The organism is Chryseobacterium sp. KBW03, from assembly GCF_003852415.1.
In the GTDB taxonomy this organism is placed as follows: Bacteria; Bacteroidota; Bacteroidia; order Flavobacteriales; family Weeksellaceae; genus Chryseobacterium; species Chryseobacterium viscerum.
On sequence record NZ_QAJO01000001.1, the window covers coordinates 263921 to 321591 of the forward strand.

Sequence of the window (57671 nt, forward strand, 5' to 3'; positions counted from 1 at the left end):
ATATCAATCAGAATACAAAAATCACGGTTAAGATTTTTTGAAGTACAGAATTTCAAGGCTTCTTCCGCTTTTATTTTCAGCTTGGAAAGCTCGACTTCAGGTTTCTTTTCTGCAACGATGGGTGCTTCAACAATGTTTCTTATATTATCTTTTTTCTCCTGAGAGCAGGAACAAATCCAAAAAACGACAAACAAAAGGCCTATTTTCTTCATTCTTATTTATAGTGCTGAAAGATTCCGAAATCTGTAGGAGTCCAAAGTGCGGCTTTTTGTCCGGCAGCTTTTAAAGCATTATTTGACCAGGTATTGCAAGTGTAAAGAAAGCTGTAAGTGCCTCTAGCATCGTAAAAGGCATCATTATCACTGTATACAGCATTTGTAGGGATCAGGATAAAGCTTCCGTTTTGGTCTCTGTCAAATTTATCTTCTACAAATTTCACCAAATTCTGATACTGGCTTCTGCTGATCATGATCATTTTACAGTCATCCCCTTCTTTCATCGTATTGTAATAAGTACAATGCATGGCAGAATCGCTTAACCAGAATGCAGCTTTCACGGCTGTTGAAAATTTCAGGTCAGCCCAGGTCGGAGTATCAAGATAAAAACCTTTGTCGCCCCATCCTATTCCTATATATTGATAATCTGTCTTTTTGGATTTTATATTGGCAAAAGGAATTTTCTGGGCCCAGTCCTGCAAATCGTTTTTCACAGGCATAACGATGTCGGTATGCACCCCGTTGGTATAAATATAGATTGGAATTTCTTTCTTCTGCCCATCATCTTTAGCTGAGACCGGAATATAGGGAATCAATAACCCAAGGATTACATAAATAACTACAATTCCCAAAATAATTCCTACCACTTTGAGGAGATACAATAATATCGTTTTCACAGTCATGTTTTAATAAAATTTAATCTATAATTTTCCGTAAAAGTATTTGTTTTAATCGAAAAAAAGGCTATATTTAGTTACGAAATATTCACAAATATGCGTAAAAATATCAAATCCCAAAAAAGATTTAAAGTAAGAGTAAAAACAGCTCCTAAAAGAGTACAAAAAAAACGTTGATTTTCGGTGAGATTATGATCTCCTGAGAATCAATTTTTCTTTATAGGAAAAGTTTTTCAAGAAATTTACTGTCGTAAATCTTTACTTCCTTAAAGCAGAAAACTTAAGGAATGGTCGACTATCAGCTCTGGTTTGGAACTTCAAAAAATTCCAAAGGGGGAATTGTCACCGAAAGTTCAGGGAAAAATCAGTCAGAAGACCTTTGCAGAAACTCAATATTTCTCTTCAGTCCTGTAAATTTGGTACGTTTTACGGGAGACTTTCTGAAGATTTCAGAGAAAATTTCCTGAGTAAGTTCTTTCCATTCTCCTTTTTTGAAGTTTTTCAAAGTTTCATTGGGCTTGAAACGGCTTTGTTTATTGGGCGCTGAGAAACGGTTCCAGGGACATACATCCTGGCAGATATCACAGCCGAACATCCAGTCTTCCATTTTATCTTTAAAATAATCCGGAATCTCTTCTTTCAGTTCTATGGTTGCATAAGAAATACAACGGCTTCCGTCAATAATTTTTTCAGAAACAATGGCATCTGTAGGACAGGCATCAATACATTTCCTGCATGTTCCGCAATGATCTGTAGTCGCATGATCCGGTATAAGCTCGAGGTCACAGATAATTTCGGCAAGAAAATAAAAAGATCCATTTTGTCTGGTAATCAGGTTGGCATTTTTTCCTACCCAGCCCAGCCCGGATTTTCTGGCCCAGCTTCTTTCCATAACCGGTGCAGAGTCTACAAAAACCCGGAATCCAAATTCTCCTATTTCTTCCTGCAGCTCGGCTACCATCTCACGGAGTATTTCTTTGATTACTTCATGATAGTCTTCTGCGTAGGCATATTTTGAGATCTTATAATTCTCTAATATTGAAATTTTTTCTTCAGGAAAGTAATTATAAGAAAGTGAAATAACAGACTTGGAACCCTCCACCAAAAGTCTGGGATCAAGTCTTTTGTCGAAATGATTTTCCATGTACTTCATTTCACCATTATAATTATTCTTCAGCCATTTTTCAAGATGGGGAGCATCTTCCTCGAGAAAATCTGCTTTGGAAATGCCACAACTCTGGAATCCAAAACTTTTTGCCTTGGATTTTATCAGTTGAGAATATTTTTCAGCGCCTGCATTCATAAATTTCACAATGCAAAATTAAGATTATTTTACCAATCTTCTGATTCAGTTATCAATCTCTTCTTGATCCCCAATACTGTTGGGTTTCCGAAAATTTATGTTTTAATTAGGATTTTTTTCAAAAAAAAATTGCGTAATTTCGTTTCTAATTTAATGTTTAAAACAAACAACTATGTCTTTAATAGAAGTAATACAATCCGGAAACTATGAATTGATCGACGTTCGTGAGCCAATGGAGCTTGAAATGGACGGTAATATAGATGGTGCTAAGAATATTCCTTTAGGTGAGGTGGAAGATAGACAAGACGAAATTCTTTCTATTGAAAAACCGGTAATCTTATTCTGCAGAAGTGGAAACAGAAGCGGAAAAGCATTGGAGTATCTTAACACTCAAGGATTAAAGGACGGTTATAATGGTGGCGGCTGGGCTGATCTGAAGGCTGTTCTGGAAGCAAATCAGGGAACTTTTTAAAAGTTCCTTTTTTTATCTCTTTATTTCTATGCATCTTAAAAATCAATTTGAACAGCTTTGTTCTCCTTTTACAAAAGATCAGCAGTTAATGAATGATCTGTGGAATGAGATTGAAACCAGGTATTCTGAAAAAGGCAGGCATTATCACAATCTTCTTCATCTTGAAAATATGTTTCGGGAACTTGAAGAGGTGAAAGGGAAGCTCTCAGATTTTACAGTAATTTCCTTTTCAGTATTTTATCATGACATTATTTATGATGCAACTTCCAAATCCAATGAAGAGAAAAGTGCGGTTACTGCTGAAAAAAGGCTTACTGAACTTCATATCAATAAAGATAAAATTTCAATAATTTCTGAGCAGATTCTTGCCACAAAAGCTCATCAACGGTCTGATCATGAGGACACCAATTATCTTTTAGATGCTGACCTTTCTGTATTGGGTAAAGATTTTAAAACTTATTTAGAATACACTCAGAATATAAGGAAAGAGTATTCTATTTATCCTGATTTCCTTTATAAACCGGGACGAAAAAAAGTACTCAAGCATTTTCTGCAACTCGAAAGCATCTTTAAAACAGACTATTTTAAGGATAAATATGAGGCTCAGGCAAAGGAAAATATTGCTGCTGAACTTCGGCTGCTGTAATGAAAAGTCCTATTTTACTGATTTTAACAGGCTAATTTCAATTATATTATTGTCCTTTTTTAGTCTTTCTTTAGTCTGCTGCTCTACTTCCCGAACAACATCTGCTCCTGTACGCAAACGTCCTGAACCATCCTGCTGATCAGGTATTTTACCTTCTATATAAAGCTGTTTTATTGCTGCAGCAGGATCTTTTCTGTATTTGATAAAGGACTCTTCAAATTTTTGTTGAGTTAAAGCCAATTCTTTAGCTCTGGAATTTAAATCAGGAAACGGTATTTCTTTTGGTAAGTTTTTAATTCCAATCAGCTCATAAATGTGGTTCTTCGTAGCATCTTCTATTTTTACAATCAGCCCTGGCAGTCCGGAAAACTTGTAAGGACCATCCTGTATTGGTATATCTGTGGTAAACCAGGCTGTCCATTTTCTCCCTCCAAAATCTGTAGTTGCTTTCTGAGCACTGTATTCTCCAATCTTTTGCTTTTCGGATTCTATTTTCCAGGTGATTTTTCTATTATCCTCAACCTTTATTTTCCCTAAGCCATAATCATTTGTCAGAAAGAAGGTTTTACCATTCATTTTCTCCACTCTGTATAAGATAGGAGCATTTGGAATATAAAAGTTCTTTTTTTCGGCTTCGGCAATTGAAGTAGAATCTTCAGCAAATTTCATGCGGCTGTAAAACAGAGATCTGTTGTTGGCTGTATCCAAAAACATAAGGTCTTTAACGGCGGCTGTATTGGTAGAATCCGGAATGTAGGTGTATTGATATATAAACCTCTTATTCTGTCCCAGGACAACCTGAGTAAAAAGAAGAAGAAAAACAAGATATTTCATAAACAGTATTTTGATTTGGTGAAGATCAAGATACATTTAATTTACTAAATATTAATAGTTTACATAAAAAAAAATAAATACGTCTATAAAAAACGTATTTATTCATATTTTATATTAAAAATAATTATTTACAAATTCTTCGGTCTTTTTCAGTACACGCTCAGGAACTTCTTTGTGTGGGGTATGTCCTATGCCGGGAATGATATATTTTTCAGTACTTCCACTCACCTGCGAAATTGTTTTTTCAACCTGATCCAGTGTACCATATTCATCTGCTTCTCCCTGAATAAATAGTAATGGAGCTGTAATGTCTTTCAGCAGATATTCAATATTCCAGGTTCTGTAATCGTCCCGCGTCCAGGTTTCCGTCCATGCTCTGAAAAGCATTTCTACTTTATCCCCATGATACTTCTGTAAACGTTCTGCAAGATTGGTGGTTTTGTAGGCTTCCCATGCGTCATAAACACCTTTTAAAGTTACATCTTCCACAAAAATATGTCCTGCTTCACAAATGACAGCTTTTATTCTTTCGGGATATTTTGCAGCGGTGATTAAAGCTATTGTTCCTCCATCACTATGACCGAACAGAATGGCATTATCAATATTCATTTCAATCAATAAATTATTCAACAGATCGGCTTCCAGTTCCATATAATTTACCGGTCTTTCATGAGTAAGCATAGGGTATGATTTTCCATAACCTAGACGGTCATAAGCAAGAATATTGCATTGCGCAGTTTCGGATAATTTAGCTGGAAAGTCTCTCCAAAGCTGTACTGAACCGAGTGAATCATGCAGAAAAACAATGGTAGGTCTGCCTTCAAACGGATTATGGTGTTCTATATATAATTTTTTACCTTTTACATCAATTATTCTTCCCTCCATTGAATACAATTATATTTAAAAAGTGGGTATTTTCGTTTCTTCAAATTCCTTTAAAAGTTGGTTGAAAACAGCTTCTACCGGAAGAACTTCATCAATCAGGGCAGAAACCTGACCAATTTCCAGTTCTCCATCTTCCATATCTCCTTCAAACATTCCACGTTTTGCTCTGGCTCTTCCTAATGAGGCAATTAAAGCTTCTTTATTTCTTCCACTCACATAAATATCTTCCAGCTCATTGAAGAATTTATTTTTAACCATTCTTACAGGTGCCAGTTCTTTCAAAGTAAGATGGGTATCTCCCTCCTGCAATTCTGTGATTTTCTTTTTCCAGTTTTCATGGGCACTTGCTTCTGTAGTGGCAGCAAAACGGGACCCGATCTGTACACCGTCAGCACCAAGAATCATAGCTGCTTTTATCTGTGAGCCTAAAGCAATTCCACCTGCGGCAATTAACGGCTTAGAAATATGTTTCTTTACATTAGGAATAAGGCAGAAAGTAGTTGTTTCATCTCTCCCGTTGTGTCCTCCTGCTTCGAAGCCTTCCGCTACGATAGCATCTACTCCTGCATCTTCGCATTTCACAGCAAATTTGGTTGAAGAAACCACATGAGCTACTTTTATTCCTTCTTTTTTAAGGGTTTCTGTATAAGTTTTTGGGTTACCTGCTGATGTAAATACAATTTTTACTCCTTCTTCAAGTATGATCTGAATGATTTCCTCAATATTAGGATACAGCATCGGTACATTAACTCCAAAGGGCTTATCTGTAGCCTGTTTGCATTTTTGGATGTTTTCTCTCAGAATGTCAGGGTACATACTCCCCGCCCCAATTATCCCTAAACCACCGCAGTTGGAAACCGCAGATGCCAGTTTCCATCCTGAATGCCAGATCATACCTGCCTGGATAATTGGATATTTAATATTAAAAAGATGTGAAATTCTATTTTGTGCAGCCTCCATATCATGAAGCTTTTTTGCAGCGTTGAAATCTATAAAATTGCTCATATGTAAAAATACTAAAAACAACGATTATCAGAACGTTCTATTGACTAAAAATATATAGAAAAAACTAATATTATCATTTCTTATATTGCTCCATAACTTTGTCGATAATAGGGCTTATTTTCAAAAACCGTTGAGCCAGTTCCTGTATATCTTTTTCTATCTCATCTTCTTTTAGCGCCACCCAGCCTTCCATTAATGTTAGCGGGCCATAATCTAGACTTACATTAGGCCATTCTTTCTGATATTTTAAAAATTTTTTCCTAAAATCCTGAGCAAAATTTCTGCTGGTTATAGTGTAACCTTTCAACGTTCTTAGCTTCAGAGCATGAATATTGTAATATATTTTTCTTTCACTGATAGACTTATCGTTGATCCAAACTGAAAAGAAAATCCGTCCATCAGCATCTAAAGGCGATTGGGGATTTCCAGACCATTCCGGATGATAAACTTTAAGCGCAACGGATTCCAAAACAATTTCTACAGACAGTTTCAATCCGTTATTGCTAAGTATTTTCTCAGGAATTTCGGCTGCTGCCAAATGAAATTTTCTAAGGTAAAAAGTAGAGTCCATCCTCTTAATTTTTGTAAATATATTAAATACTTCCTTCAGATAATAAGTTTTAGCCGATACCGTATTTTTTGAAGTGCTAAATGTATCAATAAAAAAGCCTTCAGAAGTTCTGAAGGCTTTTTTATTATTTTTTCATGGATTGTTTCTTCCAGTTCGACTTAAAGCTACAGTTGTCGTAACGTCCGTCAATTGAAATAAAAGTTGTCGGTAACTTAGAGTTAACAAACTTTTCAACCATTTCATTTTTCTTTTTATTCAGCGCCATCTGCTTGATTCTGCTGAAGTCTGTTTCCAGAGTAATCTGGTGAGAAGGAATTACATCATCAATTTTGATGATCTTGATCTGCTTTCTCTTGTTTTCTTCATCTTCAAAAGCAGTAGTAATATCTCCTTTGTTCAAACCTGCTAATTCGTAGCTGATTGTTCCAGGGATACTTTCTCTTTCGATTTTATCAGAACCATCAGCACCAGGAATAATCCCTCCATTGAATTTTGTTCTTTTATCATCTGAAAATTTAAAAGCAGCATCTTTAAATGTTATTTTACCATTGGCAATAAGACCTCTGATGCTGTCTAATTTTGCTTTCGCTGTTTTGATCTCATCATCAGTAGGTGTCGCTTTTAGTAAGATATGTCTTGCATCATATACTTTACCAGATCTTTTCAGCAATTGGATGATATGGAATCCGAATTCAGATTCAATAGGATCTGAAATTTCATTTTCCTGAAGATTTAACGCTGCAGCTTCGAATGGCTTAACCATCTGCCCTTTGTTAATATTCTTATATAAACCTCCATTAGCTGCCGATCCTTCATCTTCAGAATAGATTCTCGCCTGGCTTTCAAAGGTTTCACCTCCAGCAATATCCTGTTTGATCTTTTTTAATCTGTTGATAAGGTCCTGCTTATGAGCTTCCGTTAATGTAGGATAGATCATAATCTGAGCCAAAGTAACTTCATCTTTTATCTGTGGCAACTGTGTTTTATACATATTGTAGAAGTCAGTTACCTCATTTGGAGTTACGTCAGCTTTATCAGTAACTCTCTGGTATTTTGCCTGTCCATAATACTGGTCTGTGTCTATCTTTTCGATAGCGTTCTTCATTTCATAAGCATTTCTGAACTTATAAGCGGCAAGCAATGTTTTTTCATCCGGAAATTGAGAAAGCAACTGACGGTATTTTGCGTTAGCCTGTTCTTTGATTGCTGCAGAACGGTTTTCAATTAAGGTATCTTTTTTTGCTTCATATACAAGAAGCTTATTGCTGATAAGGTTTTCCAGGAACTCACATTTGTCTGTGTTTGAAGCTCCCTGCTGTTTCCCATAATTCATCTGCTCGTTCACATCAGATTCCAAAACAATCTCATCCCCGATAACAGCGGCAATACCATCCACCAAATCTCCTTGTTTTAGCTGGGCATGCATCATGCTTGAAGAGAATATCATGATGAAAATCCCAAGAAGAAAAGTGATTTTTAGTTTATTTGTCATTTTACTATTTTAACAAGTTGCAAATTTAGAATTCTTAACGAATTTCACTCAATTTTTTATTATAAATATTTCTTAAAAAGACTTATTTACTGCAGTTCGATATCAAATGTCGTCAATTCTTTGAATTGTCTCAATCTGCTGAACATATCCGCTTCGCTTACTTCTTCTATTCTTTCTGTTCCGAATTTCTCTACCGTGAATGAAGCCATTGCAGATCCTACGATAAGAGCAGACTTCATGGTATCGAAATCAATTTTCTCTTTTTTAGCAAGGTATGCAGCAAAACCTCCTGCAAATGTATCACCAGCACCAGTCGGGTCGAAAACATCTTCTAGCGGAAGTGCCGGAATAGCAAATACTTTATTGTCATGGAAAAGTAAAGCTCCGTGCTCTCCTTTTTTGATGATTACGTAATCAGGACCCATTGTGTGGATCTTTTTAGCTGCTTTTACTAAAGAATATTCTCCTGAAAGCTGTCTTGCCTCTTCATCATTGATGGTAATTACGTCTGTTTTCGCAATCATATCCATTAAGATATCCCATGCAGAATCCATCCAGAAGTTCATCGTATCAAGGATCACAAGCTTAGGACGGTTGTTCATTTTTTCAAGTACTGATAACTGAACTCCAGGGTGTAGGTTTCCAAGTAACAAAATTTCGGCATCCTGCATTGAATCCGGGATTTTTGGATCAAAATTCTCCAACACGTTTACTTCTGTAACCAAAGTATCTCTTGTGTTCAGATCATTGTGGTATTTTCCAGACCAGAAGAATGTTTTTCCTTCTTTTACGATTTCAATTCCTTCGATGTTTACATCTCTGTCTGTGAACATATCAAGATGTTCTTGTGGAAAGTCTCCTCCTACTACAGAAACAATTCCGGATTTAACGCCTAAAATTGATGAAGTGATTCCGATATAAGTGGCTGCACCTCCTAAAATTTTGTCCGTTTTACCAAATGGTGTTTCAATTGCATCAAATGCAACACTTCCTACAACTAAAAGTTTCATATATTTTTCAATGTATATTAAAAGTAATTATTTTTTCCATTCAAAAGAGTCCAGCAGGTGCTTCATATCATTTTTGATATAGTTCACTGCAGGAGCAAGAGAGTCCGGTTTCGGTCTCGTATTAAAGTATAAGTAAGCAGTAACGAAGTGTTTCGTACTGTCTGTAATGTAAAACTGAAGATTGGAAGCACTCTGCCCTTTAAGCTCATAGAAGTTCCCGTATACTTTCTTTTCAGGGTATTCGAAGGATTTTGTGTCTATAGAACTGGCTTTGATGGTATGCTCATATACCATTTTTTCAGCTTCCTTGATATGGTCTGCAAAGTCATTCTGTATCGGGTAATAGGTAACGAAAAGCTTGGCCTTCATTTTAGGATAGTTCAGATAGAACCAGCAAGGTTTTTTTGCGGGTGCAATAGAAGCAAACTCCGAATATTCAAAGGTATAGGCACAGTCGTTTTCAAACTTTTGATATTTCGGTGCCGGATACTCAAGACGCAGTTCTCCATAAGGTTTCGGAGTAGTGTCTTTTCCGCACGAAATTAAAAGCAGTGATACAAAAATAAAAATGACTTTTTTAATCATTTTGCAAAAGTACAAATTAGATTTCAGATTTCGGAAGACAAATTTCAGTCTTTCAGAGAGTTTTGAATGTAATTTTCCAAAGGCTTCGGAAACGATTTTTCATGAGAACCCTTAACATTGGTAATCAGGTATTGATTTTCAGCGATAAAATCATTCCATATCTTCTCAGAAGTAACCTCAACATTAACTATTTCAATGCTTAAATTCTTGTGAGTCAGTTTATGATTGACTGTTTTTGAACCTGTAATGAATGTTTCCATATTCGAAGAAATGGCATCAGGAAATTCAAATAATTTTTTCCAGATGAAGTCTTCTTTTCTCTGGCGGATCAGAAATTGTCCGTTTCGGTGGACAAAATAATAGGTCAGAGCAAGGTCTTCAGCTTTTACTTTTTTCGTTTTTACAGGGTAATCTGAAATTTTCTGTATAGAAAATGCCAGGCAGTCTTCATTGACAGGACATTCTCCACAAAGTGGATTTTTAGGCTTGCAAATCTCTGAGCCTATATCCATCATCGCCTGATTAAAATCTCCGACATTTTCCGGCATCACCAAAGCGGCCAGTTCTGAAAAATAAGTAAATGCTTTTGAATTCGAAATATCAAAATCATCGGCAAAAAGACGGCTTAAGACACGGTAGAAATTCCCATCTACAGCAGGCATTCTCCCTCCGAAACAGATACTTGAAACGGCTGCAGCGGTATATTTCCCGACTCCTTTTAATTTTAGAATTTCTTCGTACTGATCCGGAAATACTCCATGATAGTCATTCATGATCTGCTGGGCAGCTTTATGAATATTAATGGCTCTGGAATAGTACCCTAATCCTTTCCAATACAGCAAAACCTCGTTTTCTTCAGCTTCTGCCAATCTTTTTACATCCGGGAATCTTTTAATGAAATTATTATAATGATTCAATCCCTGATTGATCCTTGTCTGCTGAAATACAATTTCACAGATCCAGATCTTATACGGATCTTTTGTCTGTCTGAAAGGCAGGTCTCTTGCATTATTTTTATACCATTCAAGGATTTTACTGCCAATATGCAGAAAATCTGAACTTCGGTTATCCTTCTCCAAAAAATTTTGTTTTTGCTTTTTAATTGCTTTTTGAACTGTTTCCGTAAACGTTCACTTTATATAGCACTTGCAAAGATAAAATTTATTTACCAGCTTTCACAGAATATACGGGAGCAGCCTTTAACCACTGATATTTCAGGTTTCTGTCTTTGGCTATAAAACGGTATCCTTCCAGTTTTTTCAGGTAAACATATATAGAATCAGTATTTTTTATCTTCAATTTATAAGGAGATAAAAACATGAATGGAGTATCTACCGTAGAATCTCTCACCGTTTTTAATACTTTTCCTGATTTTACTTTATAAAGAAAGAATGATTTCCCGCGGCCTTTGGAGCTGTCTGCAAGTTTTACGGTTGAACTTGTAATAACCAGTTCACTGCCATCAAAGCATTCAGATTCATTCATGATGTATGCCTTTCCTTCCTGACGTTCGTCTGCAAAAAGATCATTTTCATAATGTCCGGGACTCTGGTATTTTTTTTCACAGCTTATCAAAAGTGTCATCACTATGGCTGGTAAACCAATGATAAGTTTTTTATTCATATTAAATTAGGTGTTGGTTGAAAAAAAACCGATGTAAAATTGCATCGGTTTTTGTTATTTAAGGTAAGTTTATTTTACTCCTGAGCATATTCTGCATCCCATTCGTTACCGTCATCTCCTTTGTGTCCGTCCAATTTAATAACGAAACTTTTTGTAGGGAAATAAGGGGTCATACGGATATCCAGCCATACTCTGTCTTTGTTTACTCTATCCTGCTCGAAACGAACAATTTTGAATTTTTCGATCAATTTGTCCGGTCCTTTGATATTGTCAAGGAACGTTACGATCTGTCTTCTCAAATCGTCTTCGTTTTTAGCATTCCAGTTTTCGAAAGCTCTTCTGTTCAGGAAGTCCAGTAATACTTTGGTTACATAGTCGAATACACGAACTACGGAATACGTCTGAAGACCGATATTGTCTCCTGTAAATAATGTCTTCGCAGAGAAGGCCATAATTTTTCCGTACTCGTTTACCATTGGTACCAGACCCATTTTTTCCAACTGAGAAATTTCACTTTTCTTCAATTCGAATTTTACAGCGTCTACTTCGTTGATGTTTCCATGTTTTTTACCTGCTGCTACCTGAGACATCAGGGTTTTGTGAATTTTTCCTGCTAATGAAGTGGAAGGTGGAAGTTCTACATTTTCTTCTTCTCCTACTTCTTCAGCTTTACCACGTCCTACCAGCCAGTTACACGTCATAATAACGTTACTTCTGTGAAGTTCTCCTCCTGTAAGGTTTGCAGAGTGGAATAAGTCTACTACGTCATCCGGCTTATCAAGGTTGGCGAAGTCTGTAACCATCATTACTTTGTTTTCGTTACAGATTTTTGCCCATTTCTCGATTACTTTATTGGATCCTAAATATCCTGGTATTGCAAGGATTGAGTAGTTATCTCTAAGGTCAAGACGGTCGTAGTAATTTTTGAATTCTTCTGAGATGGCATCGATGAACAAAGGGTTATCCAGGTCGGAAACCTGTTCAAGGCTTGCATTTACGATGCTTACGTTATCCACTTTATCCAATTCTGTATTTTTATAGAATTGAGCGACTGTTCTGTAGTTGGTTTCCAACATACGAACGGCATCCAGTGTACTTTTTAAGTTTGTTTTTAAGTTCTGATCGGCTTGTTGTGCTTTGGTTTTGCACGTTTCAGCCATTTTATCTGCTGATTCACTGCCTTCTAAAAGGCTTACCCAAAGATTGATCTTCTGAAGAAGTTCTTTTCTTTCGTCTGCTTTATTGCTGTCATTCAGGAAGATTTCTTTTCTTGCCTTTCTTGTTGGGTTCATATTGGCAATACCGTCTACGACGGATTCAACAAAGCCAAATCCTCCCATTTTATTGAGTTCTGCAAGCGGGTTGCCTTTCGGCTGCCCTGCATGTTGCTGCTGCCCCTGCTGCTGACTTTCTTGTGCCTGTAATTTGCTATCCATGATTTAATGTAAGTCTTTAGTTATTTTTCAAGTTCTTGTCCCACTTCTTTCAATACTTCTATGAACGCCGCTCTTGTCTGATCGTTCTCCAGCATATTGCGTAGAATTTTGTTTGTTTTCAGCTGACGTACTATTTTATTGTACTGCTCCTGCTCTACACTCAGCAGCTGCAGATAATCTGACTTCTGAGTAAGGCTTTTAGGGGTAAAGTCTCCAAGGTTTTGAAATCGGAATTCTTCTTCTACCATTCCACCCTCTTCCGTTTCGTGTTGTACCGATACTGAAGGCTGGAAATGTTTGAAAACGTCTTCCACTGTTTTTAATCCTGTTACGATTTCAGGAGTATAAGACTCGTCTGTTGTAAGCTGGCTTACTATCAGGGACTTATTTTCCTGAATTTCCTGAATAGCTTCATTAGCGTCTACTTTTACTTCGTTTCCGCCAACACCATAATTAAACATTGCCATATTATTGTTATTTTGAGATTTATTAATTTGGTTTGGGTCTGTCTTTGAGTAATTTACAGATGAATCAAATAAATTACCAATCCAGTGTTTAAATTTAAAAAAAAACTGTAACATACAAAATTTTACTAAGATTTTTCTTGAATTACCTCTTTCTATTTACATTTATTCAACATAAAATCACGATATTACGATATCACTAAGCTATGAAAAAATAAATAAAAAAATTCAAGAAAAAAATAAATAAAATTTTTGTCCGCTTTACTCTTATCCAAAAGTATGTAATGGATATTAAAATAGGAATTCCTCAGACATTACAAAAAAATATTCTTTATATTTAAACAAAGTGAACCGTGTCATGAAAGATGTAAAAATAGCGTTTAGAAAACCCATATTTCCTGTTTCAGAAGCATTACAGCAATATTTGGAAAAATACAACAGAACGACCAAGATTAGGTTTCTGTATGAGGACCTTCTCAGGTTTAGCGACAGCGTGAATATTATGGATAAAGAGGGCAAAGATACTTTGTGGCTTGGTGTATTATATTCTGAATATGAGTTTAAAGAAATAGAGGCTAATTTAAATAAGATTTATACCCTCCTTCATTCTGATGGGGATATCGCTACCCTACCTTATCTGAAAGTAGACACGATCGACTTTTGTACGTTTGGAAATTCTAAACCTTTTAGGGTCCGGGTGAGAAATATACTTAATGATAATTATACTTATTTTTATATTAAACAGGCAGATGCTTCCCGGATATTCGGGCTGGAACTTGAAGACCTGCTTTCTCCCAACCGAATTAACTTTCTGGTGTATAAAAACACGTTGATTGAGGAGCATATTTTAGGAATTCCCGGAGATGTTTTTATTCAGAAACATCTATTCAATTGTAATGAATTGGAAAAGGCACAGATTTCCAAGGAATTTGTGAAATTCAATGAGCGGTGCCTCATTGGGCTTCTTGGTGATATGCGTTCTTATAATTATGTTGTGATTCCCATACATGATTTCGACCAGGTTATTTACAGAATTCGTCCCATCGATTTTGATCAGCAAACTTATGAGGGAAATCTGAAAGTGTATCTTCCACAGTATTTCAAAGAAAACAGCCAAATGGTGAATATGGTGCTGGAAAAACTGAAACCCAGCTCTATAGAACAATACCGCAAAGAAGTACGTTCACAAATTGTAAAAAGAGTGACCAGCAGCCAAAATAGATTTGACGAACTTATTTCTATTATGAAAAAAGACAATATCGCGCCGGAAGCCAATGTTATAGAATTAAAGACCGCTTTACAAAAACTCACCTACGATGTCAATTTCAAGTATTGTAAATCTATGGGAGATATTATAGAAACCGGAATCAAGTTTGTTCTCCGGAATTATAAGAAAGAATATTAAAAAAGAGAATCCGCCTCAATGTGAGACGGATCCTTTCTTTTCTAACAATCTTCATGGTAAAATTACCAGATTTTTATTCTGTCCTGAGGAGCTTTATATAATTTGTCTCCCGGTTTGATATCAAATGCCTTGATGAATGAATCCTGGTTTACCAGTGGTCCAAAAGCTCTGAACATTCCCGGAGAGTGTGGATCTGTTTTCACCTGGTTGATCATATACTGATCGGTAGCTTTTGTTCTCCAAACGGTTGCCCAGCTCATAAAGAATCTCTGATCCTGAGTAAATCCACTGATCTTGCCTGGGTTTCCTTTATCTTTTAAATACATCTGAAGAGCATCATAAGCAACAGCTACTCCACCTAAGTCACCGATATTTTCTCCACTTGTAAACTTACCGTTTACAAAGCTTCCTTTTACAGGTTCATAAGCACTGTACTGAGCAGCTAACTGACCAACTTTTGCATCAAAGTTTTTACGGTCTGCATCCGTCCACCAATTGTTCAGGTTACCATCACCATCGAAACGGGAACCACTGTCGTCAAATCCGTGAGAAATCTCGTGACCGATAACGGCACCAATACCTCCGAAGTTCACTGCTGCATCAGCTTTAGGGTTATAGAAAGGAGGCTGAAGAATGGCTGCAGGGAATACAATTTCGTTGTTTGATCCGCTGTAGTAAGCATTTACAGTTTGTGGAGACATTCCCCATTCTGTCTTATCAACAGGTTTTCCTACTTTGTCTAAACTTCTCTGATATTGCCAAGCGGATACATTCTGAAGATTAGAATATAGTGTTGCTCCTTGTTTCGGAGATTCTACTTTCAATTGAGTATAGTCTTTCCACTTATCAGGATAAGCAATTTTCACTGTAAACTTGGATAGTTTTTCCTGAGCTTTTACTTTGGTTTCAGGGGACATCCAGTCCATATTTGCGATATGGGTTTTGAATGATTTTAAAAGGTAATCAATATAAGTTTCCATCTGCTTTTTAGCTTCAGGAGTGAAATATTTGTCAACATATAGTTTTCCAAAAGCTTCTCCTAGAACACCATTGACAAGGGTAAGACCTCTTTTGTCCATTGGACGCTGTTCTTTTTGTCCCTGCAAATATTTAGCATAAAAATCAAACCTGATCTGCTCTAAGTTTTCATCTAAATTGCTCGCGTTTCCATTGATGATATGGTACTTCAGATAATCTTTCAGTAAAGGAAGGTTTTTCTGTGTTACAAACTGATCCATATTCTGGTAATACTTCAGTTCTCCAATGATCACTCTGTCTGTATTGACTCCTGCATCCTTAAGATATTTTGCAAGGTCTACATTTTTAACCAGACCTGATAATTCTGATACGTTTTTAGGATTGTATCTTAAATTAGCATCTCTGTTCTGTTCAAGAGTTAATAAGTAATTGGCAAGCTGTTTTTCAAAGTCTACCACATTCTGCGCAGACTGAGTAGAATTTTTATATCCTAACACTCCAAATAGCTTCCCAACGTAGGTTTGATATTCTGCCAGTGTTTTAGTATTGGCTTCATTTACTTTTTGGTAATAGTCTCTTCCTAAACCAAGATCCGGGCCGCCAAGATATACCGCATTCATATTGGAATTCTTCATATCGGCACCCACTCTCCATCCATAGAAAGAGTTGTCACCTAATCTTGTCGCTTCCAAAAGGTATTTCTGAAGGTCACTAAGACTTTTAATAGCATCTACTTTGGCAAGATCAGCTTTGATAGGAGCCAGACCTTCTGCATTTCTTTTATTGGTATCCATAAAAGAGGCATACAAATTCTGGATTTTCTGTCCTTCTGATCCAGCTGGATAGGTTTCTGTAAGGATTTTATTCAATATATCTAATGAAGCATCATCCACATTTTCTCTCAAAGCATTGAAAGATCCCCAGTTTGCTTTATCGGAAGGGATCTGAGTAGTTTTCACCCAATTTCCATTCACATAGCTAAAAAAGTCATCCTGCGGACGGACACTTGTATCCATATATGATAAATTGATCCCCTCCTCTTTTGCTTCTTCTTTTATCGGTTCAGTAACTTTAGCCGTAGCTTCTGTTTTATTCTCTGTCCCCGCAGTCTTTGCTGCACCACACGAATTAAGAAATACAATACCCGAAAGGGCAAGTATTCCAATATTTAGCTTTTTCATTAAAAATAATTTTTGATTTTACACAAACGTATCAAATATACAAACTTTAATGATATGTAATGAATGATAATTGATATATGGAGTGGGAAATTGATGATTTAAGATTAAAAATTTAAAGTTTATAGAGTATCTTTTGGAAATATATATGAGACTGGGATTTATGGGGAAACCACCCCATCAAAAATTCAAAGAATTTTTGACACCCCTCCAGAGGAGAGGAATAATGGAAGCCGTTATTACAATTACAGTTCCCTCGATCCAAAATCCATAACTCCTGCCACCTATCACCTATCATCTGCTACCTAAAAAACAAAACCGCCCATTGCTGAGCGGTTGTTATTTTTACCAGATTTTAATTCTTTCTTCTGGAGTTTTGTATAGTTTGTCTCCTTTTTTCACATCGAATGCTTTATAGAAGGCATCAACGTTGATCAACGGACCGAAACTTCTGAAATATCCAGGAGAGTGCGGATCTGTTTTCACTTGGTTAACCATATATTTCTCACTTGACAATGTTCTCCAAACTGTAGCCCAGCTTAAGAAGAATCTCTGATCCTGAGAGAATCCACTGATTTTCCCCGGATTTCCTTTGTCTTTTAAATACATCTGAAGAGCGTCATAAGCAATGTTTACACCTCCTAAGTCAGCGATGTTTTCACCGTTTGTGAAAGTTCCGTTTACAAAAGTTCCTTTTACCGGCTCATATTTGTCATACTGAGAAGCAAGAGCTTTTGTTGCTTTTTCGAAATTAGCTTTATCTGCCGGAGTCCACCAGTCTACCAAGTTACCATCAGCATCAAACTGTGCCCCTGAATCATCAAATCCATGGCTCATTTCGTGACCGATAACGGCACCGATACCCCCGAAATTTACCGCAGCATCAGCGTTAGGGTTGAAGAATGGCGGCTGAAGGATAGCAGCAGGGAATACAATCTCGTTGTTTACCGGGTTATAGTAAGCATTAACAGTCTGTGGAGTCATTCCCCATTCTGTTTTATCAACTGCCTTACCAATTTTAGCCAAGTCTTTGTTGTACTGCCATTCACCAATGTTCTGAAGGTTCTGATACAGGTTTCCTCCTTTTGCCTCAGAAACAATATTTAATTTTGAATAGTCTTTCCATTTGTCCGGATAAGCAACTTTTACCGTGAACTTGTTCAGTTTCTGCATTGCTTTTTCTTTAGTCGTTGCAGACATCCAAGCTAAGTTGTTGATATGAACTGCGAAACTTTTCTTTAAATAGTCGATCAATTCTACCATCTGAGCTTTTGCTTGCGCAGGGAAATATTTCTCAACATATAATTTTCCAAAAGCTTCACCCAAAGAACCGTTGATCAATTCGTAACCTCTCTTGTTAAGTGCTCTTTGTTCTTGTTGTCCTCTAAGGTATTTACCATAGAAAGCAAACTTCATATTTCCTAAGTTTTCACTTAAGTAAGAAGCACTTCCGTGGATCATGTGAAATTTCAGATAATCCTTAATCACAGGAAGATTCTGAGCATTTACTAATTTATCGAAGTTCTTATAGAATCCTAATTCACTGATAATTACTTTGTCAGAATTTACTCCTACTTTTTTAAGGTAACCAGGAAGGTCAACATTTTTTACCAGAGCAGAAAGTTCAGCCATCGTCTTAGGATTGTACTGAAGGGTATTATCACGGCTCTGTTCGTTGGTAAGGTAAGTATTTGCGATGCTTTTCTCGTAATTAACGATACCTTTTGCTGCTTCATCAGCATTTTTGTATCCTAATTCTTTTAGCATTGAAGCTACATATTTCTGATATTCAGCAATAGCTTCTGTATTTTTTTCGTTTACTTTCTGATAGTAATCTCTTCCTAAACCTAAAGAAGCGTTTCCTAAGTAAACGGCATTCATTTTAGAATCTTTAAGGTCTGCATCCACTCCCCATCCGTAAAAAACATTCTCACCTTCTTTTGTTACAGAAGTAAGGTAATTTTGAAGATCAGTCAGGCTTTTTATAGCATCAATTTTATTCAGATTTTCCTGGATAGGCTTTATTCCGTCAGCATTTCTCTTCTCCATGTTCATGTAAGTAGCATACAGATCCTGGATTTTTTTACCCTCACTTCCGTCAGCAAATTTATCTTTCAAAAGAGAGTTCAGGATCGTCATGGAATTGTTATCCGTATCGTCAGCTAGTTTGTTGAAGCTTCCCCAAGTTGGTTTATCCGATGGAATTTTGGCTGTTTTCATCCAAGTTCCACTCACATAGTTGTAGAAATCATCCTGAGGACGCACCGAAGTGTCCATCAAGCTAAGGTCTAAACCTTTGTCTGTGTTGTTCACTGCTACTTTAGCAGCTTTAGCTTGTGCGCTCATGGTAGTTTGAGTACAGATCCCTGCTATTAAAAACAAAGAAAGCGTTATTTTTTTCATTATGATAACAATTTTTAGAATATGTATGATTTATTTTGTATTTGTTACGTTTTAAGAAAACAAATTTAAACAAATAACGTCATAGCATGATAAGAATTTATAAAAGATGGAAGAATGAGGCTGGAAGTTATTCTATGATTTTCATAACTTCCAGCTTCCTCCTCCCCAGCTTGCCAATATCTTAAGAAGTGGCTATCTCTTTTACATTTCCAGTTCTTTTCAGGAACCCCCAGGACTGCATTTCGCCTTTCAATGCCTTTCTTAAACTTTTAAATAATACAATATACATCAGCCATCTATACCCGAATCTCTGCGGAATAATATACAACAGATTGATTAATTTCTCCCGTTGCATCATGAATGCAATTAAAGCTAATGAAGCATCCACCAAGAGGAAAATCAGATAATAGGTGAATATTTTGTCTCCGTTTCCGGATAGAATTCCCAAAAACATAATCACATCTGCCAGCGGTGAGAAAAATGGAATAATATATTGGAATAATAAAATATTCGGCATTGCCCAAAGTCCCAATCCTTTATATTTAGGGTTAAGGAAAGTCTGTCTCTGTTTCCAGAACATCTGCATAATTCCGTATGTCCAGCGGAAACGCTGTTTCAAAAACTGATTTGCTGTTTCCGGAGCTTCGGTAACTGCAACCGCTCTGTTCTCGTTGGCAACCGTATATCCTGCTTTCAAAATTTTCACAGTAATATCACAATCTTCTGCTAAAGTATCTGATGAATAGCCTCCTGCCTCAATGATCACAGATTTTTTAAATGCTCCAATAGCTCCTGGAATCACTGTAATGGCATTAATATGAGCATAGGCCAGTCTATCAAAATTCTGACTTGTCGTGTATTCTATAGCCTGCCATTTGGTGAGCCAATTGACTCTGTTTCCCACTTTCACATTTCCTGCTACAGCGGCAATTTTTTCTTCCGGATCTGCATTTAAAAATCTTGCAATCAGATATTTTACGGCATCCTGCTCAAGTTTGGTATCTGCATCAATACACACTACATATTCAGCATCCGTTTCCGAGATTCCAAAGTTTAAGGCAGTTGCCTTTCCCCCATTTCTTTTGGTGAAAATTTTAAGTTTCGGATGATTCGGGAACATTTCTTTTGCTTTTTCATAAGTAGAATCTTTGCTTCCGTCATCTACCATAATAATGTTAAAATTAGGATAGGTCTGTTTCAGTAAATTCTGTAACGACGAAATAATATTCACTTCTTCATTATAAGCAGGCACAATAATGGAAACTTTAGGATAAGATTCCAGCACGGGAAATTGTCCTAGTTTTTTCTCTTTTTGTCTTTCTTTAAAAGCCCAGTACGCCATCAGCAATAGTCTGATCAGTCCCAATACAATGAAGATGGTAAATAAAGCAACCAGAAAATGACTTATTCCATAGATCGCTGTAGCTAACACAAGATTAAGCTGCATGATATAATAAGACTTTGTTTTGGGAACTTCAGGCATCAGTTCGCTTCTGCTTTTGTGCAGAATATTCGTCAGGTTCGTAAAATGGTATCCTTGTTTCTGAAGAGTCGGAATAAGGATTTTTAAAGCTTTCACCGTTTCTTCTCTGGTATCTCCACCCGCATCATGAAGGAGAATAATATTTCCTCTCTCATGTTTAATTCCAGCCATTACACGTTTTACGATTTCATCTGCTTTTATTCCCGGCTGCCAGTCTTCAGGGTCTATATTTTCCCCGATATCCAGATAGTTTTGCTGTCTTGCCAGTGCTACTGGAATGATCTCTTCTGATGTGGTAGGCTCAGAGTCTGCATTATAAGGTGCTCTGAACAGAATAGTGCTGTGACCTGTGATACATTCGATCAGCAGTCTTGTCAGTTTCATTTCAAGTAAAGCTCTTTCAGGGCTCACTTTTGCCACATTCTCATGGGTAAAAGTATGATTTCCGATCTCGTGTCCTTCCCGGTAGATTCTTTTAACAAGCGGAAGGTTCTTTTCTGCATTTAATCCTACCAAAAAGAACGCTGCCGGAACATGATATTTGGATAAGATATCCAGTACCTGAGGAGTGTAGGTTTCATCCGGGCCGTCATCAAAAGTGAGGACGAGTTCTTTCTGAGGAGCACTTCCGTATTTTTTCACTTCGTAAGAACTTGGATAGGTGATGTAGTTTTCATCTGTGATAATCTTCTCTTTTGGATCAATTTCCAGTGCAATTTTTCCATCATGAGGCGTATTCAGAACATCCAGTACTTCTCCGTCTCCGATATAATCCACCATGGTCTGCCCTTTTACGTTTTCCAGGGTTTTCAAATTCAATTTGGAAAGGCCTGCCCCCGTAAGATCTTTATCATAAAAATTCCAGACTCTGCTGTCTTCACTTCCCAGTCTCCAGAGTGCAGTTCCTGCCAATGGATATTCTGATGAGAAACGCATCGTATTAAAAATAGAGGCAGCATCATTGAAAAATACCGTGTGGGTGAAATTTTTAGAATCGGTGTAGGAATAATTTAAATTAAAGGTATTATCATTAAAGTCAATTACAGCTTTACTTGCGCTCGCTTTTGTAATCGCCTGCATGTAGGTAACAGAAGTATTGTCATCTTTATTGGAACTCCAATCGTAACCATAAGCTCCTAATCCAAGAATGATTTTATGAGGAGAGGTCTGTTTTAAGATTTTACCCGTCTGTGCTTCTATCCATTTTTGGGAAGAAACCGGACCGGCATCACTTCCTGCAGAATATTCGTCATAAGCCATCAGCATAAAATAGTCTACATATGGATCCAGATTCTTAATATTATAATCATCATTATCCGTCATAATATCCATTGTCACCAACAGCTGATTCTGCTTGAACGTCTCTGAAAGTTCTTTCATAAAAGCAATCAGGTTGGTATCAGAATCCAGGTTCATATCTTCAAAGTCAATATTAATTCCTTTGAAATGGTATTTTTTACATTGTTGGGTGATCTTCTGAATCAGATGGGTTCTTTTCTGCGGATCATTAAGCACTTTGACCAGTCCTTCGGAACGGAACTCTCTGTCGAAGTTGTTACTGAGCATTGGCATGGCAGCAACTCCGGTTCTTTTGATCACTTTATATCCTTCAGGATCCACATTGGTTTTCAGATCTCCTGTTTTGGGATCAAGGAAAAACCATTCAGGAAAAACCAGATTGATGTGTCTGATGTTTCTTTTCAGAGACATCAGAGACTGGGCATCCCAAGCCACATAAAATGCAGACCGGATTCCTCCCGGAAACTGAGCCCAGTTTCGGTTCTGATTTTTATATCTTTCTGCTCTCGCCTTCTCAATTTTGTCAAGGCTGGTATGGATTGTTTTTTCAGAAATAAAGCTTCTGAACCCTTTATATTCTTTGGAAATTTTATTCTCCTGAAGGTAAGGTTTGTTGGCTGTAATGACAGCTTTATAATCTTCTTTAAAAGGAATTTTAGGACTTCTGTCCAGAGTCATCATCAGACCTAAAGCAAGCAGAAGCAGTATTCCTATAAAGATAAAAACACGGCTTCCCCACTGTACACTTTTCCAGCGTTTTTTGCTGCTGGTCTGAAAAATCTGTTTGGAATTTTCCACGATTTTTGAAATTTATTGAAGGGCGCTCAAAAAGTGTGAAAAACTATACTAAAATTAATTAAAAAAAAATTAAAAAGTATGAATTGTATTTATCTGTCGATAAGAAGGCTTACCAAATCCTGAATCACCTTTTGGGAAACAAAATTCATAAAATCTACTCTTTCCAGATGGGGCATGTATAATTTGGAGGTTGTCTCCTCGTCATTAATTCTTATGGTGTAATAAACTGTTCCAATATCTTGACCGTCTTCTCCTTTTCCAGGACCGGCAACACCAGTCGTAGAAAGTGAAATATGAGTTTCAAACAATTCCTGACATCCTTTTGCCATTTCCTGAGCCACCTGCTCGCTTACCACGGTAAACTGATCTACGGTTTCTCTGGAAACATTTAAAATTTTAATCTTTCTCTCGGTAGCATACGGCACTATTCCGCCAAGGAAATATTTTGAACTGCCGGAAACTGAAGTGATCATTTTTGCCAGCTCACCTCCTGTGCAGCTTTCTGCAGTAGAAATCGTTAATTTTCTTTCGGTAAGCATTTCTGCCAGAATATTTTCAATTTTATCTTCAGATACGGCGATCACATGACCTTCTACCAGAGGAAGCAGTTTCTGGATTTCCTCTTCTGTTATCTGTTTCAGCTGTTCTTCATGATCACCGGAAGCCGTCAGACGAAGCTTTACACGGGTTCCCACTGGAAGATAAGACAATGCAATATTTTCCGGAAGTGCCAGTTCCCAGTCTTCAATGGTGTCTGCAAGAATACTCTCAGGAATTCCTACTACAGAAACAATTCTGGTATGTATATAATGAAGTTTGAATCTTTGCTGTAAATAAGGAATAATCTGATCTTTGATAAGGGGTTTTACCTCGTAAGGAACACCTGGAAGACTGTAACACAGTTTTCCGTCAAGCTCCATCATCATACATGGTGCCGTTCCGTAATGATTCTGAAAAACGATGGATTTGGTAGGAACAAAGGCCTGTTCCTTATTTCTTTCCAGAATATCGGCTCGTCCTCTTCTTTCCATATAGCCTTTAAGGTGATTGAAAGTGACCTCATCCAGGGCAATTTCATCATTGAAAAACTCTGCCAGGGCTTTTTTGGTTTTATCATCTCTCGTTGGTCCCAACCCTCCTGTTGTAATGACCAAGTCACCTCCTTCAAAAGCAGCACTCAGCGCGGTTTTAATCGTTTCAATTTCGTCTGAGATCGTAAGAATCTGAGTCACTTTGATTCCTATATTTTTAAGTTCAGCGGCAATAAAATTAGAATTGGTATCTACCGTGTTTCCGGAAAGGATTTCATCCCCGATAGTAATCAGAACAGCTTTTTCCATATGTTTTTTTGTTGAAAAAAATTCTCTGCAAATGACGGAAATTTCTGTGGCCGCGGCAATATAAATTGATTTTTTCTATTTTTGCCGAAATTATCTAAAACTACAATACGAATTATGTCTAAATATGATGATGCTTCATGGCATTATGGTGGTGATTTTCCCGAAGAACTTCCTCAGAAAAACGGGGCAACCCATACAGGAATGTTCCTGAACTGGTGCATTCACAACAATATGATTTCTGATGAACTGAAAGAAGATAACGAAGAAGAAATTGAAAAATTAAAAAGAAGAGAAATCACTGGTGCAGAATTCATTATGGATTCATGTGACGGAAAATTCTCTGAATATGATCTGAATGAGCTTGGAAATCTTTTTGCAAAGGATTACTATGCTGATGATACAGATTTCGGAAACAGATCCAGCTCATTTGCTGATGACTACGTTAATATTTTTGATGCTAAAGCAGAGGAAAACGACTATCAGTATGAAACTTTCTATCACATAGAAGATACTTATGAAAACTACGATCTGATGAAACAGGTGATTGATCATCGTTTTGAGGAATGGAAAGAATATATTAAAAACTAAAGAGCGAAAGGACAAAATCATAGAAGCCTATGTCAGCCTTTCTGTGATTTTGCCCTTTTACCTTTTTTATTGATTATGCTTCACCCAGATCAGTTCATCGGTATTATATCCGATTTTTCTTGCTTTCTGAATGAAACGCTGACGGATACTTTCAGGAATGGTAGTGGTTCTGGACAGAATCCAAAGATATTTTAAGCTGCTTCCTGCCACCAAAGCATATTGATAGTCTTCATCAATATCAATGACATTATAACCGGCCCAGATAGGTTTAAAAAATGAAACTTTCAGGCGGGCTTCTGTAGGATCTTTTACAAATTTTGCTTCACCGATCGATTCATTCCATACTTTTTTACTATAATCGTAGCCTTTATTTTTAACCTGAATGGTTCCATCTGGATTTTCTGAATATTCTGCAGTGACATTATCCATATTTTTTTCGAATCTGTAATCGAAACGGGCCATCTCGTACCATCTGCCAAGATATTTTTTACTATCAAAATTCTTTACAGCGGATGCCCCTCTGGGAATTCTCACAGAATATGAATTGAAAATGATAAGACCTAATGCTCCCAACGAAACGGGAAGGATAATTTTATGAATGGTTTTCATGACTGGAATATTTGTGTGATTAGGGTGAAAACGTCAAAAATAATGCCTTTAAGCTGTTAAGGAACAATAAATTCTATGAAAAAACCTTCAGGAAATTATCTTTAAAGCTTCCTGAAACCTCAATTTCAGTGTCGTCAGAGAGCATTACCGTTCCGCTTTTATGATAGGATTTTACAAAACCTGTATTGATAATATGAGAGCGGTGAACTCTTACAAACGGGTTTTCCAAAAGATCATCAAAGTGTTTTAGAAAACGGCAAACCATTTTCTTTGAACCATCGGTAAGATATACCTGGGTAAAGTTTCCGTCAGCCTGAAGTCTTACAATATCTTCGGTCTTTACCACATCAAATCCCTGTAAAGTAGGAAGAATAAGCTGCTGTTTTTCGGGTTTTAATTTCAGGTTTTCAAGGAGAATTTTATTCCGGTTGAGCTCATCTTTTTTCTCAAGACTTTCTGCTACTTTGTTGACTGCCAGAATCAGTTCCTGAATATCAATAGGTTTTAAAATATAATAACTTGCTGATTTATTTAAAGCCTGTAAAGAGTATTGCGAAAATGCGGTAATGAAAATGGTTTCATAGGAAAATTCTTTGGTTGCTTCCAGAACGTCAAAAGCATTTCCAAAAGGCATTTCTACATCCAGAAAAACCAATTGAGGCTGCATTTCGGCAATTAACGGAACGGCATCTTTAATGTTTTCAGCTTCACCAAGAATCTCCACCTGCGGGCAGTATTTGGTAAGATAGCTTCGTAAAACTTCCCTTGCTATGATTTCATCGTCTACAATGACAGCTTTTATTTTCATTCAGGTTAGATATTAGGTGGAAGGTAATAAGTTTTCAGGTGCAAATTAGGAATATTTAGCCAACCCTACAATCTTAGCAGATCCACGTTTCTCTAAAGGCTATACTTTTTTCCAGCTCCAGGCATATTTGACGATCAATATTGTAATGATGCATTCTACTATAGCTAGAAAGGTATAAAACAAATACCAGTCTGAGAAGGAAGTAATCCCGATAAACAACATGACCAGAGTAAAAAATGATCCAAAGAGGATGTTAAGAATCCTGTTGACTGCGGGTTTTAAGATCAGAGAAAGAAATACCATTACAGCGGGAATCGCCAAAACGGCTGAAGCAAGAAATAATTTCGGAGGGGAATCTAATAAATGGGTTCCTTCCACAAGACCCTGTGCCTTTCCGGGAGTATACAGCTCAAAATAATCCCCGTACAGATAGCATAAAGTAACCGAAGCCCAAAGACCGGCAAGTATGATTTTTACATTGACCTGTATATCTTCAAATTTTGTAGAATTGTTCATGGCTTTTATTTTTAATGTTGATTTACTTTTTTAGTTCTTACTCCCACCAGCAACATCCACAAACAGATTCCTATCTCTCCTATCGTAGCAGGTAATGTAATATACTTTGATATTGAATACTCCGAAAAATGAGGAACCGCAGTTCTTCCCAAAACGTTGATCACATATCCCAAACAACCGAGCATTAAAAAAACACCTAAAATTTTGGGCAAAAATCCGGATCTGTACACAAGATAACCAAAGGGAAAAAGCCATAAGCCCCAAAAAACCTGAGCGATTAAGATGCCTTTATTATAATTGCTCAACATCATCATCATTTGAGCCTGCAGCTGCTTTACATCAAAGACTTTTAGATAATCTGTTCCTTCAATAATGGTCAGGACAGAAAATTTGCTTTGCAGATTGATAAAGGAAATAGGAATACTGATAAGAGCTAGAATGACCATCAGTTTTGCATAATTTCCATTCACATCTTTCAACAGTTGATACAAAGCCAAAGGGAGTAAAGTAAAAGCAATATAACAGATGATACTACTGGCTATACTTAGTCTGAACAATTGTACTGAAGAAGATATATTTTGAAAGGTCAGGGCAGGATTTTCCCAGACAATCAGTTTTGACGGAACGTACATTAAACTGAAAAATCCGGTTATTATAACAATGAGATAAAAAAATCCCGCGAGTCTGGCTGTTTTATTGGTAGTAGTCATTTTGGGTTATGTTTTTATCTTTAAGACAATTTCTGTTTCAAAATGGTTACAGCGGTTTTTAGGTGGCAGGTGGCAGATAGAAGCCAAGAGGTGTTAGAAAAGTGAAATTTTTCGGTGTTTAAGGACTTTGATAAAATTAATGCATGATTCAATAAGTGCTATTTTTTTATTAATTTAGATTTTACTAAAAACTATAATCATTTAAACCCAACAAAAGCAACATGAAATCAAAAATTATTATCCTAATCTGTATGACGGTTTTCAGTCTTTCTTTTTCACAGATAAAAATGTCGGAAAGAGAGGATATCAGCAAAATCAATAAAAACTGGAGACTGACAAAAACCAATTCCAAAACTTATGGAATTTCGGATAAAAGCGGGAAAGTTATCGTTCAGCCGGTGTATTCAAAGATTAATACGTTTGGTGAATATGCAGAAGATCTGGCGCTGGTAAAAAATATAACGGGAACTTATGGTTTTATCAACCGTTCAGGAACTGAAGTCATTCCTGCTTATTATGAACTGGAGGAGATTAAAACCAATTTTTCAGCTTTGAAGAAAAAGTATATTAAATAAATGAATTTAATTATCAATTTATAAAAGAAATGCATTAACCTGAACTAAGGTTAATGCATTTTAATTTTTATAGTCACCAAAACTCCGTTGGTATTTTCTTTATCTTTTACAGAGCAGGTAATATCTTTTTTGTACAAATCGTTGAGCAGCTGAATTCTTTCCAGGGTATTCTTCATTCCTCTACCCTCTCTGGTCTTTTGATGATGAGTTTTCTGCTTTTTACTTTCTTCGATTCCTATTCCGTTGTCTTCGATGAGAATTTTCAGATCAGATCCATTCTTTTCAAAGCTTAATTTTAAAAGCCCTTTTTCTGTTCTGTAGCGGAGTCCGTGCCAGATTGCATTTTCCAAAAACGGCTGTATCAGCATTCCCGGAATCTGCAGATTCTGCATATTGAGATCTTCATCTACTTCAATTTCATAATCGAATTTATCTGCAAAACGGGTCTTTTCCAGAGCCAGATAGTTTTGAAGAAGATCAAGCTCCTGCTGGAAAGGTATAAAATCCTCTGTGGAATTTTCCATCACCCCACGCATCAGCTTGGAGAATTTTGTCAGATACTGATTGGCTTCCAGTTCGTTATTGGTCGCAATAAAATGATTGACACTATTCAAACTGTTAAAGATAAAATGCGGATTCATCTCCCTGCGAAGCGACTGAAGAGCAATTTTCTTATTTTTCGTCTGAACTTTCTTCAGTGTTCTGAAAATAAAAATAATCAATCCGGTCAGCAGAATGAGAGCTCCGATCAAGCTATAATTGAAGACATTCTTTTTCCTGATAAGCTCGTCTTTCAGTTCTCTTTCTTTTTCCAGCTGTGAAATTCGCTGTTCAGTATCTTCCAGAATTTTATTATCGATCAGACTTCTGTCTTTGGAAACGAGATTCGGAAGTTTTCCCAGAAAATCTCTGTATAGCTGAACTGAAGCATCAATATTTCCTGAAATTGCATAAAGACTGTCCAGTTTTTTTACACTTCTCTGAGCTTCCAGCGTATGTCCTTTGTCTAAAGCAATTCCGTAGGCATTTTTCAATAAATCTACCGCTTCTTTCGGATCATTTTTTTTAATATAAATATCCGCCAGTTCCTGAATCTGATTGACTTTCTCCTGTGAATTGTCTTTTACAAAATCTTCTTTCAGAACCTTTTTTTTAGCTTCAATAGCTTTATCATAATTTTTGTTCTCAACGTAAAGATCAGCCAGCTTTTGATTGATTGCCAATGCCTGTTGAGGAGCTTCTTTTTTAGAAATTTTATAGGCTGTATTCAGGTTTTCCTCGGCACTGGAAACATCTTTCTGCTTTAGATTGACATCAGCCAATTGACTGTAGCTTTCGGCAAGATCGCCCTGTTCATTTTCTTTTTTACTCAGATTGATATTATTCTGAATCGCTTCGGCCCTAAGCTCTGGTGTGGGAGAAGAAAGTCTCGTAACGTCATTAGAATTGACCGCCTTACTTTTTTCGCTATACCCCATTTGTGCTACTCTGCTGTAGTTACTGATGGCGGGGGTTATTTTGTTCTGTTTTTCCTGTGACTGAGCCAATCTTCGGGTTGCTTTTTCAATATTAGGCTTGTCATTCAGTTTTTCATACAGATTTTTGGCTTTTGTGTAATATTCTTCACTTTTGGGAAAATTTCCGCCATTGAAAAATGTTTCGCCAATACTATAATAAGAATCGGCCTGGGCGGGTTCATTCTTAGTATCAATTGCTTTTTTCAGTTTCTTTGTTTCTACCTGAACTTCTTCCACAGCAGCACTGCTATTATTCGTGGTTTGGGAATGTATTATATTTCCCAGGAACACCAATAAAAAGATTGTAAAGAGTTTAAGCATTTTCATAAAACAAAGATATACATATATATAGTCTGCTCAAAAACTATTCACCAAGTGAAATTCCCCTTCCACCAAGTTTACCCATTGATAATGTGAGCCTAAGATTAAGTTTGCGTAATAATTCAAATTTAAAAATCATGAAAAAACTAACATTTACATTTTTATTCTTCATCATTGTTTCATTCTTACAATTTTCAAAAGCACAGGTCGGAGGAAACCAGATCTACAAAGACAAAAATAATTACGACTATTCCCCTCCTCAGAAACTACTTGAATATAACAACACCAACAGTTATTTCACCAACGATTCTACATTGATTGTGAGTGTAAAAGTATTGATGAACAAAACTGCAGACCGTTACAAACTTACACTGGGTTTGAATGAAGAGGCTCCCACTCCCAAAATTGCCATTGAAAATATCAACAAAAGGATTAATGGTTTTATAAAAAGGATATCCTCAATGGGAGTCAAAAGCGATGATATTTTTGTGGATTTTATATCACAAACTAAAATCTATGATTACAATATTAATAAAGAGGCACAGGTTGCCACTCAGAAAATGGACGGTTTTGAAACCAAGAAAAACATTATTATTACGGTAAACAAACACGCTATGATTGAAAAACTGATTTCCGAGGCTTCAGATTTCCAGATTTATGATGTTATTAAAGTAGATTATATCAACAATGATATTGATAAAATTCAGGAAAACCTTCTTAAGGAAGCGTATGCTGTTTTTGATAAAAAGAAGGAAAATTACTTTAACTTATTTAAAAAGGAAATTATTGGAAACCCTATTGCTACTTCAGGTTTTACGTATGCTTTTCCTAAAAACCAATACCAGAATTATGTGGCTTTTGAAAGTGCCAATGTTACCTATGGCTATGACAGCAGATATGTCAAAAAGGAAGAAAGGAAATCAAGGACTTTTTATTATGACGGTACAGATTATACCGGTTTTGATAAAGTGATCAATAATGCGGATCCTGAAGTGGGCATACAATATATCATGAACCTTAGTGTGAAATATGATCTGAAAAAAAATAAAGAGAAAAAAAATCGTTAAGAAATCGAAGAATTAAAGTAAAATTAGGCTGCTTGGCTCTGTTATATATCAATGAAGCCTCTCTCTTCATAATCTTAATAGCGTAAAGGTTCTTAATGGTTCAAAATAACATTTTTCGGAACAACTTTTCTTTTTCCACAGGCTCACCAAGTGAAAGCTCCATTTCACCAAGTCTCCCAATTTCCAGTATCTGATGTACGTAATTTTACATCAGAATTTAAAATCAAAAACAGGAAATTATGAAATTGAAACATTTTTTATTAATCGGAATTTTAACTCTTGGAAGCTTTGTAAATGCTCAGGAAGTAAAGAAGAACGCAATCGAAGTAACTGGCGTTGCCGAAATGGAAGTAGAACCGGATGAAATTATCTTCAGCGTCGGAATAAAAGCAGATAACAAAAATGATCTTGCAGATAACGAGAAGAAGTTATTTGAAACCTTAAAGAATGCCGGAGTAAAGAACGAGGATATCAAGTTCAAGTCGATGTACCAGAATATCTATTCTAAAACGGCTAAGTTTTCAAAGAACTATCAGTTTAAGGCCAGTACAAAATCAAGTCTTAGTAAAATTTTTGAAGATTTGAATCAAAAATGGGTAACCAGTCTGAACATCGCAGAGGTAAAAAGTACTAAAATTGCAGATTTCAGAAAAGCAGTAAAAATCAACGCTTTGAAAGCCGCTAAAGAAAAAGCAGATTACTTACTGGAAAGTATGGGTAAAAAGACAGGAAGTGTCCTTGAAATTGTAGAAATAGAAGACTACACCAGCGATATGATCATGCCGGCCGCTTATAAAGGCAGAATGAACAGTGTACAATTGGAAATGGCTGATGCCCCGGTAGATTATTCTTTTGATAATATTGAAAACATCAAGCTGAAATACAGCATCAAAACACGATACGAAATCCTTTAAAAATAACAGATTTAAAAAGACAGTTCCTTTGGGAGCTGTTTTTATTTTTTACCTGTGACACACTCACCAAGTCAAACCACCACTTCACCAAGTTTCCCGATTTTCAGCCTTAAATAGGGATAATTTTACTTTAGAAATTTAAAATAATAAACGATGAAACGTTATCTTTTAATATTAATTACATTTTCAGTTTCCTTTATCAAAGCACAGGAAATCAAAAAAGAAATTGAAGTAAAACAGGCCACCGTATTTCTACAGGGAGCTAAGGTTTTTGGAACTACCCATGTAAGTCTTCAGAAAGGTAGAAATACAATAAGAATCGTCAATCTCCCCAATAATCTGGACGAGAATACGTACAAAATCAATCTTGAAAAAAATACAACACTTCTTTCCATTACTCCCCAAAATAATTTTTTGAAAAATGATGAATTGTCAGACAATGAAAAGAAACTTGAAACAGAGACCAAAAAACTTCAAAGACAAGTCAGCCTTCTGAATATTCAGATCAAAAACCTGACAGGAGAACAACATATCATTAATGATAATTTGAAAGTGTCTACCAATGATAAATCTACTCCACAGGAACAGCTTATTAAACTTACTGAGTTTTACAGAAAACGAATGCTGGAAATTGATAATCAGGTATTTCTTCTGGACGAGCAGAAAACGGTTCTGGATGAAAGCATTGCAAAGCTCAACAGCCAGTCTGCTGAAGAGCAAACTCACAAAAACACCAACCGCAGAGAGCTTTTGCTTGAAATTCTTGCGGACAGTGAAACGAATCTGAATCTTGGGGTAAGCTACATCGTTTCCGATGCCGGATGGGTTCCTTCCTACGACTTGCGGGCTCAGTCTGTGAAGAAACCTCTTGAAATGGTTTATAAGGGTAAAATTTATCAGAAAACAGGACAGGACTGGAAAAATGTAAAGCTGTTTGTTTCTACTTACAGACCGTCATACAATCAGGACAGGCCTATTCTATCTCCGCTGTATGTAGCTGAATATACGCCATACAATTCCCAGATGGAAATAGCAGCTTATAAGGTTAAAAAGGAAACTTCAGCGGCTAATGCGTATCAGATGAGAGAAGATGTAGCCGCAAAACCAAGCCAGATTCCTATTGCTTCAGTTTCTGACAGTCAGATGAATGTAATCTATGAGCTGAATTACAATCAGACCATTGTAAGCCAGGAAAAAGAACAGTATGTAATCCTGGATAAAAAACAGATTGATGCCACTTACAAATACCATACGGTTCCGAAACTTAATAATCAGGTATTCCTGATGGCTTTTGTAAAGAACTGGCAGAACCTCAACCTCATCAATGGAGAAGCTAATATTTATTTTGAGGATAATTATATCGGAAAAACGAATATTACCAGCAATTATGTGAAAGACGAATTCCCGATTTCTCTTGGAGTAGATGAAAGAATTACGGTAAAAAGAATAAAGCTTGAAGATAAAACTTCTCAAAAGGCAATGAATTCCAACAAATGGGAAACGGAGTCTTATCAGATCAGCATCAGAAATAATACAAAAGAAAGTGTTGAGCTGGAGGTTCTTGATCAGCTTCCGATCAGCGAAAATTCTAAGATTCTGGTAAAAACACTGAGCCTTGGTGATGGAAGCCTTGATGATAAAACAGGCAGTATCCTTTGGAACAAAAACATCGGTTCAGGAAGTTCAGAGAAGATTACATTTTCCTATGAAGTGAAGTATCCGAAAGAGATGCAGATTCAGTATTACAGCAGATAACCAATAAAAAACAACAATATGACAACCTTAAAAATCTTAGCACTTGCAGCGGGTACAGCTTTTTTAAGCTCCGGTACTATTCCGGACAACCGCTCTTTAAAAAGTAATGTTGACAGTCATTTACCGGGACAAAAAGTAATAATGATTCCGGCCAGCTCCACCGTAAAGGACAATAAAATTCAGGTCGCTCTTTTACTGGATACTTCCAATAGTATGGACGGGTTGATTGATCAGGCAAAATCCAGACTCTGGAATATTGTGAATACTTTGACCACCCTAAAATATAACGGAAAGGCTCCTCAGATTGAAATTGCCCTGTATGAATATGGAAACGACGGAATCCGTGATGAAAATTACATCCGCCAGGTTGCTCCTCTTACTCAGGACCTTGATCTTATTTCCGAAAAACTATTCGCCTTAAGAACTAATGGCGGCAGTGAATATTGCGGAGCTGTTATTCGTGATGCTTCTGCCAACCTAAACTGGGACAGCAATGATAAAAGCATGAAACTGATCTATATTGCAGGAAATGAAGCATTTGATCAGGGAAAAATAAATTATAAAGATGTTGTTTCAAAAGCAAAAGGTAAAAACATCTATACCAACACCATTTTCTGCGGAAGCCGCGAGGAAGGCATTCAGACTTCATGGCAAAATGGAGCATCATTAGGAGGTGGAAAATATTTCAATATCGACAGTGACAGGAAAGTAATCTATATTGAAACCCCTTACGATATCAGAATTTCCGAATGCAATGCAAAACTGAATGACACTTATATTTATTATGGAAGTCATGGCTCGGATTACAGACTTAAGCAGATTACACAGGATAAAAATGCAGAATCACAGTCAGCATCCAATTTAGTAGAAAGAGCCGTTGCCAAATCTAAAAAGAATGCTTACAAAAATGATCACTGGGATCTGGTGGATAAAGCTGAAAAGGATGCCGGATTTATTGCCAATGTAAAACAAAGTGAACTTCCTGCCGAACTGAAAGGAAAAAGCAAGGAAGAGATTCAAAAAACGGTTGCTGTAAAATCTGCAGCCCGTGATAAAATTCAGAAAGAAATTGAGGAGCTTTCCAAAAAGCGCCAGACCTTTATTGACGGAGAAATGAAGAAAAGAGGAACTGATGATTCTGATGATCTGGGAAAAGCCATTGAAAGTTCTATTGTTGAGCTGGCTAAAAAGAATGGGTATAGTTTGTAGTTGTAAAGCGGGTTGAGGCCCGCTTTTTTCATGCTGGATAATGTGTAAAACCACCCCGGCAAAAATTCTTTGAATTTTTGCCGCCCTTCTTCCGGAGGGGAATTAAGCCCTTTCTATTGAACTATTTGCCAAAGTATCTCTCTATTATATTCTTTCAAATAATGTAAACAGAATTCCTACGGAATGACACAGTTGGAATGATGGTATCCAGCTAGTTTGTCATTCCGCAGAAATCCAGGTAGTTTTACATATAGGCTGAAAATCAAAGATTTTCAAAAACTTAAGTGCACTTCTTAAACATTTAGCAGTATCTTAAAATAACTTAAGTGTTTAAAACATTTGAGCCTTTTGCGGTTAAAAGCCCGAGTACTATCTTCCAAATTTAAAATACCTTGACAACGGATGTTTTTTATTCTTCATAAATAGTGAAGCCATTTCCATCCCTGTTGCTGAAAAAGTAATCCCATTTCCTCCAAAACCTAATACAAAATAGGAATTTTTGAATTTTTCATGGGTACCAATATAGGGAAGTCCGTCTTTGGTTTCTCCAAAAGTTCCTGCCCAGACAAAATCTGTATAAAAGGGATAATCAGGTTTTATTTTCTTTAGATTTTTAAGGATCTCTTTTTCTTTTTTATTGAGGAGAGCGTCCCGTTTTTCAGCGTTATAAAAGTCTTCGTCTCCTCCTCCGATAAGAATCCTTCCGTCATAGGTAGTCCGCATGTAGAGATAAGGATCATCGGTATTCCAGACCAATGTACTGCTGATATTTTTAAACTTGTCTTTGTCTATTTCAGAAACAACAGCATAGGTACTTTTCAGATTAACGAAGTGCTCTTTCAACAGATTTTTACTTTCATAGCCAATGCAGTAAATGATCTTTTTTGCTTTGATCTGAAATCCGCTGTCTACTGTGACCAGATTAAACCCTTTATGCTCCTCCACTTTTATCATTTCAGTCTTATCAAAGATCTTCAATCCTTTTTTTACATTATGCATAAAAAGCTCATGAGCAAACTGAAAGGCATCAATACTGGCCCCTTGTTTTGACAAAATACCGCCATATGTATTTTCAAATTCAAACTGTTCTAAAATCTTTTCTGATTCCAGCCATTGCACCTCAAATCCGTTTTCTTTTCTTTCTTCATATTCTTTCTTCAGCCAATCAACATCTTTCTTTTTTGAAGCAAAATACAAGGATTTCTTTCGTTTGAAACCTGCATCCGATTTGATCAGTTTTGAAACCTTTTCTATCAGGTCAATCGCATCACTGCAAGCTTTATAACTTAAAACAGCACCCTTTTCACCTATTTTTCCTATCAGTTCATAGAGAGGAACATCTATTTCATATTGCAGCATTGAAGTCGTAGCAGAGGTGCTTCCATTGCAAAGTTCCCGTTTATCAATAAGAATCGTATCATAGCCGTCTTCTATCATCTGATGGGCAATAAGACTCCCTGTGATCCCGCCTCCTACAATAAGAACTTCACATTCTTCATTTGATTTTAGAGACGGATAGGATTCCATTAATCCGTTTTTTAAAAGCCAAAAAGGTTCATTCGATTTGAGATTCATATTAATATTTTACACTAAAAACAACAATATTTATACCTTTTTTAACAATTTCCCATCAAATTATGGTGTAGTTATTGTTTGTTTTTAAAATCAAACCACCAAAAAATATTCATTATGATAACAATTATTCCAGAAGCCCCGGAGAATGTTGCGGCATTCAATGCAACGGGAGAAGTAACGAAAGAGGATTTTGAAAAACTGGTAATTCCGCGCGTAAAAGAGAAGGTAGAGCAGTTTGGTGAGCTGAATTATTTATTGTATTTGGATACCGATCTGGATAATTTTACCATGGGCGCATGGCTTGAAGATTTGCTGTTAGGATTAAAAAACCTTACCAATTGGAATCGGTCGGCCATTGTTACGGATAAAGAAGGTATACGCAACTTTACCAGTATTTTCAGTGTTCTGATGCCGGGAGAATTTAAATCTTTCCCGAAAGAAAACTTATACAATGCCCTCTACTGGTGCAAAAACGGAGATGAAGTAGAGGCATAAAATTTATTTTATACAAAAGAGCCTGTTTTCAGTGAGAAACAGGCTCTTTTTTTATTTTAAATAGTGTCAACTTTCTTATTTGTCACATGACACACATTCTGCAGCAACTTCTTGTTCTTTCTGAGCTCCCGAGCCATACAGATAGATATACCTTACACTTACAATCACTCCTATAAAGGTCATCCCCACTCCTACCAATGATGGATATTTGAAGGAATACCCGTATTCTAAAGGAATTCCTCCCAGGAAAGCTCCCATAGCGTTGGCAATATTAAAACCTGCCTGCATAAAAGCAGCTGCCATCATTTCGCTTTTTGGAGCGGCTTTCATCATCATAATGTTGATGGGTGATGCAATCGACATGGATAAAGCGCCACACATAAATGTCAGTATAAGAGCAATATTCTGATGTTCTGCCAGGAAGAAAACTCCTCCCAAAGAAATCATCATCAGGAAGATCAGCAAAGCACAGGTTTTTTCAGGACCCAATTTGTCTGAAACAATACCTCCGACAAGGTTTCCAACTACCATTCCGGCTCCGGCAAGAACCATAACATATGCCATCTGGCTGCTTTTAATTCCGGCAACCACCGTCATTAAAGGGGTAATATAGCTCAACCATGTGAAAAGTCCTCCAAACCCGATCGCCGTAATGGCAAGTACCAGCCACGACTGTTTATTTTTAAGAAACTTCAATTCTTCCATGAAGTGGGTATTTTGGTTGGATTCCATTGCAGGAAGCCACAGTTTTAAAAATAAAATAGCGAAGAGACCGATGACCGCTACGATAGCAAAGTAGAACCTCCAGTGGAAAGTATGCCCAATATAAGTGACCAGAGGAACCATAGCAAGGTTGGCGACCGTAAGCCCAGTAAACATCATGGATATATAAAATGCTTCTTTTCCTTTTCCTGCCATTCTTGAGGCTACCACCGTTCCTACTCCAAAGAAAGCTCCGTGAGGAAGCCCGGACAGGAATCTTATCGCCAGCATACTGTTGTATCCCGGAGCAATAGCTGAAAGGCCATTAAATAGGGTAAAAAGGATCATAAAGGCCATCAGAACTTTTTTCGGGGGAAATTTTACAGAGTATCCGATCAGGATAGGTGCTCCAATGACTACTCCCATCGCATAAGCAGAAATTAAATGTCCTGCCTGCGGGATCGTGATCTGTAATGTTTTTGCAATATCCGGCAACAGTCCCATTACGGTAAATTCCGTAGTTCCTATTCCCAAACCACCGATAGCTAGTGGTATTATTCTTTTATCAATCTTCATTGTATCTAAATCTTTTTTCTGAATTAATTTCTTTCAACGTAAGAGTGTATCAGTATCTCAAATTGAAAGTGCAAAAATCGCAAGAAAGTTTCAATTTCACACCTCTTTGAATGATAAAAATTTGCTCCATATTAACCTTTTTATTTAATTTTATATTCAGAAACAATCAAATCAGAACAAAATGAAAATCCAGAAAGAAATTATTGAATTTGAAAAGGGGAAATCATTCAAGCTATTTGCTCCTTCTCTGAAAAACTGTTTTTTCTGGCATTATCATCCGGAAATTGAGCTGGTATATGTAGAAGCGGTGAATGGAATCCGGCACGTTGGGAAAAACATTTCCGGCTTTACAGACAGTGATCTTCTATTGATTGGCTCTAATGTACCTCATCTTAATTTTGATTATGGCATTCAGACCGAATGCAAACAGCTGGTGCTGCAGATGCGGGAAAGTTTCCTTCAGGATATTATTTTTCCCGTTCCGGAATTTGAGAATATTAAAGCGCTTTTGGAACGTTCCTATCTTGGATTGTCATTTTCAGGGGAAACCAAAAATACTGTGGTTGAGAAACTACAGCTGATTAAAGACAAAAACTCCTTTGAATCCTTAATGGGACTGATTGATATTCTACAGATTCTCGCCGATTCAACCGAAGTAAAAGAACTCAATAAAGAAGATACCCGGATTAAATGGTTTTTGAATGATAAAATCAGAATGGGAACCATCTACGACTATATTCACCAAAACTACGACCAAAAGCCCAATGTGAATGAAGTGGCAAAAGTTGTGAGTCTGAGTACTCCTGCTTTCTGCCGTTATTTTAAAAAGCAGACCAATATGACCTTCACCGATTTTGTAAATAATTACAGGATCAATCAGGCTAAAATATTCCTGCTGAAAGATTATTCTGTGACAGAAGTTTGTTTTCAGGTGGGTTTTGAGAGCCTTTCTTATTTTAATAAATTATTCAAACAGCATACGGGAGAAACTCCTTCCGAATTCAAGAAAAAACATTTCAGACCTATTGAAGTCAATGGACGGATTGGGGTAATTACTAAGGAAACAGCGTGTAATAAATAGGATGAATTTCTAGCGTGTAGAAAATAATGCTGCACTTTAAGTTTCGGCTAAAGTCAAATGATTTTTAATCCTATTATAAGCGGACTAAAGTCCACTTCTATTGATGTAATATATATTGTAATACTTTATAACCACCCCGTCAAAAATTCTTTGAATTTTCGCCACCCCTCCAAAAGAGGGGAATGATGGCAGACATTTATGACAACTAGAGGTCACTATTCCTAACACCTAATTCCTGCTACCTGCTACCTGCTACCTGCTACCTGCTACCTAAAAAAACAAAAAACCGTTCATTTCTGAACGGTCTGTATTTTAATGAATATGTTTTTCTGCGTGGTAAGAACTTCTTACAAGAGGCGAACTTTCAACGTGTCTGAAACCTAAACTTCTTGCAAAATCTCCAAACTCATCAAACTCTTCCGGAGTGATGAATTTTTTTACAGGAAGATGTTTTTTAGTCGGCTGTAAGTATTGTCCCATAGTAATAACATCTACGTTAGCATTTCTGATATCTTCGATGGTTTGGAAAACTTCATCTTTGGTTTCACCCAACCCCAGCATTACTCCAGTTTTTGTTCTTCTCTGTCCTGCTTCTTTCAGATATCTCAAAACTTCAAGACTTCTTTCATATTTAGCCTGGATTCTCACTTCTCTTGTCAAACGTTTTACGGTTTCCATGTTATGAGAGATCACTTCCGGAGCTACGTCTACTAATCTGTCTAGATGTTTTGTAAGTCCCTGGAAATCCGGAATCAGAGTTTCCATGGTAGTTCCCGGAGAAATTCTTCTTACAGCATTTACGGTTTCTCCCCAAAGAATAGATCCCATATCTTTCAGATCATCACGGTCTACAGAAGTAAGAACGGCATGTTTGATCTTCATTAATTTGATTGATCTTGCTACTTTTTCAGGTTCATCCCAGTTTACATCCAGCGGTTTTCCTGTTTTTACGCCACAGAATCCACAGCTTCTTGTACAGATATTTCCTAAAATCATGAAAGTGGCTGTACCTTCACCCCAGCATTCTCCCATGTTCGGGCAGCTTCCGCTTTGGCAAATGGTATTTAATTTATATTTATCAACCAAAGTTCTCAGCTCTCTGTAATTCTTTCCGGTAGGAAGTTTTACGCGGATCCATTTTGGTTTTTGAACGGTAGTGTCTTGAACTAAATTTTCCATTTCTAAAATTGAAGTTCAAAGTTAAGGATTTTTTAATGGAAACCATCAACCGGAAATATTGATGAAACTAATAATTCAAAATTTCATTTGTATATTTAGGTCTTCAAAATATCTTTATGAGAAAAACATTCTGCCTTTTATTGGGAGCATCCGGAATATTCTGCCTGGCTCAAAAACAATTTCAGCCAGCGGGTTCTACCATCCTCGAAACGGTAGATGGAGATCTTGATGGGGATAAAATTCCTGAAAAAGTAATGATATACACGACAAAAGATGAGGGCGAGATGGGAAAAATCCGTGAAATTCAAATTTTGAAAAAAGTGAACGGAAAATGGACTATCCTGGAAAAATCAAGAAACGCTGTTATGGAAAGCAGTGCGGGAGGAATGATGGGTGACCCTTATCAAAGCACTGGAATTGAAAAAGGGATTCTCACCATTATCCAAGCCGGAGGAAGCAGCTGGAAATGGGATGTTACAGATAAATATAGATTTCAGAACGGACATTTTGAGTTAATAGGAACCTCCACCTCTTCGGGAAGACCCGGAGATTACTGGAAAGATATAGATTTCAATCTTTCTACAGGACAACTGAACTATACAAAGGAAGTAGAAAATACCGCTGAGTATGGAAAATCCTTAAAGGAAACTTATATTCAGAAAGGATTAAAGATCAATCTTCAAAACAGGAATCAGGAGAAGCAACGAAAAATCATGCTTCCGAAAACAAAGGAGGAGGTTTATTTCTAATGAATGTCTTCTAAATTTAAGTTTTGGCTGAAGCCAATTTTGAATCTTGTCATTCTGACGAAGGAAGAATCTTATTGATGAACAAATTGATGAGATTCTTCACTGCATTTCTGAACTACATTCGCAGACCTTCAGCCTGTGTTCAGAATGACACTTTTGAGATAACTTGTTTTATTAAATAACTTGATATTTCTGAAGTTTAATTATCATCAAACTCGTTATTCTTCAAGAGTTCAGCTAAGACTTTTTTAGCACGCATTACCCGTACTTTGGTATTGGCAACGGAGATTCCCAGCTCTTCAGCAATTTCTTTGATGCTTTTTTCTTCAAAAAATCTCAATTTGATGATGTCCTGATAATTGGCATCCAGAGATTCTATGGTTTTGATGATTTTCTTTTGTTCTTCTTGAGAAATCAGAAGTTCTTCAGGAGATTTTGCATATTGATTTTTAACCTCATCTAAGTTTTCAACGGCATCTTCATTGTCGCGGTTCTTCTTTCTCCAGAAATCGATCACTGTATTTTGGGCAATAGTAAGTACCCAGGTTTTAAACTGAAAATGAGGATCGAACATATCCAGCTTCGATAATACTTTTGAGAAAACATTCACGGTGATTTCATCGGCATCATTTTCATCTCTCACCTTTTTCATCACAAAAGAGAAAACATCCACCCAAAAAACATTAATGAGTTTAGTCTGGGCCTTCTGGTCTTTATCCTTGGCCTTCTGTATGAGCAGGAATAGCTGTTCGTCGTTCATTAATAACAAATATAGATTATTTGGGGTGAAAAAGCAAAGGGATAAAAAGGTTCCGCCATTCTATTTTCAAAGTGACCGGCTGGAAAGTTTTGAGGATATTCTTATTTTACATTCCTGCCCTATCCTCCTTTCGCTTTTTTACCCTTAATCTTTCTGAATTTACTATCTTTGCAACTTAAAATTTTAAAGTTAAAAATCAATGAATTCCTTTATAGAAGAACTTAAATGGCGTGGTCTGTTTGCCGATATGATGCCAGGAACCGATGAACAACTGAATAAAGAGGTAACTACTGCATATATTGGTTTTGATCCTACGGCCGATTCTTTACATATCGGAAGTCTTATCCAGATTAAGATTTTAGCTCACTTCCAGCAGCACGGGCACAAACCGATTGCTTTAGTAGGAGGTGCTACAGGAATGATCGGGGATCCATCCGGGAAATCTTCTGAAAGAAATCTTCTGGATGAGGAAACTCTTTTACACTATGTTGATTGTTTAAAGAACCAGCTTTCAAAATTCTTAAATTTTGATGGAAATGAGCCTAACAAAGCTGAGCTGGTCAACAACTATGACTGGATGAAGAACATTTCTTTTCTTGATTTTGCGAAGAATGTCGGGAAGAATATCACTGTCAATTATATGATGGCAAAAGATTCTGTAAAGAAGAGACTTTCCGGAGACGCAGGTGTTGACGGAATGAGTTTTACAGAATTTACCTATCAGTTAATTCAGGGATATGATTTTCTTCACTTATACCAAAATAACAATGTAAGGCTACAGATGGGAGGTTCTGACCAGTGGGGAAATATCACTACAGGAACAGAATTGATCCGTAGAAAAGCTCAGGGTGAAGCTTTTGCATTAACTGTTCCTTTGATCACAAAAGCGGACGGTTCCAAGTTCGGAAAGTCTGAAAGCGGTGAAAACTATTGGCTGGATAAAAAGAAAACATCTCCTTACAAATTCTACCAGTTCTGGCTGAATGCTACTGATGATGATGCCGAAAGATTCATCAAGTTCTACACTTTCTTAGGAAAAGAAGAAATTGAAGCATTGATTGCCGAGCACAAAACAGCACCGCACGAAAGAAAACTACAAAAGAAGCTTGCGGAAGAAGTAACAATTTGGGTACACGGAAAAGAAGAATATGAAAAGGCACTAAAAGCTTCTGAAATTCTTTTCGGACGTTCTACTGCTGAAGATTTGGTAAGCCTTGATGAGGAAACTTTCCTTGAAGTTTTTGACGGAGTTCCCCAAAAAGAAATTGTAAGAACGGATGTTTTAGCAGTAAATATTGTTGATCTTCTTTCTGAAAAATCAGGGTTCTTAAAATCTAAGAGCGAAGCACAAAGAGAAATCAAAGGAAATTCAATCTCTGTGAACAAACAAAAAGTAAATGATACTTTTACAGCCAATGAAACGGATCTTATCGACGGTAAGTTTTTATTATTGCAAAAAGGTAAGAAAAGCTACTTTATTGTAAAGGTTCAATAAGTTTAAAAATATTTTATCATTATAAAAAGACTGTCTCGTACAGTCTTTTTTCTTTTTATCCCAATACAACTGGGCTAGGAAAAGAACTTCAAGGTTTATTTGAGAAAGCTTCAATTGCTGAAGAACTGTTTTTAAATTTTCCGACTGTAACAACCACTGTAAAAATTTGACAAAATTGATCAACTGTGTTATGCAGATATCGATTGAAAAATAAAAAAAACCGCTTCAAGAGCGGTTTTATATATAAATATTAAAATAATTTATGGTTCTAAGAAACTGTAATCGATAGAAGCAACCTGTACTCCCTTACCTTTTTTCTTCACAGTTCTTGCTACTTCTCCATCTATGTAAAGATTGATAGTCAATTCGGAGTTGTCATCCGGCATTGACGCGTTGGCATCAAGATTCAGCTGTGCCTGGCTGGAATTCACAAAAAACTCTCCACTTGTCCAAGGCGAAGTTACAGGTGATTGCGGAGTATTGTATATAGTATTTTGCGCTGTACCAACCTGTGTTACAACACTTATAATATTTCCTCCGGCAGTTGTCTTCACTTCGAATTGAACCACATGATCCTTAAATTCCTCGTCGTCATCTTTTTTACAAGAATTCACAACGGTAATTACAGAAAATAATAAAACGAATAAAAAAGAAAGTCTAAGTAAACTTTTTGAATTGTAAAATTGCTTCATTTCTCCAAATAGATTTTTTAATGTTTCAAATATAAGTTTTTTATTAATATAAAAATAACTTTTATGAAAATTTTCCAACAAAAAATTCCAAATAATATCAAATCAATAAAAAGAAAAAGTAGTCACAAAATTCAAAAATACACTTCAAAGAATCAATCATTAAACATACAGCATTATACAGATGAAGTTCGTTGTATGAATAATAAAAGTTAAAATTCTGAAGGTAATTTAAGTATATTTGCTGTATGAATTTAGATTATCTAGTAAGAGAACCGGAAACGATTACACCCAGCACGCCTATTCTTTTTATGCTTCATGGCTATGGCAGTAATGAGCAGGATCTTTTCAGTTTCAGAGAAACTCTTCCTAATGACTGGATCATTGTAAGTTTCAGAGCTCCGCATGATACTCAGTTTGAAGGATACTCCTGGTATGATATTAATTTCAACGATCCAGAAAACTTTATTGATGTTCCTCAGGCAAAGGAATCTTTAGATGCTGCACTGGAAAGTATATTAAAGATCATCAACCATTATGGACTGACGGAAAGTAAGGCTCATCTGTGTGGCTTCAGCCAGGGAGGAATATTGTGTTATGCTTTGGCTTTGAAGCATCCTGAACTTTTCAATTATGTTGCCTGTCTAAGCAGTTATCCTGAAGATAAAATTTTGGATGGTATTGTAAAAGATAAAAAGAAACTGGAAGGACTTCGTTTCTTCATTTCTCATGGTACTGATGATGCTGTAATCCCACTTGAATGGGGAAGAAAAGCGGCAGACCTTCTTTATGACCTTAGCTGCTATTTTACTTTCAGAGAATATATGAGCGGACATGGTGTAAATCAAAAGAATTATATGGATCTGATGGAATTTTTCTCCAAATAAGCAGAATCCAATTTTAAATAAATTCAACAAATAACACTACTTCATTGTAGTTTGTACAAACATTCCAGCTTTTGGAATGTTTTTTTATTATTATACAGATAAATTCAGTAAATTCAGTAAATGAAATTTAAATTGCTTTTACTGGGATTATTTCTAAGCATTTTTGTAAATGCCCAGAATTCTTTTGAGTTGATTAATACTAAAAAAGCGGTTATTCCTTTTCAGCTTATCAACAACCTTATCTTTATTCCTATTAATGTCAACGGTGCAGAGCTTACCTTTCTGCTTGACACGGGAGTATCAGAAACCATACTTTTCAGTCTGGAAAATAAGGAACTCAAACTAAGTAATGTTGAAAAAGTCAAATTTTCCGGTCTTGGAGGAAGCTTAAGTATTGATGGCTTAAAATCTGACCGCAATTTGGGTAAAATAGGAAATGAAATTGTCAATACTTCCATGTCTCTTTATATCATTATTGATGAAGAATTTAATATTTCTCCTCATGTAGGAATTCCTGTAAATGGAGTAATCGGATATCATTTTTTCAAAAACCATCCTATTTACATCGATTATGCCTCAAAGAAAATAACGGTCTATGAAAATTCTGATCTTATCAAAAAGAAAATCAAACGGTTTGAAGAATTTCCAGTGACCATTGAAAAAGATAAACCTTATCTGTATGCCGGTGTAGAAATGACGAATGAAAAGAAAGATTCAAAACTGCTGATAGATCTCGGCAACAGTGATGCTATCTGGCTCTTCCCTACTCTTATTAAGGATTTCGTTTACAACAGACCCAATATTGATGATTTTCTTGGGCGTGGTTTCAATGGAGACATTTATGGCAAAAGAAGCAGGATTCATAATTTCTATCTTGGAAGCTTTAAGTTTGAAAAGCCCCTTACCGCTATGCCGGATGAATTCTCTATTCAGCATGTCAAATTGGTGGAAAGCAGAAAAGGTTCTGTGGGAAGTGAAATTATGCGGAGATTTACCGTAGTTTTTGATTACCCCAACCAAAAACTGTATTTGAGAAAAAACAGATATTTTGACGATCCTTTTCATTTTAATATGAGCGGACTGGACTTCAAACAGGACGGACTGGAATGGCAGGAAGACAAGTTAAAAATTGAGACCCAAAAATCTACCATGGTAGCCACTGAGGTTTATAAAGACTCTTTCCAGTATAAGTTCAGTTTAAAACCTATATTTTCCATTGCCGGAGTAAGAAAGGATTCTCCTGCTGATGTAGCAGGTCTGCAAAAAGATGACAGAGTTCTAAGCATCAATGGGGAGCAAACTTCAAATATGACTCTGGAAAAAATTGTAGAATTGATGAAATCTAATGAAGGCCGAAATATCAACATGATTATTCAAAGAAAAAATCAAAAACTGACGTTGAGTTTCGCACTGGAAGACCCAATTCCTTATCAAGAATAACAATATGAATACTGAAGAAAGCACCTTAGACAGAATAAGAACAAGACCCAGATTTAAAATGTTTACTCATCTTACAAAAGAAGAGTATGCTGAAAGTTTGAAAAAATATATGGAAGATCATAAAAATGAATTTTCTGGGAATATCAATAAGGAAATTGCAACGATCTGGGTGAAAACAGAATACGACAATTACTGGAAGCCCCGTCTTGCTTTACGGATAGAAATTGAAGATGAGCATACGGCAATACGTGGAGTATTTGGTCCCAGTTCTGCAGTGTGGACCTTCTTCATGTTCCTGTATTTTTCCTTTTCTATTCTCTGGATGACCTTTTTCACTATGTATTACGTAGAAAAGCAAATAAAAAGCGCTGAATACCCTTGGGCACTGAGCGCTTCTTTTGTGATGTTATTTTTTATTCTTCTTACTTATATTGCTGCAAGATTCGGGCAGCATAAGGGTAAAGATGAAATGATTAAGCTGAGAAAATTTGCTGAAGAATCTACTCTGCAGTTTGAAAAGAAAATTAATTAGACTGTGATTCTACAGGTTTTTCATTCTGAACCGGTGTCGCCATTGCTCTTGCAGCTTTGATAGAATCTGCTACTTTTTCTCTGTTGCTTTGCTCTTTCAGCATTTTAGGAACATCTGGTTCCAGAAGTTTCGTAAGTTCTTCAACGGATATATTGTTGGCATTCGGATCTTCCAACAGTTTTCGCCATGGTTTTCTTCCGCCCCAATTATAATCCCCGAATACCATTACTGCCGTACCTTTGGCCTTTGTAGTCGCTCCCCCCGGATTCAGAATCCAGGTATCTGCGTAGGAATACAGCCATTGGGCATCTTTCCTTAATAGTCGCAGACATGAGTGTGATGCAGGATATCCCGGAAGGGTATATTCATGCCATCCGATTCCTCCAATATTGTGAATATTAAAATTATAAGGAAGTTTCCATTCGCTGCTCACCGTAGAAATTGCCAATTGCTTTTTCCAGTTCGCAAAAGTAAGTCCTCTTGTTGTCTGAGCTGCTTTTTTCCCCATACTGGTAGGTCCCCATTTCACAAGACTTCCATTGGAATATACTGCAAAAGCCTGTATAGGATATGAGAAAATAACAAACTTTTTCACCCCGCTCAGGACATCCAGCTGCATGGGAAATGGTGAATAAGCCATTAATGTGGTATCTATTTTCGCAGGAACTACCAATGTATCGGAATTCCATTTACTTTTAGAATCGAGTCTGTTTAAAGCTAAAATAGCTGTACGCTCTCCCACACTGAATTTTTTACTGAATTCTGCATATACAGAATCCCGCATCTTTTTATCTTTTGGAATAACAAATGCATTATAAAAGCCATTCTCCTGCATGGCAGGCGGAATAGATTCTTTCTTCACTACAGGAACAGAATCTTTCTTTATAGAATCTTTTTCTGCCTCCGGTGTTTCCGAAGCAGAAACTGTATCTTTAAAAGTATCGCTTATTTTCTCTATTTCTTTTTTACAGGAAACAAGTAAAACGGCGCATAAACATGCATAGATAAAGGACTTTTTCACAGATATGTTTTTCATAAATAAATTGGCCATCTAGTTTGGCTACCCAGTACAAATATCAGACCTAAAATTGAATCATAAAAATCATTCTTAAAAATACCGTAAAAAAACGGATGCTTTATCATTATAACTGAGAGATTGTATCTGATTGATTTTATAAATATTACGGGCACAAAGAGGTTTCAGGACTTTTACATAAAAATTATTCTTCCGTCTGTTCTTTCGTAGCCACCCATTCTAAAATTCCTTTTTTACCAAAGCGGTAGATATCCTGGTGCCACCTTGCTCCCCCTCTGCATCCTGTTTTTAAAAGCTTCTTCTCTTTTTCTACAGCCACATCACAGAGACAGGAACAGCTGGAACGGGAATAATCCGGTTCTTTAAGCCTTTCAAAGCGTTTGATCCCAGGATTATACAGGTAAATATCAAATATTCTGTAAACGCCCATTCCTTCATCAGGAACAGAAAATGCAATATCCTCATACCCGTCAAAGTTGTAATCTGCTACAATACTCTGTCTGGCAAATGAAGGGGTATCCGGAGAAGGGAGCTCTATAGCTGTTTTTTTACCATCAGGATAATCAATAGTGAAATGATTGTTATAAAAATGATTAAAGGCAAGCACAGCACCGTGAAGCAGATATTTGTCACTTCCATCATATTTCTCATCTTCAACCATTTCAAGCTTAAACTTTCTATTATCTTTTCCTCTTGTATAGCTAATGTTCGAAGCAGTATGATTCATTATTTCAAACCTGTATACTCCATTTACCTTTCCACCAATCATTTCATTCCAGATATAATAATAGATATCCGGCTCTCCGTCATTTCTCCCTTCTTTATCAATTTTAAAACTTTTTATCTGCAAAGGAATGATGTCTTTCTTCCCTGAATATCGCACGAAAGCTCCCTTCCCTTCTGATCCGTAATAAAGGGTAAGCGTAAACTCTTTCGCTTCTCCTGCCGATTTCAGGGTAAACGGCTGTGCAGAGATCATTGCAGAAACCATTATGATACAGAATAAAAACAGGTTTTTCATAACGACCAATTTACATAAACAGGTTCAATACAAATCTTACAATCCATAAAAAAACGATTAAGAGCAGTATTGAAAACTGAACTTTATTGACATTCTTATTCCCGAACTTCCATACCAGAATTCTATCTATGATAATCACCAGCAACACCGGAACTAAGCTGAACAGTAAGTACATTCCGAATAATCCATCGGCAGCAGAGTTTCCTGTAATGAGAATAATCGAAGTAATCAATCCTGCAATTATAGCAATGATTCCTGCAATAAAGAAGAGCGTCCAGTTTTGAAATTGTTTTTTCATGAAAGTCATATCATTAGTCAGTTATATTGAAACGAGTATTCAATCTGTAATAGTAAAATATCCAAAAAGCCAGCCAGGGTAAATTCATAATCAGGAAAATCACCGTTTCTTCACCGTCTACCTTTCCATCTGTAATGGAAAAAAAGGAAAAAACAGAAGCTATTACGGGCAGCAGAAACCAGCACAATATGGTTTTAATTTTCCCATGGAATGATTTTAAAAGAGAAAGCAGGCTGCTTAAAGAGAGTATGCTCAGGAATAATATCCAGAAAACTATAAAAACATAAGCAAGACCGCTCATATCACAATTCCTCGGCTCATCTCTTACTTCTTTGGTTGCATTTAAAAATAAAATCAAAAGCACTATGGAGATTATTGTAGAAATCAGCCAGGTTTTAAGTATGGAGAATAAAATAAATTTTCTTTTGGACATTCGATTGGTGCTTACTAGCTAAAATAGGAATATCCGTTCAATATACAAAACCGGAAAATCCCGGAAAAAGCTTATTAAAATTTACATATTAATTACCCTCTATTTTTCTGAACTGATATTTAATGATTTGTTAAAGATGCTATGCCCATATTATCTATAATTTTGGCAAAATATCAGTTATCATGTTATACATCATTATGGTAGTTGTACTACAGGCACTTATCACCCTTACTTTACTCATTTCTCTTATCAAAAACAGGGAATCTGTACTGAATATGTTACTATTGTATATCGGAGTGGTCACACTGGATATGGGATATGAATATTTCATCATTCAAAAATTCGGTTATGAATCTGTTCTGTATGAAATTCCGGGAAGCCTCCGCGTTTTTAAAGGACTTATTTTCTTGTATATTACAACGTATTTAATTCATGCCAGGTGGAGAGATAAGCTCAAATACCTGATTGCTCCGCTAACGTTGGTTGTTATTCATCATGCCATTGCTCTTTCTGCAAAGATGCTGGATCTTTCCTGGGCAGATCTGGCGATCAGAACTTATAAATCCTACTTCGTTTATTACACGTATTATTGGATTGCATGTCTGGTTTTGTGTATTTACTTACTGACCAAATACCACAAAAACATTACCCATCCAGTAGCCGGTAATTTCCGTTATCTGGTTTGCTATGTATTGATGGGGGTTATAGTTTTCTGGACGGTCTATCAATTGGGCTGGAATACTTTGATCTATCAGAAGATCTACAGCCTTCTGTTTCTTTTCCAATTCGGGTGGATTTTGTACGTTTATATTTTAACGTACCAGCACAAACTCCAGCAACAGCAAACACCGGTTCTTTTTTCTATTCCAAAAGAAACATATCAATATAAAGACCTTTCAAAAATAGATTTTGATGCTGTACAAAATGCCATCACCTCTTTCTATCAGAAAAGCAATGTGTATCTGGATGAGGAGTTTACATTAGATCAGCTCTCCGGTCATCTGAAAATAAGCAAAGCGGATCTAAGCATCACTTTTAACAAACATCTTCATTCCAATTTCCACGAATATACCAACAGAAGCCGGATACAGCACTTTAAGCAGATCTTATCGGAAGATCCTTCCGCCAGTGTAACGGATCTTGCGTTTCAATGTGGTTTTAAATCCAAATCTACTTTTTATAAATATTTTAAGAAGGAATTCGACTGCCTTCCCTCTCAGCTTGTTCATTAGTTACAATTATTTAATATTAGCAACTTACTGATTTGCAACACAGTTCACTTCGAACTCAACAGATACAGTTGCATAAAATTTAAATGAACCAAAACTTTTGAAGGAGCTGACATCTTTGCACCAAACTTTATAAGGATGTCACGAGAAAGACTTTTTTTAACAAAAGCAGCATTTTTTCTTCTTGGGCCTCTGGCCTTTGCTCAAACCACCATACACGGAACCGTAGTGGACAGTCAGGGAAATCTTCCCAACGCCCTGGTTTATATTGAAAACAGCGGACAGAAGGTAACTTCCGATACCGATGGTTCTTTTGTTCTTAATAATGTTTATGACGGAAGTTATAAGCTTGTTGTAGAATACAAAGGATATGACAATGTTTACATTCCATTTACGATTGCGGATAAAAAGGAGGTAGATCTTGGATTAATTAAATTTGGAGCTAAATTTAAAGAAAACAGCCTTCAGGAGGTAGTCGTTACCAGTATGTATAAAGCATCACAGGCCAGAGCGATTACCATGAAGAAAAACTCCAATACAATCACAGAAGTACTTTCTGCAGATGCCATCGGAAAACTGCCGGACCGTAATGCAGCCGATGCTGTACAGCGTATGCAGGGTGTATCTATTGAAAGGGATATGGGTGAAGGACGTTTTGTAGCGGTAAGAGGAACCCCTATACAATGGACCTCTTCTACCCTGAACGGTAACAGAATGCCGAGTGCCAGCGGTGATAATGCCAACCGCGGGGTTCAGATGGATATCTTTCCTTCAGAACTTATTCAGAATGTCCGCTTGTCCAAAGCTCTGACTCCTGATCTTGATGGTGATGCCATTGGAGGAAATGTAGATTTTATCACGAAAACCTCTCCCAATAAAGAGACTTTGGCTGTAAGTATGGCTACAGGATACGTCAACATGTCAAAATCCCCCAGTTACAACACATCTATCGTCTACGGAAATAAAATCACTGATAAGCTGAAATTCATTACCTCAGCAGTGATCTGGGAGCGTTCTACTGCTATTGATCAGATGAGGAATATTTACAACTATGGACTGAAAGATAAAACAGCCTCTTATTCGATCAATCAGCTTCAGCTTCGTGATTATCTCGCGAACCGGAGAACGCTGGGATTCAATTTGGGATTGGATTATGAGATAGACAGCAGGAATAAGCTATATGTAAAAGCACTATACAGCCAATATAAAGACGGTCAGTCGGTAAGGGAAACCTATTTTAATTTTGACAGTAAAAATGTCATGCTGCAGGCCCGTCATGCAGATTATCTTACAGATCTGTATTCTATGCAGCTGGGTGGTAACCACCAGGTAGGACAGCGTATGCAGGTAGATTGGTCTTTATCCAAAGCGCGTTCTGAATTTAAGTTCAATTCGCCGGATAATCTTGAAAAGGATCAAAGGGGCTATCCTATCATTAATTTCATCCAGCCTATGACTTATGGAAATTTATCTGCTGACGGAAGAAAATATATGGCAATGGATGCTCCGGACGGCACTGGTGATACCGGAAGATATACCCTTCCGTATAATCAGCAGGCAATAGCGGCAGATAAACTTAAATTGAATCAGATTATCCTAAGCCAGAATCATAATAGTGAAACGGATCTTAGAGGACAGGTTGATATCAAATATAAAGCAGCGGATAATTTTGAGATTAAATTCGGAACAAAATACAACAACAAGAATAAAATAGTTGACAGCTCCATATTGGTTTGGATGCCTAAATCATCATTGGGAATTCCAGGATCTCCGGTAACTTATTTAAACCAGCTTGAGCGTGAAGGTTTCCCATACAAAGGAGGTTTTATGAATCCTTTGGGCAATCCTTATAATGCTGTGATCATCGATCAGATTACCAACGCTCAGATCGACCAGATGTACAATCCCGGTACACAAAACAGTCTAGGGCTGATGCAGGTAAGCAGTAAAGACAGCAATTCTAATATTACAAGTTCCTATAGAGGCACTGAAAACGTATGGGCCACTTACCTAATGGGAACATGGAAAATTTCAGATCAGCTTCAGGTATTGGGAGGTTTCAGAAATGAATATAATGACGTTACTTTCTGGGGCAAAAAAGTAGTCTCTGATAAAGACAATAAAACAGAAGATATTAAGGATACAAAAACCTACAATGTAGTGCTTCCGATGTTCAATATGAAATGGAATATCAGCAGCGACCGTATCCTGAGACTTGCTTATACCCGCTCTTTTGCAAGACCGGATTTCAACGACCTTAATCCCGGAACCATTGTGAATGATATCACCAATACCATTACTCAGGGAAATACCAAACTTGATCCTACATTTTCAAACAATTTTGATCTTATGTTTGAGAACTACTTCGGAAAACTGGATCTGATAACAGCCGGAGTATTCTATAAAGATATCACGAATCTTATTTATAAAGATCAATCGGTGGTAGATCTTGCAGGAAGAACCTATACTTTTACAGCCCCCAAAAATCTGGAAGGTGCTAAGCTCTTTGGGTTTGAATTCGGAGTCTCCAAACGTTTTGAAAATCTTCCCGGATTTTTGAAAAACATCGGTTTTGAAGGAAACTACACCTATATCTCCTCTAAAATGGATATGCCGGTGTACGAAAACGGCAAACAGACAGGAACAATGACGACCACAATTCCTAATCAGGCAAAACATATTTTCAATACAATCCTTTTTTATGAAACCAGCAAATTGATGGTACGCCTTGCCGGGAATTATAAAGGAAAGTATGTAAGTGAAATCAGAGCGGCAGCAGGGGCAGATCATTATCAGTATTTTGATAAAAACTTTACCATGGATCTTTCTACTTCTTACAGCATTACAAAGAAAGTCCGCCTGTTTATAGAGCTTAACAATATTCTTAATGAGCCCAACCGCTATTATATGGGAACAAAAGACCGTGTAGAAAACATTTCTTACTCAGGAATACGCGGACAGCTGGGATTCAACTTCAATTTTTAATCAAAAGTTTTTTATTCATATGAAAAAGTATATATATGGAGCTGCATTGTGTATGACAGCACTGGTACAGGCACAGGATAAATGCCAGAATGTAAGAATCAATCAACTGCAGATTGTGGGAACTCATAATTCGTATGCCCAGCCGGTAGACCCCAAAGTGCTGGATCTGGTAACCCCGATCATTAACGGAATGATGCAGAAATACAGCAGCATGATGTCTGAAGACCAGAAAGCCAAATTTAAAGAATACCATCCATACGGAATGGATCTGAAGGAAGGCCTGAACTACAATCATCCCGACTTTACAGAACAGCTCAATGCCCATCTCCGAGGACTGGAAATAGATGTCTATTATGATCCTGAAGGTGGCAGGTTCACTCACCCTGCAACCTACGAGGTACTAAAAGCAAAAGGAGCAACTGATCTCGCACCTTTTAATACGAAAGGACTGGATCAGCCTGGTTTCAAAGTCCTACATATGGCAGATATAGATTTCAGAACTCATTATCCGACGTTAAAAGATGCCCTTACAGCTCTTAAAACATGGTCTGATCAACATCCTGGGCATACTCCGGTTTTTATGATGATCGAAGCAAAAGATTCAGGTTTCCCGATTCTTGAAAACAGTACGAAGGTATTACCTTTTGATAAAAAAGCATATGATGACCTGGACGGAGAGATTGTAAAATACCTTGGAAAAGATAAAATTATCACTCCAAAAGAAGTTCAGGGGAGTTACAAAACACTGAAAGAAGCTGTAATACATAATAACTGGCCCAAACTGAATGACAGCAAAGGGAAATTTATTTTTATGCTGCTTCCCGGCAGTGCCGGAACGTTGTCTTCTAATAACAATCCTTATCTGATAGAGGGCTCATTAAAAGAGAGAGTCATGTTCCTGAACAGTGAGCCCGATGATTCTTTCGCCGGATTTATATTGCGTGATAATGCCATCGTAAGGCAGAAGGAGATACAGGATCTGGTAAAACAAGGTTTTATAGTCAGAACCCGATCAGATATTGAAACGTATGAGGCTAAAACCAATGATTTCACAAGAGCAAAAGCAGCATTCAGCAGTGGTGCACAGGTTATTTCCACAGATTTTTTCCGCTCAGGAAACACCTATGGAACACCTTACTTTGTACAGCCGCCTCAGCAGAAAGATTATCTTAATAATCCTTTAAACTCTTCGTGCAAATAAATAGAAAGCCGGTTCTGTTGAGAACCGGCTTTTTGATTTTAATATCTCTATTTTATGAGAAAGTCTCTTAAAGTTTTTATACCAGTCCCTCCAATTGCTGGAAAATAGGAATCAGTGATTTTCCTTTTTGAGTAAGATAATATTCTATGTGTAAAGGTTTCTGCTTGATGACAACCCTTTCCAGTAAATCCATCTCCTCCAATTCTTTCAATGCAGTGGATAATGATTGCTTATTGGCTCCTTCTATTTCCCGTAACAGCGTACTGAAACGTAAAGTTGATTTGGCTGCCAGACTAAATATTTCTGGTCTTAGTTTACCCGAAAGTACTTTCAAAAGTTTTTTTGCAGGACATATCTCCTCACTCTCTATCGAGCTTGGGTTAGTCATATTTTTTTGACTCATTGTGTGTTTTTTTTAATATCGTATATTTGCAAACATAATGGTTATTAACCAATTAATACAACTTTACACCCATATTTGATAAGAAACATTGCAGAAAGAATAAAAAAATCAATAGAAAATTCTTATTAATATAATATTTATTTTATGATATTTCTTCATAATTGTCCTGATTGTAAGTTGGTATAATTGCAAAAGTTGATTATCAATTATTTTTATAAAAACTAATACCTAAAAACACAAACATGAAAAAAAGACCTTTATTCCCAATCTGGGCTGTACTATTTTCTATTACATCAGCCAATCCTTCTTCATAGAACAACACGAACTGGTATCCTTACAATAGACATACTTAATTGGAAAGTTACATTCTGGTGACAGCTTACAATGATGATCCAAATTTTCATATTGTAATTTCGATTTCATCAACCAAAAAATGAGCAGTCGTCATGAGCATTCAGTTCTGAAGAGCTTTTATAATAATTAAAAGACTGACAAACAAACAGTTATTATTTAACAAAAGTATATCTGCTGTATTGTATTTCATCCCATTTCTATGATTGGGACACTTCAACTGTAAAATATGAATACAAGCTATTCATTAAATAGAATCGAATAATAACCTAAAAAAACATGCGCATGAGAAAAAAAACTTTCTTATCAATCTGGGCTGTATTATGCTCAGCGGCATCCGTTTATGCTTCTCCACGAGGCGATACGGATTGGCATTTCCGCAATGCCCCCATTATTCCGGGGAGTTACATTCCTGTAACGACCTATAATTTTGATCTGGACCCTCTGATTGTAATTTCACAAAATGTTAATCAAAAAGGAGCGGTTATCATGAGCGGTCAGCTCAGCAAACCTGTTACCACGAGTGATGTTTTAATTTCAGTAAAATATCAGAATGCTCTGGGAGAATGGATCAGTGCATGGTGCAAAACATTATATGCCGCCAATGTGTATAATGAAAATCTTAATGCCACTTTTGAATTGCCTGCCTCTGCGAGCAGCGGTACCTATAATTTAAAAGTTGAGCTAAGCTCTGAAACCAATAATTTCACCGGTATAACATGGAATAAAGCGGTAAGTCATTATAAGTTTGGAGATTATTCAGCAAGTGCCTGTGAACTGGATGAAAATGAATATACAATATTATTCACCCCGAAAAAGAATGGTACTGTATTGTTCAATCCTAACGGAAGTGTTTCCGGCGTAAAGGACAGGGTAAAATCACAGCATTTGACGAAAAAACTGGATGATATTGTTTTATCAGTCAATGCAAACGGTACGTTAGATAACACGAATCCCAATGCACCTGTCATCAACATTGAAAATCCTAATAATCTCGGTACGATTGCCAGCTCACAGAAATTTATCTACCAGGGCAGTGACACAAGCCCTTTTGAGTTTTCTTATCATGATCCTGTTTATGTATTTGCAGGTAAGTTTTCAAGTTCGGGCTTCTTTATTAACTTCAGTAACTGGTTTTTACCTCCTGAGGAGGGCGGAGAACCCTGGGGGAGAGGATATTTGGATTTTACAAACCCTAATGCTTTAGTCAACAGGTATTACAACCTTTACAATTACATCAACGAGAAACTGACCGACATTATTTCGGATCAAGAGCCTGTCGTTATTGTTGTAAGCAAAATAACAGGTTTCAGGGTATACAAATCTACCGGACAGTATATCACGGTCAATGCATTAAGCAATTATAATACAGTGAATGATTTCGGTTACCCTCCTTTATATGACAAGCAGAGAGGTCCCGGATCTGAAAATTTCTTTCTGAGCAATACTCCTAAAGCTTCTTTATATGGTATTGGAGCCATCAGAAACAGAAAAGTACGCGCTGACTGGAACGGACCGATGAGACCACTTTCGGAAGTAGAAGCTGAAATCAAAAAATTCATAAAATACGTAGGTATTTTTGGAAATTCAACAGCATTTGATTCACCAGATTGTTCAAGCACCTGTTTTGTAATTAATGCCGGAGCACTGCCTGATAATACAATAGCAGACTGGACCAAAGCTCCTAACAGTTATATTTTCACAGGTAAGGATAATGATGGCAATAATGTAGACGGACTTTACATTCCCGTAAAAAAAGCCTATGAAATGTGGCACAATGGGAATTATATAAAAGGGATCGATGTACCTTCCGGAACAATAACAGCTGATGTATTGTGGGAAGACAACATGGGATTGATAAAA

General features: G+C 36.7%; 53 protein-coding genes (2 of these 53 running past the window's edge). 20 read left to right on the forward strand and 33 right to left on the reverse strand.

Annotated elements, in window-relative coordinates; all coding sequences use genetic code 11:
- The 3 genes from DBR39_RS01075 to queG form a co-directional block, all read right to left on the reverse strand.
- On the reverse strand, positions 1 to 212 hold the 5' end (the start) of the coding sequence (locus tag DBR39_RS01075) for a murein L,D-transpeptidase catalytic domain-containing protein (protein WP_124530472.1). It extends 436 nt beyond the left edge of the window; only the first 212 of its 648 coding nucleotides appear in the window; it begins with the start codon at positions 210 to 212; its stop codon lies beyond the left edge, outside the window.
- A 2-nt stretch (positions 213 to 214) separates the two neighbouring features.
- Entirely contained in the window at positions 215 to 898 is a 684-nt protein-coding gene (locus DBR39_RS01080; RefSeq protein ID WP_124530473.1) for a TIGR02117 family protein, read from the reverse strand.
- 358 nt (positions 899 to 1256) lie between these two features.
- The gene (gene queG / locus DBR39_RS01085; protein ID WP_124530474.1) at positions 1257 to 2195 is read right to left on the reverse strand and encodes a tRNA epoxyqueuosine(34) reductase QueG; all 939 of its coding nucleotides are present in this window, start codon (positions 2193 to 2195) and stop codon (positions 1257 to 1259) included.
- A gap of 172 nt (positions 2196 to 2367) precedes the next feature.
- Here queG and DBR39_RS01090 point away from each other — a divergent pair, with 172 nt between their 5' ends.
- Together DBR39_RS01090 and DBR39_RS01095 are read left to right on the forward strand one after the other, a co-directional pair.
- Positions 2368 to 2667, forward strand: a complete 300-nt coding sequence (locus DBR39_RS01090; protein WP_124530475.1) for a rhodanese-like domain-containing protein — start codon at positions 2368 to 2370, stop codon at positions 2665 to 2667.
- Between the two features lie 88 nt (positions 2668 to 2755).
- The gene (locus DBR39_RS01095) at positions 2756 to 3313 is read left to right on the forward strand and encodes a hypothetical protein (RefSeq protein WP_228447734.1); all 558 of its coding nucleotides are present in this window, start codon (positions 2756 to 2758) and stop codon (positions 3311 to 3313) included.
- Positions 3314 to 3322: 9 nt separating this feature from the next.
- Here the strand turns inward: DBR39_RS01095 and DBR39_RS01100 are convergent, their stop codons facing one another.
- The 11 genes from DBR39_RS01100 to DBR39_RS01150 all read right to left on the reverse strand — a co-directional run bounded on the left by DBR39_RS01100 (position 3323) and on the right by DBR39_RS01150 (position 13221).
- The gene (locus tag DBR39_RS01100) at positions 3323 to 4147 is read right to left on the reverse strand and encodes a GLPGLI family protein (RefSeq protein WP_185147107.1); all 825 of its coding nucleotides are present in this window, start codon (positions 4145 to 4147) and stop codon (positions 3323 to 3325) included.
- Between the two features lie 114 nt (positions 4148 to 4261).
- On the reverse strand, positions 4262 to 5032 hold the full coding sequence (locus tag DBR39_RS01105; protein WP_124530478.1) for an alpha/beta fold hydrolase: 771 nt from the start codon (positions 5030 to 5032) through the stop codon (positions 4262 to 4264).
- 15 nt (positions 5033 to 5047) lie between these two features.
- Complete coding sequence (locus tag DBR39_RS01110) at positions 5048 to 6037, reverse strand: NAD(P)H-dependent flavin oxidoreductase (RefSeq protein ID WP_228447735.1); 990 nt, start codon at positions 6035 to 6037, stop codon at positions 5048 to 5050.
- A gap of 73 nt (positions 6038 to 6110) precedes the next feature.
- Positions 6111 to 6608: a hypothetical protein gene (locus DBR39_RS01115; protein WP_124530479.1), complete on the reverse strand. Its 498-nt coding sequence runs from the start codon at positions 6606 to 6608 to the stop codon at positions 6111 to 6113.
- A 124-nt stretch (positions 6609 to 6732) separates the two neighbouring features.
- Entirely contained in the window at positions 6733 to 8100 is a 1368-nt protein-coding gene (locus DBR39_RS01120; protein WP_124530480.1) for a peptidylprolyl isomerase, read from the reverse strand.
- Between the two features lie 86 nt (positions 8101 to 8186).
- Positions 8187 to 9110 (reverse strand): PfkB family carbohydrate kinase, encoded by a 924-nt coding sequence (locus DBR39_RS01125; RefSeq protein WP_124530481.1) that lies wholly within the window; start codon positions 9108 to 9110, stop codon positions 8187 to 8189.
- A gap of 27 nt (positions 9111 to 9137) precedes the next feature.
- Complete coding sequence (gldD, locus tag DBR39_RS01130) at positions 9138 to 9695, reverse strand: gliding motility lipoprotein GldD (protein ID WP_124530482.1); 558 nt, start codon at positions 9693 to 9695, stop codon at positions 9138 to 9140.
- A gap of 44 nt (positions 9696 to 9739) precedes the next feature.
- Positions 9740 to 10774: an A/G-specific adenine glycosylase gene (gene mutY, locus DBR39_RS01135; protein WP_124530483.1), complete on the reverse strand. Its 1035-nt coding sequence runs from the start codon at positions 10772 to 10774 to the stop codon at positions 9740 to 9742.
- Positions 10775 to 10856: 82 nt separating this feature from the next.
- Positions 10857 to 11318 carry a hypothetical protein gene (locus DBR39_RS01140; RefSeq protein ID WP_124530484.1) on the reverse strand — a complete coding sequence of 154 codons (462 nt, stop codon included), beginning with the start codon at positions 11316 to 11318 and terminating at the stop codon, positions 10857 to 10859.
- A gap of 74 nt (positions 11319 to 11392) precedes the next feature.
- Positions 11393 to 12754: a DUF5458 family protein gene (locus DBR39_RS01145; RefSeq protein ID WP_103232791.1), complete on the reverse strand. Its 1362-nt coding sequence runs from the start codon at positions 12752 to 12754 to the stop codon at positions 11393 to 11395.
- A gap of 20 nt (positions 12755 to 12774) precedes the next feature.
- Positions 12775 to 13221 (reverse strand): type VI secretion system contractile sheath small subunit, encoded by a 447-nt coding sequence (locus DBR39_RS01150; protein WP_185147108.1) that lies wholly within the window; start codon positions 13219 to 13221, stop codon positions 12775 to 12777.
- A 355-nt stretch (positions 13222 to 13576) separates the two neighbouring features.
- On the opposite strand from DBR39_RS01150, the gene DBR39_RS01155 reads away from it, so the two are divergent.
- Complete coding sequence (locus DBR39_RS01155; RefSeq protein ID WP_124530486.1) at positions 13577 to 14623, forward strand: hypothetical protein; 1047 nt, start codon at positions 13577 to 13579, stop codon at positions 14621 to 14623.
- Positions 14624 to 14685: 62 nt separating this feature from the next.
- Here DBR39_RS01155 and DBR39_RS01160 read toward each other — a convergent pair whose 3' ends face one another.
- The 4 genes from DBR39_RS01160 to DBR39_RS01175 form a co-directional block, all read right to left on the reverse strand.
- Complete coding sequence (locus tag DBR39_RS01160) at positions 14686 to 16782, reverse strand: M13 family metallopeptidase (RefSeq protein WP_124530487.1); 2097 nt, start codon at positions 16780 to 16782, stop codon at positions 14686 to 14688.
- Positions 16783 to 17124: 342 nt separating this feature from the next.
- A complete protein-coding gene (locus DBR39_RS01165) occupies positions 17125 to 19182 on the reverse strand; it encodes a M13 family metallopeptidase (RefSeq protein WP_103232795.1) in 2058 nt (685 codons plus the stop codon).
- Between the two features lie 181 nt (positions 19183 to 19363).
- Entirely contained in the window at positions 19364 to 22762 is a 3399-nt protein-coding gene (locus DBR39_RS01170; protein WP_124530488.1) for a polysaccharide deacetylase family protein, read from the reverse strand.
- Positions 22763 to 22851: 89 nt separating this feature from the next.
- Positions 22852 to 24102 (reverse strand): CinA family nicotinamide mononucleotide deamidase-related protein, encoded by a 1251-nt coding sequence (locus tag DBR39_RS01175; RefSeq protein ID WP_124530489.1) that lies wholly within the window; start codon positions 24100 to 24102, stop codon positions 22852 to 22854.
- Between the two features lie 114 nt (positions 24103 to 24216).
- On the opposite strand from DBR39_RS01175, the gene DBR39_RS01180 reads away from it, so the two are divergent.
- Entirely contained in the window at positions 24217 to 24690 is a 474-nt protein-coding gene (locus DBR39_RS01180; RefSeq protein ID WP_124530490.1) for a hypothetical protein, read from the forward strand.
- Positions 24691 to 24756: 66 nt separating this feature from the next.
- On the opposite strand, the gene DBR39_RS01185 is transcribed toward DBR39_RS01180, so the two are convergent.
- The 4 genes from DBR39_RS01185 to DBR39_RS01200 all read right to left on the reverse strand — a co-directional run bounded on the left by DBR39_RS01185 (position 24757) and on the right by DBR39_RS01200 (position 27333).
- A complete protein-coding gene (locus DBR39_RS01185) occupies positions 24757 to 25299 on the reverse strand; it encodes a lipocalin family protein (protein WP_124530491.1) in 543 nt (180 codons plus the stop codon).
- A 73-nt stretch (positions 25300 to 25372) separates the two neighbouring features.
- Positions 25373 to 26107, reverse strand: coding sequence for a LytR/AlgR family response regulator transcription factor (locus DBR39_RS01190; protein WP_124530492.1), 735 nt, complete (start codon positions 26105 to 26107; stop codon positions 25373 to 25375).
- A 99-nt stretch (positions 26108 to 26206) separates the two neighbouring features.
- The gene (locus DBR39_RS01195) at positions 26207 to 26623 is read right to left on the reverse strand and encodes a DUF6326 family protein (protein WP_124530493.1); all 417 of its coding nucleotides are present in this window, start codon (positions 26621 to 26623) and stop codon (positions 26207 to 26209) included.
- Positions 26624 to 26634: 11 nt separating this feature from the next.
- On the reverse strand, positions 26635 to 27333 hold the full coding sequence (locus tag DBR39_RS01200; RefSeq protein ID WP_124530494.1) for a DUF4386 domain-containing protein: 699 nt from the start codon (positions 27331 to 27333) through the stop codon (positions 26635 to 26637).
- 221 nt (positions 27334 to 27554) lie between these two features.
- On the opposite strand from DBR39_RS01200, the gene DBR39_RS01205 reads away from it, so the two are divergent.
- Entirely contained in the window at positions 27555 to 27908 is a 354-nt protein-coding gene (locus DBR39_RS01205) for a WG repeat-containing protein (RefSeq protein WP_124530495.1), read from the forward strand.
- 50 nt (positions 27909 to 27958) lie between these two features.
- Here the strand turns inward: DBR39_RS01205 and DBR39_RS01210 are convergent, their stop codons facing one another.
- A complete protein-coding gene (locus tag DBR39_RS01210; protein ID WP_124530496.1) occupies positions 27959 to 29752 on the reverse strand; it encodes a histidine kinase in 1794 nt (597 codons plus the stop codon).
- A 131-nt stretch (positions 29753 to 29883) separates the two neighbouring features.
- Between DBR39_RS01210 and DBR39_RS01215 the strand changes: the two genes are divergently transcribed.
- The 4 genes from DBR39_RS01215 to DBR39_RS01230 all read left to right on the forward strand — a co-directional run bounded on the left by DBR39_RS01215 (position 29884) and on the right by DBR39_RS01230 (position 34691).
- Positions 29884 to 30813 (forward strand): SIMPL domain-containing protein, encoded by a 930-nt coding sequence (locus tag DBR39_RS01215; protein WP_124530497.1) that lies wholly within the window; start codon positions 29884 to 29886, stop codon positions 30811 to 30813.
- 239 nt (positions 30814 to 31052) lie between these two features.
- Positions 31053 to 31727: an SIMPL domain-containing protein gene (locus DBR39_RS01220; RefSeq protein ID WP_109738797.1), complete on the forward strand. Its 675-nt coding sequence runs from the start codon at positions 31053 to 31055 to the stop codon at positions 31725 to 31727.
- Between the two features lie 153 nt (positions 31728 to 31880).
- Positions 31881 to 33482: a DUF4139 domain-containing protein gene (locus DBR39_RS01225; protein WP_124530498.1), complete on the forward strand. Its 1602-nt coding sequence runs from the start codon at positions 31881 to 31883 to the stop codon at positions 33480 to 33482.
- Between the two features lie 18 nt (positions 33483 to 33500).
- The gene (locus tag DBR39_RS01230; protein ID WP_124530499.1) at positions 33501 to 34691 is read left to right on the forward strand and encodes a VWA domain-containing protein; all 1191 of its coding nucleotides are present in this window, start codon (positions 33501 to 33503) and stop codon (positions 34689 to 34691) included.
- A 369-nt stretch (positions 34692 to 35060) separates the two neighbouring features.
- Here DBR39_RS01230 and DBR39_RS01235 read toward each other — a convergent pair whose 3' ends face one another.
- Positions 35061 to 36218, reverse strand: coding sequence for an NAD(P)/FAD-dependent oxidoreductase (locus tag DBR39_RS01235; protein WP_228447736.1), 1158 nt, complete (start codon positions 36216 to 36218; stop codon positions 35061 to 35063).
- Between the two features lie 162 nt (positions 36219 to 36380).
- On the opposite strand from DBR39_RS01235, the gene DBR39_RS01240 reads away from it, so the two are divergent.
- Positions 36381 to 36761 carry an STAS/SEC14 domain-containing protein gene (locus DBR39_RS01240; protein ID WP_002981039.1) on the forward strand — a complete coding sequence of 127 codons (381 nt, stop codon included), beginning with the start codon at positions 36381 to 36383 and terminating at the stop codon, positions 36759 to 36761.
- A gap of 75 nt (positions 36762 to 36836) precedes the next feature.
- On the opposite strand, the gene DBR39_RS01245 is transcribed toward DBR39_RS01240, so the two are convergent.
- Positions 36837 to 38039, reverse strand: coding sequence for an MFS transporter (locus tag DBR39_RS01245; protein ID WP_124530501.1), 1203 nt, complete (start codon positions 38037 to 38039; stop codon positions 36837 to 36839).
- 181 nt (positions 38040 to 38220) lie between these two features.
- On the opposite strand from DBR39_RS01245, the gene DBR39_RS01250 reads away from it, so the two are divergent.
- The gene (locus tag DBR39_RS01250) at positions 38221 to 39120 is read left to right on the forward strand and encodes an AraC family transcriptional regulator (protein WP_124530502.1); all 900 of its coding nucleotides are present in this window, start codon (positions 38221 to 38223) and stop codon (positions 39118 to 39120) included.
- 312 nt (positions 39121 to 39432) lie between these two features.
- Here DBR39_RS01250 and lipA read toward each other — a convergent pair whose 3' ends face one another.
- Positions 39433 to 40299 (reverse strand): lipoyl synthase, encoded by an 867-nt coding sequence (gene lipA / locus DBR39_RS01255; protein ID WP_103233544.1) that lies wholly within the window; start codon positions 40297 to 40299, stop codon positions 39433 to 39435.
- 116 nt (positions 40300 to 40415) lie between these two features.
- On the opposite strand from lipA, the gene DBR39_RS01260 reads away from it, so the two are divergent.
- On the forward strand, positions 40416 to 41048 hold the full coding sequence (locus tag DBR39_RS01260; RefSeq protein WP_124530503.1) for a hypothetical protein: 633 nt from the start codon (positions 40416 to 40418) through the stop codon (positions 41046 to 41048).
- 199 nt (positions 41049 to 41247) lie between these two features.
- On the opposite strand, the gene DBR39_RS01265 is transcribed toward DBR39_RS01260, so the two are convergent.
- Positions 41248 to 41808 (reverse strand): RNA polymerase sigma factor, encoded by a 561-nt coding sequence (locus DBR39_RS01265; protein WP_103233542.1) that lies wholly within the window; start codon positions 41806 to 41808, stop codon positions 41248 to 41250.
- A 199-nt stretch (positions 41809 to 42007) separates the two neighbouring features.
- Between DBR39_RS01265 and tyrS the strand changes: the two genes are divergently transcribed.
- On the forward strand, positions 42008 to 43303 hold the full coding sequence (gene tyrS / locus DBR39_RS01270; RefSeq protein ID WP_124530504.1) for a tyrosine--tRNA ligase: 1296 nt from the start codon (positions 42008 to 42010) through the stop codon (positions 43301 to 43303).
- Between the two features lie 260 nt (positions 43304 to 43563).
- Here tyrS and DBR39_RS01275 read toward each other — a convergent pair whose 3' ends face one another.
- Positions 43564 to 43995 carry a hypothetical protein gene (locus tag DBR39_RS01275; RefSeq protein ID WP_228447737.1) on the reverse strand — a complete coding sequence of 144 codons (432 nt, stop codon included), beginning with the start codon at positions 43993 to 43995 and terminating at the stop codon, positions 43564 to 43566.
- A 245-nt stretch (positions 43996 to 44240) separates the two neighbouring features.
- On the opposite strand from DBR39_RS01275, the gene DBR39_RS01280 reads away from it, so the two are divergent.
- The 3 genes from DBR39_RS01280 (at position 44241) to DBR39_RS01290 (ending at position 46851) form a co-directional block, all read left to right on the forward strand.
- Positions 44241 to 44879 (forward strand): alpha/beta hydrolase, encoded by a 639-nt coding sequence (locus tag DBR39_RS01280; protein ID WP_124530506.1) that lies wholly within the window; start codon positions 44241 to 44243, stop codon positions 44877 to 44879.
- 120 nt (positions 44880 to 44999) lie between these two features.
- Positions 45000 to 46319, forward strand: coding sequence for a PDZ domain-containing protein (locus tag DBR39_RS01285; protein ID WP_124530507.1), 1320 nt, complete (start codon positions 45000 to 45002; stop codon positions 46317 to 46319).
- 4 nt (positions 46320 to 46323) lie between these two features.
- A complete protein-coding gene (locus tag DBR39_RS01290) occupies positions 46324 to 46851 on the forward strand; it encodes a hypothetical protein (RefSeq protein ID WP_124530508.1) in 528 nt (175 codons plus the stop codon).
- Here DBR39_RS01290 and DBR39_RS01295 read toward each other — a convergent pair.
- From DBR39_RS01295 to DBR39_RS01310, 4 genes are all read right to left on the reverse strand, one after another.
- Positions 46844 to 47872: a L,D-transpeptidase gene (locus DBR39_RS01295; protein ID WP_124530509.1), complete on the reverse strand. Its 1029-nt coding sequence runs from the start codon at positions 47870 to 47872 to the stop codon at positions 46844 to 46846. The genes DBR39_RS01290 and DBR39_RS01295 overlap by 8 nt on opposite strands.
- 199 nt (positions 47873 to 48071) lie before the next feature.
- Positions 48072 to 48908: an XAC2610-related protein gene (locus DBR39_RS01300; RefSeq protein ID WP_124530510.1), complete on the reverse strand. Its 837-nt coding sequence runs from the start codon at positions 48906 to 48908 to the stop codon at positions 48072 to 48074.
- Between the two features lie 10 nt (positions 48909 to 48918).
- A complete protein-coding gene (locus tag DBR39_RS01305) occupies positions 48919 to 49206 on the reverse strand; it encodes a hypothetical protein (RefSeq protein ID WP_124530511.1) in 288 nt (95 codons plus the stop codon).
- A gap of 13 nt (positions 49207 to 49219) precedes the next feature.
- Complete coding sequence (locus DBR39_RS01310; protein ID WP_124530512.1) at positions 49220 to 49639, reverse strand: hypothetical protein; 420 nt, start codon at positions 49637 to 49639, stop codon at positions 49220 to 49222.
- A 182-nt stretch (positions 49640 to 49821) separates the two neighbouring features.
- Here DBR39_RS01310 and DBR39_RS01315 point away from each other — a divergent pair, with 182 nt between their 5' ends.
- The 3 genes from DBR39_RS01315 (at position 49822) to DBR39_RS01325 (ending at position 55054) form a co-directional block, all read left to right on the forward strand.
- Positions 49822 to 50871, forward strand: coding sequence for an AraC family transcriptional regulator (locus tag DBR39_RS01315; RefSeq protein WP_124530513.1), 1050 nt, complete (start codon positions 49822 to 49824; stop codon positions 50869 to 50871).
- Between the two features lie 135 nt (positions 50872 to 51006).
- Positions 51007 to 53853, forward strand: coding sequence for a TonB-dependent receptor (locus DBR39_RS01320; RefSeq protein WP_124530514.1), 2847 nt, complete (start codon positions 51007 to 51009; stop codon positions 53851 to 53853).
- Positions 53854 to 53872: 19 nt separating this feature from the next.
- Entirely contained in the window at positions 53873 to 55054 is a 1182-nt protein-coding gene (locus tag DBR39_RS01325; protein WP_124530515.1) for a phosphatidylinositol-specific phospholipase C domain-containing protein, read from the forward strand.
- 76 nt (positions 55055 to 55130) lie between these two features.
- Here the strand turns inward: DBR39_RS01325 and DBR39_RS01330 are convergent, their stop codons facing one another.
- Complete coding sequence (locus tag DBR39_RS01330) at positions 55131 to 55457, reverse strand: winged helix-turn-helix transcriptional regulator (protein WP_228447738.1); 327 nt, start codon at positions 55455 to 55457, stop codon at positions 55131 to 55133.
- A 636-nt stretch (positions 55458 to 56093) separates the two neighbouring features.
- Here DBR39_RS01330 and DBR39_RS01335 point away from each other — a divergent pair.
- Positions 56094 to 57671 carry the beginning of a T9SS type A sorting domain-containing protein gene (locus tag DBR39_RS01335; RefSeq protein WP_185147110.1) on the forward strand. Its footprint extends 3045 nt past the window's final position, so the window shows 1578 of its 4623 coding nt (coding positions 1-1578); the start codon lies at positions 56094 to 56096; its stop codon lies off the right edge, out of view.

What these genes read in the sequence shown, in the direction of transcription:
- DBR39_RS01080 (WP_124530473.1), bottom strand. Translation starts at nt 898, where the DNA reads ATGACTGTGAAAACGATATTATTGTATCTCCTCAAAGTGGTAGGAATT.
- queG (WP_124530474.1), bottom strand. Translation starts at nt 2,195, where the DNA reads ATGAATGCAGGCGCTGAAAAATATTCTCAACTGATAAAATCCAAGGCA.
- DBR39_RS01090 (WP_124530475.1), top strand. Translation starts at nt 2,368, where the DNA reads ATGTCTTTAATAGAAGTAATACAATCCGGAAACTATGAATTGATCGAC.
- DBR39_RS01095 (WP_228447734.1), top strand. Translation starts at nt 2,756, where the DNA reads ATGAATGATCTGTGGAATGAGATTGAAACCAGGTATTCTGAAAAAGGC.
- DBR39_RS01100 (WP_185147107.1), bottom strand. Translation starts at nt 4,147, where the DNA reads ATGAAATATCTTGTTTTTCTTCTTCTTTTTACTCAGGTTGTCCTGGGA.
- DBR39_RS01105 (WP_124530478.1), bottom strand. Translation starts at nt 5,032, where the DNA reads ATGGAGGGAAGAATAATTGATGTAAAAGGTAAAAAATTATATATAGAA.
- DBR39_RS01110 (WP_228447735.1), bottom strand. Translation starts at nt 6,037, where the DNA reads ATGAGCAATTTTATAGATTTCAACGCTGCAAAAAAGCTTCATGATATG.
- DBR39_RS01115 (WP_124530479.1), bottom strand. Translation starts at nt 6,608, where the DNA reads ATGGACTCTACTTTTTACCTTAGAAAATTTCATTTGGCAGCAGCCGAA.
- DBR39_RS01120 (WP_124530480.1), bottom strand. Translation starts at nt 8,100, where the DNA reads ATGACAAATAAACTAAAAATCACTTTTCTTCTTGGGATTTTCATCATG.
- DBR39_RS01125 (WP_124530481.1), bottom strand. Translation starts at nt 9,110, where the DNA reads ATGAAACTTTTAGTTGTAGGAAGTGTTGCATTTGATGCAATTGAAACA.
- gldD (WP_124530482.1), bottom strand. Translation starts at nt 9,695, where the DNA reads ATGATTAAAAAAGTCATTTTTATTTTTGTATCACTGCTTTTAATTTCG.
- DBR39_RS01140 (WP_124530484.1), bottom strand. Translation starts at nt 11,318, where the DNA reads ATGAATAAAAAACTTATCATTGGTTTACCAGCCATAGTGATGACACTT.
- DBR39_RS01145 (WP_103232791.1), bottom strand. Translation starts at nt 12,754, where the DNA reads ATGGATAGCAAATTACAGGCACAAGAAAGTCAGCAGCAGGGGCAGCAG.
- DBR39_RS01150 (WP_185147108.1), bottom strand. Translation starts at nt 13,221, where the DNA reads ATGGCAATGTTTAATTATGGTGTTGGCGGAAACGAAGTAAAAGTAGAC.
- DBR39_RS01155 (WP_124530486.1), top strand. Translation starts at nt 13,577, where the DNA reads ATGAAAGATGTAAAAATAGCGTTTAGAAAACCCATATTTCCTGTTTCA.
- DBR39_RS01160 (WP_124530487.1), bottom strand. Translation starts at nt 16,782, where the DNA reads ATGAAAAAGCTAAATATTGGAATACTTGCCCTTTCGGGTATTGTATTT.
- DBR39_RS01165 (WP_103232795.1), bottom strand. Translation starts at nt 19,182, where the DNA reads ATGAAAAAAATAACGCTTTCTTTGTTTTTAATAGCAGGGATCTGTACT.
- DBR39_RS01175 (WP_124530489.1), bottom strand. Translation starts at nt 24,102, where the DNA reads ATGGAAAAAGCTGTTCTGATTACTATCGGGGATGAAATCCTTTCCGGA.
- DBR39_RS01180 (WP_124530490.1), top strand. Translation starts at nt 24,217, where the DNA reads ATGTCTAAATATGATGATGCTTCATGGCATTATGGTGGTGATTTTCCC.
- DBR39_RS01185 (WP_124530491.1), bottom strand. Translation starts at nt 25,299, where the DNA reads ATGAAAACCATTCATAAAATTATCCTTCCCGTTTCGTTGGGAGCATTA.
- DBR39_RS01190 (WP_124530492.1), bottom strand. Translation starts at nt 26,107, where the DNA reads ATGAAAATAAAAGCTGTCATTGTAGACGATGAAATCATAGCAAGGGAA.
- DBR39_RS01195 (WP_124530493.1), bottom strand. Translation starts at nt 26,623, where the DNA reads ATGAACAATTCTACAAAATTTGAAGATATACAGGTCAATGTAAAAATC.
- DBR39_RS01200 (WP_124530494.1), bottom strand. Translation starts at nt 27,333, where the DNA reads ATGACTACTACCAATAAAACAGCCAGACTCGCGGGATTTTTTTATCTC.
- DBR39_RS01205 (WP_124530495.1), top strand. Translation starts at nt 27,555, where the DNA reads ATGAAATCAAAAATTATTATCCTAATCTGTATGACGGTTTTCAGTCTT.
- DBR39_RS01210 (WP_124530496.1), bottom strand. Translation starts at nt 29,752, where the DNA reads ATGAAAATGCTTAAACTCTTTACAATCTTTTTATTGGTGTTCCTGGGA.
- DBR39_RS01215 (WP_124530497.1), top strand. Translation starts at nt 29,884, where the DNA reads ATGAAAAAACTAACATTTACATTTTTATTCTTCATCATTGTTTCATTC.
- DBR39_RS01220 (WP_109738797.1), top strand. Translation starts at nt 31,053, where the DNA reads ATGAAATTGAAACATTTTTTATTAATCGGAATTTTAACTCTTGGAAGC.
- DBR39_RS01225 (WP_124530498.1), top strand. Translation starts at nt 31,881, where the DNA reads ATGAAACGTTATCTTTTAATATTAATTACATTTTCAGTTTCCTTTATC.
- DBR39_RS01230 (WP_124530499.1), top strand. Translation starts at nt 33,501, where the DNA reads ATGACAACCTTAAAAATCTTAGCACTTGCAGCGGGTACAGCTTTTTTA.
- DBR39_RS01235 (WP_228447736.1), bottom strand. Translation starts at nt 36,218, where the DNA reads ATGGAATCCTATCCGTCTCTAAAATCAAATGAAGAATGTGAAGTTCTT.
- DBR39_RS01240 (WP_002981039.1), top strand. Translation starts at nt 36,381, where the DNA reads ATGATAACAATTATTCCAGAAGCCCCGGAGAATGTTGCGGCATTCAAT.
- DBR39_RS01245 (WP_124530501.1), bottom strand. Translation starts at nt 38,039, where the DNA reads ATGAAGATTGATAAAAGAATAATACCACTAGCTATCGGTGGTTTGGGA.
- DBR39_RS01250 (WP_124530502.1), top strand. Translation starts at nt 38,221, where the DNA reads ATGAAAATCCAGAAAGAAATTATTGAATTTGAAAAGGGGAAATCATTC.
- lipA (WP_103233544.1), bottom strand. Translation starts at nt 40,299, where the DNA reads ATGGAAAATTTAGTTCAAGACACTACCGTTCAAAAACCAAAATGGATC.
- DBR39_RS01260 (WP_124530503.1), top strand. Translation starts at nt 40,416, where the DNA reads ATGAGAAAAACATTCTGCCTTTTATTGGGAGCATCCGGAATATTCTGC.
- DBR39_RS01265 (WP_103233542.1), bottom strand. Translation starts at nt 41,808, where the DNA reads ATGAACGACGAACAGCTATTCCTGCTCATACAGAAGGCCAAGGATAAA.
- tyrS (WP_124530504.1), top strand. Translation starts at nt 42,008, where the DNA reads ATGAATTCCTTTATAGAAGAACTTAAATGGCGTGGTCTGTTTGCCGAT.
- DBR39_RS01275 (WP_228447737.1), bottom strand. Translation starts at nt 43,995, where the DNA reads ATGAAGCAATTTTACAATTCAAAAAGTTTACTTAGACTTTCTTTTTTA.
- DBR39_RS01280 (WP_124530506.1), top strand. Translation starts at nt 44,241, where the DNA reads ATGAATTTAGATTATCTAGTAAGAGAACCGGAAACGATTACACCCAGC.
- DBR39_RS01285 (WP_124530507.1), top strand. Translation starts at nt 45,000, where the DNA reads ATGAAATTTAAATTGCTTTTACTGGGATTATTTCTAAGCATTTTTGTA.
- DBR39_RS01290 (WP_124530508.1), top strand. Translation starts at nt 46,324, where the DNA reads ATGAATACTGAAGAAAGCACCTTAGACAGAATAAGAACAAGACCCAGA.
- DBR39_RS01300 (WP_124530510.1), bottom strand. Translation starts at nt 48,908, where the DNA reads ATGAAAAACCTGTTTTTATTCTGTATCATAATGGTTTCTGCAATGATC.
- DBR39_RS01305 (WP_124530511.1), bottom strand. Translation starts at nt 49,206, where the DNA reads ATGAAAAAACAATTTCAAAACTGGACGCTCTTCTTTATTGCAGGAATC.
- DBR39_RS01310 (WP_124530512.1), bottom strand. Translation starts at nt 49,639, where the DNA reads ATGTCCAAAAGAAAATTTATTTTATTCTCCATACTTAAAACCTGGCTG.
- DBR39_RS01315 (WP_124530513.1), top strand. Translation starts at nt 49,822, where the DNA reads ATGTTATACATCATTATGGTAGTTGTACTACAGGCACTTATCACCCTT.
- DBR39_RS01320 (WP_124530514.1), top strand. Translation starts at nt 51,007, where the DNA reads ATGTCACGAGAAAGACTTTTTTTAACAAAAGCAGCATTTTTTCTTCTT.
- DBR39_RS01325 (WP_124530515.1), top strand. Translation starts at nt 53,873, where the DNA reads ATGAAAAAGTATATATATGGAGCTGCATTGTGTATGACAGCACTGGTA.
- DBR39_RS01330 (WP_228447738.1), bottom strand. Translation starts at nt 55,457, where the DNA reads ATGAGTCAAAAAAATATGACTAACCCAAGCTCGATAGAGAGTGAGGAG.